Origin of the sequence: Pseudarthrobacter sp. J1738, from assembly GCF_050490315.1 — a bacterium.
GTDB lineage: Bacteria > Actinomycetota > Actinomycetes > Actinomycetales > Micrococcaceae > JBNPEO01.
Genome location: NZ_JBNPEO010000003.1, coordinates 1 through 57,671, shown reverse-complemented (window position 1 = coordinate 57,671; position 57,671 = coordinate 1). Strand labels below are relative to the sequence as shown.

General features: G+C 58.2%; 46 protein-coding genes and 4 riboswitches. Of the genes, 16 read left to right on the top strand and 30 right to left on the bottom strand.

The genetic code is table 11. From position 1 onward, the window contains the following. Positions 1 to 113: 113 nt before the first annotated feature. The 5 genes from ACQR35_RS06155 (at position 114) to ACQR35_RS06135 (ending at position 4,185) form a co-directional block, all read left to right on the top strand. The gene (locus tag ACQR35_RS06155) at positions 114 to 857 is read left to right on the top strand and encodes a hypothetical protein (protein WP_430266772.1); all 744 of its coding nucleotides are present in this window, start codon (positions 114 to 116) and stop codon (positions 855 to 857) included. Then, a complete protein-coding gene (locus ACQR35_RS06150) occupies positions 857 to 1,585 on the top strand; it encodes a hypothetical protein (protein ID WP_430269520.1) in 729 nt (242 codons plus the stop codon). Before ACQR35_RS06155 ends, ACQR35_RS06150 begins: the two co-directional genes overlap by 1 nt. A 358-nt stretch (positions 1,586 to 1,943) precedes the next feature. After that, positions 1,944 to 2,753 (top strand): amino acid ABC transporter substrate-binding protein, encoded by an 810-nt coding sequence (locus ACQR35_RS06145; RefSeq protein ID WP_430269519.1) that lies wholly within the window; start codon positions 1,944 to 1,946, stop codon positions 2,751 to 2,753. Next, positions 2,754 to 3,419 (top strand): amino acid ABC transporter permease, encoded by a 666-nt coding sequence (locus ACQR35_RS06140; RefSeq protein WP_430266769.1) that lies wholly within the window; start codon positions 2,754 to 2,756, stop codon positions 3,417 to 3,419. It begins immediately after the preceding gene. After that, positions 3,406 to 4,185 (top strand): amino acid ABC transporter ATP-binding protein, encoded by a 780-nt coding sequence (locus tag ACQR35_RS06135; RefSeq protein WP_430267021.1) that lies wholly within the window; start codon positions 3,406 to 3,408, stop codon positions 4,183 to 4,185. Before ACQR35_RS06140 ends, ACQR35_RS06135 begins: the two co-directional genes overlap by 14 nt. A gap of 25 nt (positions 4,186 to 4,210) precedes the next feature. Here the strand turns inward: ACQR35_RS06135 and ACQR35_RS06130 are convergent, their stop codons facing one another. The 10 genes from ACQR35_RS06130 to ACQR35_RS06085 form a co-directional block, all read right to left on the bottom strand. After that, a complete protein-coding gene (locus ACQR35_RS06130) occupies positions 4,211 to 7,240 on the bottom strand; it encodes an alpha-mannosidase (protein WP_430269518.1) in 3,030 nt (1,009 codons plus the stop codon). 108 nt (positions 7,241 to 7,348) lie between these two features. Continuing rightward, on the bottom strand, positions 7,349 to 8,191 hold the full coding sequence (fdhD, locus tag ACQR35_RS06125; protein WP_430266767.1) for a formate dehydrogenase accessory sulfurtransferase FdhD: 843 nt from the start codon (positions 8,189 to 8,191) through the stop codon (positions 7,349 to 7,351). A 2-nt stretch (positions 8,192 to 8,193) separates the two neighbouring features. Continuing rightward, positions 8,194 to 10,509: an FdhF/YdeP family oxidoreductase gene (locus ACQR35_RS06120; RefSeq protein ID WP_430269517.1), complete on the bottom strand. Its 2,316-nt coding sequence runs from the start codon at positions 10,507 to 10,509 to the stop codon at positions 8,194 to 8,196. A 103-nt stretch (positions 10,510 to 10,612) separates the two neighbouring features. Next, positions 10,613 to 12,025 carry a molybdopterin molybdotransferase MoeA gene (locus ACQR35_RS06115; protein ID WP_430269516.1) on the bottom strand — a complete coding sequence of 471 codons (1,413 nt, stop codon included), beginning with the start codon at positions 12,023 to 12,025 and terminating at the stop codon, positions 10,613 to 10,615. Further along, positions 12,022 to 13,044 (bottom strand): NTP transferase domain-containing protein, encoded by a 1,023-nt coding sequence (locus ACQR35_RS06110; protein ID WP_430269515.1) that lies wholly within the window; start codon positions 13,042 to 13,044, stop codon positions 12,022 to 12,024. The genes ACQR35_RS06115 and ACQR35_RS06110 overlap by 4 nt, the downstream gene beginning before the upstream one ends. Before the next feature lie 40 nt (positions 13,045 to 13,084). Next, complete coding sequence (locus ACQR35_RS06105; RefSeq protein ID WP_430269514.1) at positions 13,085 to 13,585, bottom strand: HNH endonuclease; 501 nt, start codon at positions 13,583 to 13,585, stop codon at positions 13,085 to 13,087. Positions 13,586 to 14,348: 763 nt separating this feature from the next. Next, positions 14,349 to 15,179, bottom strand: a complete 831-nt coding sequence (locus tag ACQR35_RS06100; protein WP_430269513.1) for an NlpC/P60 family protein — start codon at positions 15,177 to 15,179, stop codon at positions 14,349 to 14,351. A 100-nt stretch (positions 15,180 to 15,279) separates the two neighbouring features. Continuing rightward, on the bottom strand, positions 15,280 to 16,020 hold the full coding sequence (locus tag ACQR35_RS06095) for a C40 family peptidase (RefSeq protein WP_430269702.1): 741 nt from the start codon (positions 16,018 to 16,020) through the stop codon (positions 15,280 to 15,282). Between the two features lie 70 nt (positions 16,021 to 16,090). Further along, positions 16,091 to 16,272, bottom strand: a riboswitch (cyclic di-AMP (ydaO/yuaA leader). A 131-nt stretch (positions 16,273 to 16,403) separates the two neighbouring features. Beyond that, a complete protein-coding gene (locus ACQR35_RS06090) occupies positions 16,404 to 17,228 on the bottom strand; it encodes a M23 family metallopeptidase (protein WP_430269512.1) in 825 nt (274 codons plus the stop codon). Between the two features lie 3 nt (positions 17,229 to 17,231). Further along, positions 17,232 to 17,469, bottom strand: a riboswitch (cyclic di-AMP (ydaO/yuaA leader). Positions 17,470 to 17,591: 122 nt separating this feature from the next. Next, entirely contained in the window at positions 17,592 to 18,287 is a 696-nt protein-coding gene (locus tag ACQR35_RS06085; protein ID WP_430266760.1) for a metal-dependent transcriptional regulator, read from the bottom strand. Positions 18,288 to 18,535: 248 nt separating this feature from the next. Here ACQR35_RS06085 and serC point away from each other — a divergent pair, with 248 nt between their 5' ends. Beyond that, entirely contained in the window at positions 18,536 to 19,666 is a 1,131-nt protein-coding gene (serC, locus tag ACQR35_RS06080) for a phosphoserine transaminase (RefSeq protein ID WP_430266759.1), read from the top strand. 41 nt (positions 19,667 to 19,707) lie between these two features. Here the strand turns inward: serC and ACQR35_RS06075 are convergent, their stop codons facing one another. Together ACQR35_RS06075 and ACQR35_RS06070 are read right to left on the bottom strand one after the other, a co-directional pair. Continuing rightward, a complete protein-coding gene (locus ACQR35_RS06075) occupies positions 19,708 to 20,205 on the bottom strand; it encodes a DUF3027 domain-containing protein (RefSeq protein ID WP_430269511.1) in 498 nt (165 codons plus the stop codon). A gap of 9 nt (positions 20,206 to 20,214) precedes the next feature. Next, complete coding sequence (locus tag ACQR35_RS06070) at positions 20,215 to 20,598, bottom strand: cold-shock protein (RefSeq protein ID WP_430266757.1); 384 nt, start codon at positions 20,596 to 20,598, stop codon at positions 20,215 to 20,217. A 327-nt stretch (positions 20,599 to 20,925) separates the two neighbouring features. Between ACQR35_RS06070 and ACQR35_RS06065 the strand changes: the two genes are divergently transcribed. Beyond that, complete coding sequence (locus ACQR35_RS06065; RefSeq protein WP_430269701.1) at positions 20,926 to 23,403, top strand: helicase-associated domain-containing protein; 2,478 nt, start codon at positions 20,926 to 20,928, stop codon at positions 23,401 to 23,403. A gap of 4 nt (positions 23,404 to 23,407) precedes the next feature. Next, positions 23,408 to 25,042: a DNA repair helicase XPB gene (locus tag ACQR35_RS06060; RefSeq protein WP_430269510.1), complete on the top strand. Its 1,635-nt coding sequence runs from the start codon at positions 23,408 to 23,410 to the stop codon at positions 25,040 to 25,042. A gap of 19 nt (positions 25,043 to 25,061) precedes the next feature. On the opposite strand, the gene ACQR35_RS06055 is transcribed toward ACQR35_RS06060, so the two are convergent. Further along, complete coding sequence (locus ACQR35_RS06055; RefSeq protein ID WP_430269509.1) at positions 25,062 to 25,997, bottom strand: LysR family transcriptional regulator ArgP; 936 nt, start codon at positions 25,995 to 25,997, stop codon at positions 25,062 to 25,064. Positions 25,998 to 26,065: 68 nt separating this feature from the next. On the opposite strand from ACQR35_RS06055, the gene ACQR35_RS06050 reads away from it, so the two are divergent. The 4 genes from ACQR35_RS06050 (at position 26,066) to ACQR35_RS06035 (ending at position 29,335) form a co-directional block, all read left to right on the top strand. Further along, positions 26,066 to 26,692, top strand: coding sequence for a LysE/ArgO family amino acid transporter (locus ACQR35_RS06050; RefSeq protein ID WP_430269508.1), 627 nt, complete (start codon positions 26,066 to 26,068; stop codon positions 26,690 to 26,692). 77 nt (positions 26,693 to 26,769) lie between these two features. Next, entirely contained in the window at positions 26,770 to 27,480 is a 711-nt protein-coding gene (locus ACQR35_RS06045; RefSeq protein ID WP_430266753.1) for a response regulator transcription factor, read from the top strand. A gap of 12 nt (positions 27,481 to 27,492) precedes the next feature. Continuing rightward, on the top strand, positions 27,493 to 28,941 hold the full coding sequence (locus ACQR35_RS06040) for a sensor histidine kinase (RefSeq protein WP_430267018.1): 1,449 nt from the start codon (positions 27,493 to 27,495) through the stop codon (positions 28,939 to 28,941). Between the two features lie 103 nt (positions 28,942 to 29,044). Then, the gene (locus ACQR35_RS06035; RefSeq protein WP_430266752.1) at positions 29,045 to 29,335 is read left to right on the top strand and encodes a WXG100 family type VII secretion target; all 291 of its coding nucleotides are present in this window, start codon (positions 29,045 to 29,047) and stop codon (positions 29,333 to 29,335) included. Positions 29,336 to 29,390: 55 nt separating this feature from the next. Here the strand turns inward: ACQR35_RS06035 and ACQR35_RS06030 are convergent, their stop codons facing one another. From ACQR35_RS06030 to ACQR35_RS06010, 5 genes are all read right to left on the bottom strand, one after another. Further along, complete coding sequence (locus ACQR35_RS06030; RefSeq protein WP_430269507.1) at positions 29,391 to 30,392, bottom strand: RNase H family protein; 1,002 nt, start codon at positions 30,390 to 30,392, stop codon at positions 29,391 to 29,393. 210 nt (positions 30,393 to 30,602) lie between these two features. Then, positions 30,603 to 32,231 carry a chaperonin GroEL gene (gene groL, locus ACQR35_RS06025; protein WP_430266750.1) on the bottom strand — a complete coding sequence of 543 codons (1,629 nt, stop codon included), beginning with the start codon at positions 32,229 to 32,231 and terminating at the stop codon, positions 30,603 to 30,605. A gap of 246 nt (positions 32,232 to 32,477) precedes the next feature. Then, positions 32,478 to 33,725, bottom strand: coding sequence for an ABC transporter substrate-binding protein (locus tag ACQR35_RS06020; RefSeq protein WP_430269506.1), 1,248 nt, complete (start codon positions 33,723 to 33,725; stop codon positions 32,478 to 32,480). A 21-nt stretch (positions 33,726 to 33,746) separates the two neighbouring features. Beyond that, complete coding sequence (locus ACQR35_RS06015; RefSeq protein WP_430266748.1) at positions 33,747 to 34,394, bottom strand: LytR C-terminal domain-containing protein; 648 nt, start codon at positions 34,392 to 34,394, stop codon at positions 33,747 to 33,749. Positions 34,395 to 34,441: 47 nt separating this feature from the next. Continuing rightward, on the bottom strand, positions 34,442 to 34,813 hold the full coding sequence (locus ACQR35_RS06010; protein ID WP_430266747.1) for a DUF3263 domain-containing protein: 372 nt from the start codon (positions 34,811 to 34,813) through the stop codon (positions 34,442 to 34,444). Positions 34,814 to 34,940: 127 nt separating this feature from the next. Between ACQR35_RS06010 and ACQR35_RS06005 the strand changes: the two genes are divergently transcribed. Next, a complete protein-coding gene (locus tag ACQR35_RS06005) occupies positions 34,941 to 35,708 on the top strand; it encodes a uracil-DNA glycosylase (protein WP_430266746.1) in 768 nt (255 codons plus the stop codon). Positions 35,709 to 35,737: 29 nt separating this feature from the next. Beyond that, complete coding sequence (locus ACQR35_RS06000; RefSeq protein ID WP_430269505.1) at positions 35,738 to 36,586, top strand: siderophore-interacting protein; 849 nt, start codon at positions 35,738 to 35,740, stop codon at positions 36,584 to 36,586. 113 nt (positions 36,587 to 36,699) lie between these two features. On the opposite strand, the gene ACQR35_RS05995 is transcribed toward ACQR35_RS06000, so the two are convergent. The 10 genes from ACQR35_RS05995 to ACQR35_RS05950 all read right to left on the bottom strand — a co-directional run bounded on the left by ACQR35_RS05995 (position 36,700) and on the right by ACQR35_RS05950 (position 50,779). Beyond that, positions 36,700 to 38,187: a threonine/serine ThrE exporter family protein gene (locus tag ACQR35_RS05995; protein ID WP_430266744.1), complete on the bottom strand. Its 1,488-nt coding sequence runs from the start codon at positions 38,185 to 38,187 to the stop codon at positions 36,700 to 36,702. A gap of 78 nt (positions 38,188 to 38,265) precedes the next feature. Continuing rightward, positions 38,266 to 39,339 carry a lipid II:glycine glycyltransferase FemX gene (locus tag ACQR35_RS05990; protein WP_430266743.1) on the bottom strand — a complete coding sequence of 358 codons (1,074 nt, stop codon included), beginning with the start codon at positions 39,337 to 39,339 and terminating at the stop codon, positions 38,266 to 38,268. Positions 39,340 to 39,401: 62 nt separating this feature from the next. Further along, entirely contained in the window at positions 39,402 to 40,799 is a 1,398-nt protein-coding gene (locus tag ACQR35_RS05985; RefSeq protein ID WP_430266742.1) for an L-serine ammonia-lyase, read from the bottom strand. An 89-nt stretch (positions 40,800 to 40,888) separates the two neighbouring features. Continuing rightward, positions 40,889 to 42,181 (bottom strand): serine hydroxymethyltransferase, encoded by a 1,293-nt coding sequence (glyA, locus tag ACQR35_RS05980; RefSeq protein WP_430269504.1) that lies wholly within the window; start codon positions 42,179 to 42,181, stop codon positions 40,889 to 40,891. Continuing rightward, the gene (gene gcvH / locus ACQR35_RS05975; RefSeq protein ID WP_430266740.1) at positions 42,178 to 42,561 is read right to left on the bottom strand and encodes a glycine cleavage system protein GcvH; all 384 of its coding nucleotides are present in this window, start codon (positions 42,559 to 42,561) and stop codon (positions 42,178 to 42,180) included. Before gcvH ends, glyA begins: the two co-directional genes overlap by 4 nt. A gap of 17 nt (positions 42,562 to 42,578) precedes the next feature. Further along, positions 42,579 to 43,703: a glycine cleavage system aminomethyltransferase GcvT gene (gcvT, locus tag ACQR35_RS05970; RefSeq protein WP_430266739.1), complete on the bottom strand. Its 1,125-nt coding sequence runs from the start codon at positions 43,701 to 43,703 to the stop codon at positions 42,579 to 42,581. Between the two features lie 11 nt (positions 43,704 to 43,714). Then, complete coding sequence (gcvP, locus tag ACQR35_RS05965; RefSeq protein WP_430269503.1) at positions 43,715 to 46,570, bottom strand: aminomethyl-transferring glycine dehydrogenase; 2,856 nt, start codon at positions 46,568 to 46,570, stop codon at positions 43,715 to 43,717. Positions 46,571 to 46,622: 52 nt separating this feature from the next. Further along, positions 46,623 to 46,725, bottom strand: a riboswitch (glycine riboswitch). A 1-nt stretch (position 46,726) separates the two neighbouring features. Next, positions 46,727 to 46,825, bottom strand: a riboswitch (glycine riboswitch). A 79-nt stretch (positions 46,826 to 46,904) separates the two neighbouring features. Beyond that, positions 46,905 to 47,759: an SDR family oxidoreductase gene (locus ACQR35_RS05960; protein WP_430269502.1), complete on the bottom strand. Its 855-nt coding sequence runs from the start codon at positions 47,757 to 47,759 to the stop codon at positions 46,905 to 46,907. A gap of 143 nt (positions 47,760 to 47,902) precedes the next feature. Continuing rightward, positions 47,903 to 48,382, bottom strand: coding sequence for a Dps family protein (locus ACQR35_RS05955; RefSeq protein ID WP_430266736.1), 480 nt, complete (start codon positions 48,380 to 48,382; stop codon positions 47,903 to 47,905). Positions 48,383 to 49,381: 999 nt separating this feature from the next. After that, positions 49,382 to 50,779 (bottom strand): SIR2 family protein, encoded by a 1,398-nt coding sequence (locus ACQR35_RS05950; RefSeq protein WP_430269501.1) that lies wholly within the window; start codon positions 50,777 to 50,779, stop codon positions 49,382 to 49,384. A 236-nt stretch (positions 50,780 to 51,015) separates the two neighbouring features. Here ACQR35_RS05950 and ACQR35_RS05945 point away from each other — a divergent pair, with 236 nt between their 5' ends. Both ACQR35_RS05945 and ACQR35_RS05940 read left to right on the top strand, forming a co-directional pair. Continuing rightward, positions 51,016 to 52,182 carry an AAA family ATPase gene (locus ACQR35_RS05945; RefSeq protein WP_430269500.1) on the top strand — a complete coding sequence of 389 codons (1,167 nt, stop codon included), beginning with the start codon at positions 51,016 to 51,018 and terminating at the stop codon, positions 52,180 to 52,182. A gap of 9 nt (positions 52,183 to 52,191) precedes the next feature. Beyond that, entirely contained in the window at positions 52,192 to 54,612 is a 2,421-nt protein-coding gene (locus ACQR35_RS05940; protein WP_430269499.1) for a S8 family peptidase, read from the top strand. Positions 54,613 to 54,812: 200 nt separating this feature from the next. On the opposite strand, the gene ACQR35_RS05935 is transcribed toward ACQR35_RS05940, so the two are convergent. Then, complete coding sequence (locus ACQR35_RS05935) at positions 54,813 to 56,102, bottom strand: helix-turn-helix domain-containing protein (protein WP_430269498.1); 1,290 nt, start codon at positions 56,100 to 56,102, stop codon at positions 54,813 to 54,815. A 1,182-nt stretch (positions 56,103 to 57,284) separates the two neighbouring features. Next, on the bottom strand, positions 57,285 to 57,671 hold a 387-nt coding region (locus ACQR35_RS05930), incomplete at its 5' end, for a transposase (protein ID WP_430269497.1).

Sequence of the window (57,671 nt, the reverse complement as noted above, 5' to 3'; positions counted from 1 at the left end):
GTACGAACTTGGGGGGTATCCGTAACAGCGGGCTTCGATAAATAACCTTAGACCACAATCTGCCGTCGAGTAAAATCAATTTGCGTCCCCCTGATCCCTTCCGGAAGTTGCTAATGTCTTTGAGTTCCCGCGCCTTCCAAAATTGGCTCAACGGGGTAGCCGAGGGGGCGACCACCTCGGAGGTCTGCCGCGCTGCAGGCATCAAACGGACCACCTTGGCCCAACAACTAGTTCGCGGCAAAGTCACCGAATCCACCGTTGTGGCAATTGCACGGGCCTACGGATTGAATCCGCTGGCCGAGCTGGCGTGCTTTGACGGCTACCGCGACCTTCTCACAAGCCACCAGCAGCCCACCGACGCCGAGCTCCTCAGCCAGATCAGTACCGAGGATTTATTGGCTGATCTGGCCAAAAGGCTAAGCCGGGCGAACGCCAAGCCTTGGCCCGATCAACTCGAAGTCCCCGCATTAACACCGATCCCGCACTCGCAATCAGTGCGCAACTGGGTTGACGCAGTGGATACCGGTGAAATTAGGCAGCAGGTCTCCGCCACCATGGGGGTTGCCCCACAAAACTTTTCCGCCCAGCTCAGTGCCAACCGCCTAGCCCCGGAGCTAGCTGTTTCAACGGCCAGGCTGGCAGGACTTGGCCCTGCCAGCGCACTGGTGGTGACCGAGCTCATCACTCCACAGGAGGCGAGCTGGCCGGAGCACGCACGTGAGAAAGCTTTAGCACGCATCCCAGATTCGGAATTAGCCCAACTTGCGGCGGACCGTTTGCAAGTCATGAGCCGCACGCTACGCAAACAAGAACAAGATATCGCTCAACGTGAGCAGATTTGGGAGCACCTAGGCTAATGGATACCGGATCCCTGTTGGAGTGGGCTTGCTTCGCTGTATGCATCATCTTGGCTGGATTACGGGTGCCAAGTCTGCTTCAAGGCCGCAATCCGTTGATGTTTTGGATCTTTGTACTCTCCGGCCTAGCCGTACTGTTGAGTATCCGGGGCCCATACTTCTTTTTTGATTCGCTCCTAGGCAGTAGCAATTATGTGAACCTCATCCTGCGTTACGTGGTTTTCGCGGCCGTAGTGCTTGGCGGTGCACGGATTGCGCGAGCTTTTGGCTCCTCGCGGGCGCACCGCGCGCTGGTGGGGCCACCGGGACTGATCGTGTTGGCCGTTATGTCCGTGGCGGTTCTTGCAACATTCCTGTTGATGGACACGTCGGGCACCGGTTTGGGCATGGACGGCATTAGTGACCGTAACCCTGTTAATGCGGTCTGTTATGAGATTTATGCGGCCGCGGGCAGGCTTTATCCGGCCTACGTTGCAGCAGTACTGCTGCCGGCTGCGTGGCGAGTGGTTCGTGGTGGGCTTCCCGCCATCTTTCGCGTAAGTACTGCTGTACTGGGGGCCGGGTTGCTGATGATGCTCCTAGCCGGCATCAATCCAGTCCCCCAGCTGAATCAATGGAGTATTCAGATTGCGCTTAATTACGGCAGCATTCTTTTGATTGTGCTGGGCTTGGGTGGCATTGGTCTGAGCCGCTGGTGGGCCCACTCACAAAGGGTTATGAAACAGTGATCGTAATACAATTCACGGATTCATTAGAACGTGGAACAATCATGAATATGTGAATCCGTGCTTGCCGCGTTTGTTCCTAGGTTAAGGAGACGCTGACGGTCTGATCATATTGGGGGGATGAGTGGTGGCGGTTTGTTGGGGACCGCCCCCACTCAGCCATTTAACGGCCCCTTTTCACACCCTCAAATGGGCGACGACAGCGCCCTACTGCACAAATTCACACCAGTGAGTCAAGTCACGACTACAGATTCAGCGTAAAGTTACGAAATATTAGCTCTTGCCTTGGGCGTTGTGATTGGTATCGTCACTGGACACGGCTGCGTCATTCGATGCGGCCTGATTTGTGAAAGAAGGACCGATGAACCGCCGTCGTTTTGCTCTAACTAGCCTGTTGGCAGCCACAGCTCTCGCTCTGAGCGCGTGTGGCGGCGGAGCCAGCAGCACTCCCGCGACCGGCGGGGACACTTCCCTCAGCGACGTTAAGTCCAAGGGCGAATTAGTGATTGCTACTGAAGGCACCTACAAGCCGTTCAGCTTCCACGAGAATGGCGCTGGCAAGCTCACCGGCTTTGACGTTGAAGTAGCCGAAGCAGTTGCTGGCAAGCTCGGCGTCAAGGCAACATTCCAGGAAACCCAGTGGGACTCAATCTTCGCTGGTTTGGAAGCCAAGCGTTTTGATGTCATTGCCAATCAGGTTTCCATCAATGATGAGCGCAAAGCCAAATACGATTTCTCCACTCCGTACACCATCTCTTCGGGTGTCATCGTGACCAAGCAAGACAACAACGACATCAAGTCCTTCGCGGATCTGAAGGGCAAAACTACTGCCCAGTCACTGACCAGCAACTGGTACACCTTGGCGCAGAAGTCCGGCGCCAACATTCAGCAGGTTGAAGGCTGGGCCCAGGGCGTGAGCTTGGTCCGCCAAGACCGAGTGGACGCAATTGTTAATGACAAACTCACCTACTTGGACTACGCCAAGAACACCCCTGACGCAGGCCTGAAGATCGCCGCGGAAACCACTGACAAGTCAGAGAGTGCACTGACCGTCCGCAAGGGTTCCACAGCTTTGAAGGACGCCATGGACTCGGCGCTGAAAGACTTGGCAGCTGATGGCACACTGACCAAGATCTCCGAAAAGTACTTCGGCGTGGACGTCACTAAGTAAATGCCCAGCACCTGGGATTTGATCTGGACTTCCTTGGGCCCCATCCTTTTGGGTGCGGTCCAAGGAACCATTCCGTTGACCCTTGCCTCCTTTGTGGTGGGTTTGGTGTTGGCGCTGGTGGTGGCTTTGATGCGCTTGAGCAGCAACAAACTGCTCTCTGGGCTTGCCCGCATCTATGTATCCATCATTCGCGGCACACCATTGTTGGTTCAGCTGTTTGTGATCTTCTACGGCCTACCATCCTTGGGCATCAAGCTTGAGCCGTGGCCCAGCGCCATCATTGCTTTCTCACTGAACGTGGGCGGCTACGCTGCGGAGATTATTCGCGCAGCGATCCTCTCGGTACCCAAAGGTCAGTGGGAAGCCGGGCACACCATTGGTATGTCCCCCGCACTGACTTTGCGCCGCGTGATTCTTCCGCAGGCCGCACGCGTCTCCGTTCCGCCTTTGTCCAACACCTTTATCTCGCTGGTCAAGGACACATCGTTAGCCTCGCTGATTTTGGTCACCGAGCTCTTCCGCAACGCCCAACAGATCGCAGCGTTTAGCCAAGAATTTATGATCCTTTACCTCGAAGCTGCGTTGGTTTATTGGGTGATCTGTTTGGTTCTCTCGAGCGGACAGTCTTGGCTTGAAAAACGATTGGATCGATATGTCGCCCACTAATTCAGCCGCACCCGTCCTCTCGGTTCGTCACCTAGCCAAGGCTTTTGGTGATCACCAGGTGCTTAAAGACATCGACATCGACGTGCCGCGCGGCAAGGTTGTGGCGCTGATCGGTCCTTCGGGTTCAGGCAAAACTACCGTTTTGCGCTCCTTGAACGGCCTTGAAACGCCCGACGCCGGCACCGTCACCATTGGTGAGAACCACACCGTGGACTTCTCCTCACCAGTGTCCAAAAAGGAGCTCGCTAGCCTGCGGGATCGCAGTGCCATGGTGTTCCAGCACTACAACTTGTTCCCCCACATGACGGTTCTTGAAAACGTCATCGAGGGACCTGTGCAGGTTCAGAAGCGCAAACGGGCTGAAGCTACCGCGGATGCTGAAAAACTTCTAGAACGAGTGGGTCTGCTCGCTAAAAAAGACGCATACCCTTTTGAGCTCTCCGGCGGTCAACAGCAGCGTGTGGGTATTGTGCGCGCATTGGCACTGCGGCCAGAGTTGTTGCTCTTTGACGAACCCACCTCAGCGCTGGATCCCGAACTAGTAGGCGATGTTTTGGGTGTGATCAAGGAACTAGCCGAGGAAGGCTGGACCATGGTGATTGTTACCCACGAGCTCGCCTTCGCCCGGCAAGTAGCGGACGAGGTCATTTTTATGGACGGCGGTGTGGTGGTTGAACGCGGACCGGCCGCCGAAGTGCTGCGCGCACCTACTCATGAGCGCACGCAGCAATTCGTCAACCGGCTGCTGAACAGCGACTACCAGTAGCGGCTTGGCTGCCAGTACCGCGTATTTAGCGGCTGAAGCGGAGCGTGACCAGCTGGAACGGGCGCAGCGTCAACTCCACAGAATCTTTGCCACAGTTCACTCCTGGTACCGCTATTGGCCGCTCCAGTAGGTCCACGGTAGCTGCAGCGGCTGCCGGGAAATTCGCTGTCAGGACCCCGGAGCTGCGCTCCCCCAAGGATTCGTAAAGGCGCACAATGACGTCCCCGCTGCTGTCCTCAGCCAGTTTGATGGCCTCCACCACCACGGCTTGGTTGTACACGGTGAACAAGGGCTCAATCTCGCGACCGCCGGTGAGTACTCGGGGCACCAAGTTGGTCCGGTAGCCCTCTTCAACCGCCTCGGCAATACCTGCCCCGGGACGGATAGTCACCGAATATTCATGCCGCCCCAAATCCGCTTGAGGATCCGGGAACTGTGGTGCCCTCAGCAAGGAAAGGCGGACTGTCGTCGTCGTTCCTCCGTCCTCTCGCACGGCTCTGGTGACGTCATGCCCGTAGCTTGCCGAGTTTGAAATGGCTACGCCGTAGCCCGGTTCGCCAACATGGATCCAGCGGTGCGCACAGATCTCGAACTTAGCTGCTTCCCAGGAAGTATTGACGTGGGTGGGCCGGAAGACGTGGCCAAATTGGGTTTCCGAGGCTGAGCGGTCTGCCCGCACATCCAAGCCGAACGCCAGTTTGAGGAGCTTCTCTTTCTCTTGCCAGTCCACCGAGGTAGTGATGGCGAGCGATTCGGCCCCCGCCGCTAGCGAGATCCGCTGGGTCACGGGAGATTTACCAACCAACGCCTCAACCACCACCACAGCGTCCCAGCCGCCGCGTTCTAAAGTGACTGAGCGAACGTCTGCGGCAGTTACGTTATGGCGGTAGAACTCGTCAATGTCCCAGGCATCCCATTGGTTGGGTGTATCTCGGAAGAGTTCCAAGCGGTTTCCCGGTGCGTCCGGGGAAATAGCCTCGCGCCCAGTGCGGTGTTCCAGCAGGGAGACAACCTGACCTTCAGCGTTGATCTGGGCGCGGATCAGTCCGTTGTCCAGAACGTAGCCGCCATCCAGCTCTTGGACTTGAACAGCTTCCTCGGCACGGATGGGTCTTGCGGCGGCAAAAGCGGGCACACCGTCACGTTCATGTGGTGCGGCGTTGAGCAAAAATTGTTGCTCTCCTTCACCCAACATTTTTGCCGTGGCCGCGGCGATGATCGCTTCAAGATCACGTTCAATGGCAGCATAATTTCGCTCCGCATCCTGATGAACCCAGGCGATGGAAGAGCCCGGGAGAATGTCGTGGAACTGCTGTAAAAGCACTAACCGCCACAAGCGCTTCAGCTCCTCAGCCGGATACGTATAGTCGTGGTGACGCACCGACGCGGTGGCCGCCCACAACTCAGCTTCGCGGAGTAAGTGCTCACTGCGTCGATTGCCCTTTTTGGTGTTCGACTGGCTGGTGTACGTTCCGCGGTGCAGTTCGAGGTACATCTCCCCCACCCAGACGGGAAGATTTTTGTACTCATCTTGGGCCATCTCAAAAAAGTCTCTAGCGCTACCAAGCTGAACCTTGGGCGAACCTTCCAAATCCTCCGCGCGGTGCGCCGCAGCGAGCATTTCGCGCGTGGGCCCACCACCGCCGTCGCCATAACCAAAGGGCACCAGCGAGGTGTTGCCGCGGCCATGATCACGGTAGTTTCGCTGTGCATGGGCCAGATCCCGCCCACCCAAGTCTGAGTTATAACTATCCACGGGCGGGAAGTGAGTGAACACTCGGGTGCCATCAATGCCTTCCCAACTGAACGTGTGGTGGGGCATCTTGTTGGTCTGATTCCAGGAAATTTTTTGGGTCAGGAACCACCGAGACCCGGCTGCTTTCACAATTTGCGGCAAAGCGGCCGAGTAACCAAAGGAATCCGGCAACCACGCCTCGCGGCACTCCACACCGAACTCATCCAAGAAGAAACCTTTGCCCTCAACAAATTGCCGGGCCATTGCCTCACCACCGGGCATGTTGGTGTCCGATTCCACCCACATTCCGCCCACGGGAATGAACTGTCCAGCATCAACTTTCTCGCGAATTCGGGCGAACAGCTCCGGGTAATATTCCTTGATCCAGGACAGTTGCTGGGCGGAAGAGCAAGAGAACACAAAGTTGGGATCCTCATCCATCAACGCCACCACGTTGGAGAAGGTCCTGGCACATTTGCGGATGGTTTCGCGGACAGGCCACAACCATGCGGAGTCAATGTGCGCGTGCCCGGTGGCCACAATGTTGTGAGCCGAGGCATTGGCTGGCTGGCTGAGAACTGGTTTCAAGGCCTCCCGGCCAGCCGTTGCCGTGCCGGACACGTCCTCCGGATCCATGCGGTCCATCATGGCCTCGAGGGCCCGGAGAATGTCGAAGCGTCGGGGCTGGTCCATGGGCAGCTCGTGCATCAGTGACCGCAAAGTATCAACGTCCTGGGCTAGCTCCCACACCGTTATGTCCCGTTCGGCCACCACAATCGGGCCCAGCCTATACCTGAGCTCTTCGCCTACCGTGGCCTTATCGCCGAGGTTAGTGGGAGCGAAGCTCCACGCTTGGGTAAGGTCCGGGTTCGCAGCGGCTTCCACATAGAGATTGAGCTCACCGCTGTGAGTATCCGGGCCAATCAGCTCTAAGGGAATGTGCAGGTTTTTGGGCGAAATAGCTTTGATGATGGTGCCGTCTGCTCGCCATGCGATGCCCTCGCATTGAAAACCGGGGCCCTGTCCGTTGAACCCCAAATCAACCAACACTTCAACACTGCGTTGTGGGTCTTTTCCCCAACCGGCCGGCACGGAACCTTGCAGGCGGATCCATTTGGTACTCCAACCGCGCCCCCAAGCAGAGCCCTGCGCAAGGGGTTCAAAGTTTTGTCCAAGCGCCTCAGCTGCCGGGACAGGTTCGTCCGGAACATCCCATGCAGAGAGCTCCAATTCGGTAGAACGCGCATAGATCGCGGGCACCAATCTGTCCTTAATGAAACGGTCAAGACGGGCTTCGGTTATTCCGCGATCATCATGCACAGTGGCTCCCTTACGCACCCTTCGGTGGTGCTAATCGATGGACAAAATCTACCTGTCAAGGCAGCTATTGACCAAGGGCTGTCCATCCCTTCGCCCGCGCAAGATGCTTTACGCAGTGATCCTCTCGTGGCCTGAATACACGTTGATGCTCTGGCCCCGGCTAAAACCTGCCAAGGTTACAGCACTGCTTTGAGCCAGTTCGACGGCGAGAGAAGAGGGCGCGCTGACGGCCGACAGCACGGGTATACCCGCCAAGGAAGCCTTCTGGACCAATTCAAAAGATGCCCGGCCGGAGAGCTGAAGGACTGTGCGGTTCAGCGGCAAACGCCCTTCGCGGAGAGCCCAGCCAACGACTTTGTCCATCGCGTTGTGCCGGCCAACGTCCTCGCGCAAACACAACAACTCGGCTTCCCCCTGGTCATTGACGGAGAACAGACCAGCAGCGTGCACTCCCCCGGTTTTTTCAAACACCGCTTGAGCGCTGCGAAGCTTGTCCGGCAAGGAAAGGAGCGTGGCGACGGGGACAGTGAACTCGTCATCAGTCGTCGGTGCATAGTGCGAGGACTTGTGTACGGCGTCGATCGAATCGGTGCCACAAATCCCGCACGAGCTCGAGGTGTAGATTTTCCTTCCGGCGTCCGGGACCGGAACGTCAGGCCGCAATTGGGCCTCCACCACATTGAAGGTTTGGACGCCATTCTCATCCTCGCCAGCACAAAAGCGCAGGGAGATCAGTTGCTCCGGTTCCCAGATCACCCCTTCAGAGACCAAAAAGCCAGCCACAAGGTCAAAGTCATGCCCGGGTGAACGCATGGTCACCGAATAGGACAAGTGGCCCAAACGGATTTCCAACGGTTCTTCAACGGCTAGCTGATCCTCGATGACGCGGTGTGGGTGTTCGCTTCCCACAACGTACTTATGGACTTTGGTTCGTTGCGTTAGCCTGCCCATGCTCAGCTTTCCTTGTGGGCCACAAAGCGCACAGTAATGGCTTTGAAACCGGGTGTGTTTGATTCGCGTGCAACAAGTTCACGGTGAACCAGCGCGTTGGCCTCCGGGAAGTAAGCTGCCGCGCATCCCTTAGCCGTGGGGTAGCCAACCAGACGGAAACTGTTAGCGCGGCGTTCGGTGGTGACGCCGTCGGACCCGGTGAAACTGGAGATAACATCCACCATATCGCGGTCAGCGAATCCTGCCTGTGCGAGGTCCTCGGGATGGATGAGCACTACTCGGCGGCCCTCAGAGATGCCACGGTATCGGTCATCCAGGCCGTAGAACGTGGTGTTGTACTGGTCGTGGCTGCGGACGGTCTGAAGAATCAGGTGCCCGGCCGGCGGGTTGAGATATTCCAGCGGGCTAACGGTGAAGTGGGCCAGCCCCGTGCTGGTTTTGAAAGTGCGTGTATCCCGCGGGGGGTTTGGTAGGACAAAACCGTTTCTATTCCGGACCCGGGTGTTGAAGTCTTCGAACCCGGGGATCACCCGAGAAATGTGGTCGCGGATCACGTCATAGTCCTCAGCCATGGCCCGCCAGTTGATGGGGTGATCTTCACCCAGTGTTGCTGCGGCCATCCGTGCAATAATCACCGGCTCCGCCAGCAAATGATCACTCACCGGTTCCAGCCGGCCCTGAGTGGAGTGAATAACGGACATGGAGTCTTCAACTGACAAAAATTGCCGCCCGTCCGGGTGTTTAACGTCCGAATCGGTGCGGCCCAAGGTAGGAAGAATCAGCGAGGTTTTGCCGTGGACCACATGTGAGCGGTTGGGTTTGGTGGAGATGTGGACGGTTAATCCGGCCCGTTTCATCCCGGCTTCGAGCGCTTCTGTGTCAGAACAGGCGGCGGCGAAGTTGCCACCCATGGAGACAAAAACATCCACTGCATTCTCTTCAAACGCCTGCTGGGCGCGCACCGCGTCAACGCCGTGCTCGCGCGGCATCGGAATACCAAATTCTTTTTCCAGAGCGTCTAGGAAGCCAGGACGAGGTTTCTCCCAAATGCCCATGGTCCTATCTCCTTGGACGTTGGAATGACCTCGCACAGGGCAAGCGCCCGCACCCTTTTTACCAAAGTTTCCTTGCAACAAAAGGACGTTGATGATCTCTTTGAGGGTGTCCACGGAATGTGGCTGTTGGGTCAGGCCCAGTGCCCAGCAAATGATGGTGGCTTTGGATCTAATGAGCATGCCCGCGACGGTGGTGATCTCTGCTCGGCTGAGCCCAGTGGCCAGTTCAGTCTCGGCCCAGTCCAGTGTTTCGCGAGCCGCAGCGTATTCGGTGAAGCCCTGGGTTTGGCTCTGGACAAATTTCTGGTCAACCACGGCGCCCGGGGATCGTTTCTCCGCTTCCAGCAGCAAGTGGCCCAGCGCCTGAAACAGCGCCAAGTCGCCACCAACTTTGATCTGCAGGAATTCATCGGCTAAAGCAATACCGTTTCCCACGATTCCTTGGACGGTTTGAGGGTCCTTGAAGTTCAGCAGTCCGGCTTCGGGAAGCGGGTTGATGGCAACTACCTTGCCACCTCGTTTTTTGCACTCCTGCAGGGCCGAGAGCATTCGTGGATGGTTGGTTCCAGGGTTTTGTCCGGCCACAAAAACCAGCTCAGCATCATGAATGTCCTCGAGGGACACCGTGCCCTTGCCGATTCCAATGGTGGGAGTCAGAGCGCTTCCGGACGATTCGTGGCACATGTTGGAACAGTCGGGCAGATTGTTGGTGCCAATGGCGCGTGCAAAGAGCTGGTAGATGAAAGCAGTCTCATTCGCGGTGCGCCCAGACGTGTAAAACACACACCGCTCCGGCGTGGTGGCACGGATATGCTCACCGATCAGGTCAAAGGCACCCTGCCACGAGATCGGGGAATAGTGAGTTTCTCCGGGCCGTATGACCATGGGCTCGGTCATGCGGCCCTGACTACCCAGCCAGTACTCGGTTTTGCCCTCAAGATCAGTGATCGAGTGCTCATCCCAAAACGCAGGGGTCACGGTGCGGAGCGTGTTTTCCTCAGCGATTGCTTTAGCGCCGTTCTCACAAAACTCTGCGATTTTACGGTTTCCGGTGATGCTCTCCGGCCATGCACAGCCCGGACAGTCAAAACCGTTGTGCTGGTTGACACGCAGAAGCGCCCGAGCCGTGCGGGCGACCCCGGCCTGAGCCAATCCGCGGCCCAATGCAACACCAACTGCTTCGATGCCAGCGGCACTGGTTTTAGGTGGGTGAACTTCAAGATCAGCTTCATTGATGTCTGCCAGCGGCCCGTGCTTGCTCATACCTTCATCATGTCCCTACGGTTCACCCGAGACAAGCCACGCCCCCATACAACGCCGCCGAGTCACGCTCCAGGCACCAAGCAAACATCGCTCCCCGCAGCGACTAGCCCAGTGCGCTCCAGTCAACCGGCCCCGTGGAAGCTGCTTTACGCCGTGCGGCTTTCGCTGCGCGTTCTTTGGCAGCTTGCTCCTTAGCTGCCGCTTCCTTGGCTACCTTCTCCTCGGCGCTCTCAGCCGCTTCCAAAGGGGTTGCCCATGGCAGTGAGATAGCATCAACGAGTTCACCCATTTGAACCCCATGCGGCGGCACGATCATTAGCCCATCAGCCATAGCCAAGCCACGCATCATGCCTGGTGAATGGTGCCCTGACGGCGCGGCCATCCCATACAGCTGCCGGAACGGCATCACCCGGGTGGGTCCTTGGTGAGCATCAAGACTTGTTCCGCACGGGACCTGCACTACGGCCGGGGCCGGCAAATGTCCCAATTTGGCAATCAGCGGCCAGCCAAAACTCAACAAGGCGACCATTGCCGCCGTCGGATTTCCAGGCAGACCCAAAACGTAGCGCCCGTCAGGAAGTTCAGCGAGAACCGTTGGGTGCCCCGGGCGCATCGCCACAGTGTCAATCAGGAACCGGGCACCCAATTCTTCAAGGACAGAACGCAGGTGATCCGTCGCCGAAGCGCCGGTCCCGCCAGTGGTGATAACGACGTCGGACGGCAGCTCTACTTGTTCCTCGTCAAAGGCGCGGCGCCAGTGGTCAAGGTGGTCCTCAACGTGCAAAGTTTCAGCATAAATGCCACCCAGCTGTGTGATCACCGAGGGAATCTGAGGGCCAAAAGTATCCCGGACGCGGCCCGGTGCGGGAATCCCGTGATCCACCACTTCGCTGCCCGTACGCAAAAACCGGACCACCGCGCGGCCCACCACCGGCAGCTGATCGTGCCCAGCCAAAGCCGCCAGTGCAACTTGGGCTGGGTTGATCACCGTTCCAGCAGGAATCAACATATCCTCAACGCTGGCTTCCTCGGAGGCCCGGCGGATGTGCTGACCATTGCGCGGCTCCCCCGGCTTAGCGCTGCCGCCAAGTCTCACCACGGCGAGGCCATCCTCATCCAGAGTTAATTCGGCGCTCTCTGAACGCAACACAGCTTTGGCCCCAGGTGGGATCAGACCGCCGGTCACAATGGGGCTCGCTTCGTGTGGCGCCAACCGTTTGCCAGGCTCTACCGGGATCCAGGGTCCGGTGCCGTTAACCGCCCAGCCATCCATCGCGGAGGATGCGTAGTGCGGCATGTTGTGAAGTGCCACTAGATCCTCAGCGAGCGTCCGGCCCACACACTTGTCAAGATCAGTGAGCGAGGGAGGAAGCGGCTGCGGGTGGTTGTAGGCGAGCTCGCGGGCCTCATACCAGTTGTGCGCCAGCATTTTATGGGCCGTTTTGTGCGAGATTCCAGTATTGGGTTCTACCTCGTGACTGTTGTGTGTGGAGGCTTCAGGGGCGGAATCGCTCATTCGGCGTTGTATTCACGGGAGAACGACTTCGCGGTGCTGAGGGCTCGGTCCGTTGCCTCTTTAAGCGCATCAGCGAGTGTTTCGGTGTCCAAGTCTTCTCCTGCACGGCCAGCCCGCAAACCAACTTCCAATCCTGCGGCGAGGCCGGCCAAGTAGGTGGTCAACGGAGCGGCAGGACGAACCACCGAGTGCGCGGCGACCCCGGCAAGATTCAAAATACCTTGGACATCCACTTCGATGTCCTCAAGTTCCAGCGCTTGGGCCAAGTCAGCGCACCACTGTTCAAGGACCTCGTCCTGAGTGTTCATCGTTGCCTCCCGGTTGCGTTGAGCTTGAGCGTTAGTCCCGAGTGGAACAGGTGGCGTGGCGCCCAGCTCGGCTGCGTCAGCGAAGGTATCCAGATCGCGAGCCCAGAGCTCTACAACCGGCACTTCCACCAGATCTAGACTAGCAAGCAGGCTCCGCATTGAGGCGTTAACAGCCTTGCCGGTCCGGTCCATTTCACGGGCCACTGCACTCAGAGACGAGGTCCGGTACATGGCGAGCAAGGACTGATGGCGACCGTCGGGCGTAACCGCGATTGCGCCGTCGTACTGTTTTTGTTCTGTACTACTAGTGCCGGTAGGAGGCGTTGCGGTCTCCCCCACCTGTTTGGCCAGTTCGACGACCTGTTTGGCCAGTTCGACGACGGCCGGTGCGGCGTGCGGCATATCGCACGCCAAAATCAGGGTCCACTCTGCTGTCTCGCCGCGAGTTTGTTCGGCACCTAGGGCTCGAAGCCCTGCCACAATGCCAGCCACCGGCCCACCAAACAGAGGCTCCTCACGGGCGAAAGTCACAGTACTGCTGAGCTCCCTGAGTTCTTGGCTGGGGCCCACCACCACTGTCCGCTGAGCATCCCGGGCCGCCATGACGGCAAGCTGCAATAGGGTGGAGTCCTGCACTACAAACTGCGATTTCTCCACGCCTTGGAGCCGGGAAGATCTGCCGCCGGCGAGGATGATCGCATCAAAGTTCATCCGCTCAGCCTAGGGCAGCGCTCCGTGGAGATGTGTGGTGTTACGCGGCAGACTGTGGTGCCAGAAATGTTTCCCAATCAGCAGCAGGACGCTCAAGCTCTTTGATCTGCCACGTGGTTCCCCGCGGCGGCTGGGGTGTGAACCGCAATTTCCAACCCATCTCCGCCGGAGTGTGATTCCCCTTGACGTTGTTACAACGAAGGCAACACGCCACAAGGTTCTCCCACGAATCTTCGCCACCACGGGAACGCGGCTGAATGTGGTCAATGGTGTGCGCCGACTTGCCGCAATAACCGCAACGGTTGCCATCACGTCGCAGAACCCCGCGTCGAGTCACAGCAAGGCTCGGCTCAAACCGCGGACGGATATAGCGGTTGAGGAGAATTACGGACGGCCTGCCGAAGACTTCACCCGGACCGACCACAGGCTCATCATCCTCCGCCACCACGCTGGCTTTCCCGGCCAAGACAAGGACCAACGCCCTGCGGAATGTCACTACCGCAAGCGGTTCATACCCAGCATTCAGAACGAGAGTGCGCATGCACGTACCTCTTTATGGCCGCACCTAGGAGGGGCTCGAGGGCCGGCTGCCCCCGGCATACCCGGGTTATGGATCGACTTAACTAGAGTAAACACACCCAGCAGCACACCACGTTCACTTTGCTCCGATTTCGGTTTGTGTCGGTAAAAGTTCACTCCGCCGCCACCGGCCCGCAACCCGCGCGTTCGGCTTGATGCAGGCCGTCACCTGTCTGTTCGGGCTAGGTTGTTTCGGGTTGGGTTCCTTCCAGCCCAGTTGCTCTTTGAAAAACTTCAGCGCCGAGCTCAGCTCCTCCGGAATGTAGGGGTTTCTCTGTGGCTGCATGGGCGGGAAGGTCAGCAACTGGGCTGGAAGGCCGGGGTGTTGCTGATGGGAGGAGCTAGGAAATGCGGTGAGCGCAGCGGCAATGCGGTGTGGACGCCGGCCGTGGGACAGCCGGGCGATTGAGAGTGTGCGCGGCAGCTCAACTTTGCCGCCAACAGAGTTTTGTGAGCCCCGGAATCATAGGCCAACCAGCCTAAAACCTGGAGCTCCGGCCACTAAAATTGAGCTGCGATGCACGGGTAAGGGACAAGAGTGCGGCGGGAAGAAGTGGCTGCACGGGCAAGGCTGAAGTCGGGTGGACAGCATGGGAGTGGAGGAGAAGGCTTGGCCAGAGAAGCCCTGCAGCCGGATCCAATGGCGCTGAAGATTTATGGGCGCCTAGCGTTAAAACAAAGAACCCCCGCCGCTATGCGACGAGGGTTCTTCAAACAAGCAGGTATTAGCCGCCAACGCGGATGTAAACGGGGCCCGAGCCAACGTTGACGCTGAAGAGCGCCGTGGTGAAGCCGTTCCAGCCACCGTGTACGGCCTGGCCGTTACCAACGTAAACAGCGATGTGGGCAAGGCCCGCGCCACCGTCTGCGTAGTAAACCAAGTCGCCCGGCTGCGCCTCAGCGGCAGAAACCGTGCGGCCCAAGGACAAGTAGCCTGCTGGCCAGCCGTGGTAGTTGATGCCAACTGCCTTGAGGGCGTTGGTAGCCAAGGCAGTGCAGTCCTGAGCAACACCGAGCTGAGCGTAAGCAGCGGCAGCAATTGCTGCACCCTGGCCGCTAGCCGATGCGGTGGAGGTAGCTGCCGGAGCAGCGGTTGCAGCAGCCGGAGCTGCTGCAGTCTGCTGTACTGCCGGGGCTTCTTCAGTGGTAGCAGCTACCGGAGTAACTGCAGTCGCCTCAGCCTGAACCTGTGCTGCAGGCGTTGCTTCAACGGCCGGAGCCGCAGCAACAGGAGCGGCAACCGGGGCCGGCTTAGCAACCGAAGAAGAGCGAACCTTCTCGAAAGCGATGGTCTTCTGAGCGGCAACAACCTTCACCGAAGATGCGGCGTGGACTTCCTGCGCAGAAGTAGAAGTGGACTCACGCTGCACGTTGTTCTCAGCAGCGTTAGCGGCGATGCCGCTAGTCAGGACCAGGCCGGAAGCTGCAGCGATAACCGCAGCTTGGCGACCCATGCCACCAGCGTTTTCGCTGACGGCCTTGGCAATGACAGCCAGCGAGTTGGTCTTAGAGACCTCGGCGCGGTGCCGTGCAATGTTGCTTGCACGAGTAGTCATTAGTACTCTCTTTCGTTTTCCTCAGGCACCGCGAAGGCAGCCATCGGGCTTTGGGCAGACCGGCATCTTGGGGGTGGGCCGGTATGCCCCGAACGGGTTTTTAGCGGAGCGTGAAGTACGAGGCGGAGCCCGTAGCTGCAACCGCATGCAGGATAGTGCCCTGCGAGGGATTCAACGCGCTGATCATCATGCCGTTGCCAACGTAGATACCTACGTGAGCGCCGCCATTCTGCATCACCAAGTCACCGGGAGCCGGGTTGGCCGTGGGGGTCATGGAGTTCCATGCCTGAACACGCGGGATGCTGATGCCAGCCTGGGCGTAAACCCACTGCGTGAAACCGGAGCAGTCCCAACCTGCGGGAGTAGTGCCGCCCCACACGTAGGGGCTGCCGATGCCGGAGTACGCAAGTCCAACCAGACCTGAAGCAGCCGCCGAAGAGGCGCTGTCCTTCTTGGTGGACGCCGTCTGCACAGTTGCCTGAGCATCGGCACCGGTGGACTGAGTTGCCGTTGCTGCGGTGGTGTCAGCGTTGGAGTCAGTGGTGCTGGTCTCGTCCGCGGTTGCGGTGCTGTCCGCCTCATCGGTGGACTGCGCTGCAACTTCAACAACCGGTGCAGCTTCTGAAGCGACGACAGTGCGCTCGAAGCTCAGTGCTGCAGTGGGTGCTGCGGTAACGGTCAACTGGGCTGCTGCCGAGAAGTCCGTAACCGGGGATGCCTCACGGTTGGTCTCTGAAGCGTTGGCCGGGAGGCCGATGCTCAGTACCAAACCCGAAGCTGCGGCGATAACAGCGGCCTGACGGCCTACCGTGCCGGCATTGGAGGAAACAGCTTTGGAAATAGCGTTGAACGGGCTCTTAGGAGCCACTTGTGCGCGGTGACGCGCAACGGTGTTGCTTGAAGACACGAAAGAAGCCTCTCCCAATGCCTACGAGGTGAGCTGTCGGATTCGGATGGGAGTCATCCGGCCGTAGAAATGCTCCTAGAAACACTCTTACGACTTAACCCCAAGGCCTTCTTACGAAGACCAAAGTTGGTTCCCCCGCCTCTGCCAGACGATGTAATGCGAACGGACCTCGGGCGGTGGCAGAGTTAGGCAATCCACTCGAGAACGTCAGCTTGTATAAAAGTTGACGCGTAAATGACGGTACAGGAGTTTGGATCAAATGTCACGTTCAGGTCACGACGGGGACCTTCGATATGACAAGCCACTGGGGGCAGGGCTTAGAGCCATCCCTCGGGATCTACAACGTCACCGTTCACCATTACTTCAAAGTGAAGGTGGCAACCGGTAGAAGCGCCCGTGGTGCCGCTGAGGGCAAGAACTTCTCCGCGCGTTAGCTGCTGACCAACGGTGACGCTGATCGAGGAGAGGTGGTTATACGTGGTTTCTAAACCGTTTCCGTGATCAATAACCACACGGTTTCCGCCACCATAGGGGTGCCAGCCGGCGAAAGTTACTTTGCCGCTGGCTGCTGCATGCACGGCCGTACCGCACTGCGCTACAAAGTCTTGGCCGCGGTGGAACTCACCCATGCCGCCAGTAATCGGATTAACCCGGTAACCAAAGGGCGACGCCTGGACCAGTGTGCCCAGCGGTGCACCCAAGCTTCCCTTAGCTGCTGCCGGCGTTATTTTGCCCGCTGACTGCGCGCCGAGAAGCTGCTTGAGCCTAGCGTCTGGGTCTACGGTACTTGTTACGGTGCTGCGGCTGAAGCTGATTTTTGCGCCTGAATCGGCGGTAACGGCAACCTGCGGCGCGGCTACTACTGCCGCCGCCGGGGCTGCGGAACCCATGGATTCTGCGGCCAAGGGGCCTGAAGTTGTGGGGAAGGATACTGCCAGAGCAAGACCTGCTGCGCCGAGCACAAGCCCAGCTTTTTGAGCTACCCCGGTGGCAGTTGCGAGATCAGCGAACTGACGGAGGGCGCTTTTTCGAGTCGCTGCGTGACGCCGTACTTGCCGGGGTGCCGCATCCAACGCGGATGGCGCGGTGGGGACGGCCGGTGCCGTAGCGCGGCGGCGGCCGCGAGCGTTCTCGATGGTCAAGTCTTCCCTCTCGTAAACGCCTGCGGAGTTAGCTGTCGGATTCGAGTCAGAGAGATCTAGACCCGGCCCGTAGTTCAAAACAGAAGTAAAAGTACGACGACGGACCGTTGCCGGCGTCGTCTATGTTTCCTTCGGTTTTGGCACGGACTTCACCCCAAGGCGGCTGCGAAGCCGCCAGTAAGTGGTTCCCCCACCTCTGCCATGTGCGGACAAAATACTGGTCCGTTGGCAGAGTTTGGCGCCGGATCAGGTAACGCTCATGTCTCAGCGTTACTCATTAACTATACGGTCGCACGGCCCACAGTAACAATTCCGTTATCTAAGCTGTGGGTAACTCAAGGGTTGTCCAACAGCCCAGCGTTGTTAGCTGAGTGAGACAAAAACGTGGGATGCCACTTCGGGCGGCAATTCGAGCGCTCCCTCAATGCCTGCAACTCGGACCGAAATGTATTCGCCAACGCGTTCCAAGCTGACAACTACTCCGGGGCCAATGCCGCCCTCTTCGAGTTGCTGCAAAAGTTCCGGTTCCACCTGGATGGGTTCTGCCAAGCGGCTTACCGTGACAGTGGAATCGCTACCGTAGTCCTCCATGGCGTCCAGCATGGAGACCACTCCATCGGTAAACGCCGAACCTGCTTGCCCTCCCAATTGCTCGAGGCCGGGTATGGGATTGCCATACGGCGAAACGGTGGGGTGTTCCAACAGCTCAAAGATTCGCTGTTCTACACGCTCACTCATCACGTGTTCCCAACGGCAGGCTTCCTCGTGCACATAGGCCCATTCGAGGCCAATCACGTCTGCGAGGAGACGTTCGGCCAAACGGTGTTTACGCATCACTGCTGTGGCCCGCGCACGGCCCAAGTCGGTGAGTTCCAAGTGTCGATCGCCGGAGACAACTACTAGGCCATCGCGTTCCATACGGCCAATGGTTTGCGAGACCGTGGGGCCGGAGTGGCGCAGACGTTCAGCAATGCGGGCCCGGAGAGCCACGATCTTCTCTTCTTCAAGTTCCAAAATGGTCCGAAGATACATTTCGGTTGTATCGATGAGATCGGTCACTCAGCTCAACTCCTCGCGAACGCTTTCCAGCTCTGTGGCCCTTGGCGCCGCCGCAGGTCCATGTGTAGCTTAGCTTATTTGGAATCACTCCGAATAATGCCCTGTAGAAGTCCAAAAGAGTCTCACTTCATGGAATTTGCGTCACCCGACTTCGGTCTAAGCCCGCCACTCCGGCACAATAGGCAGACGGCTGGTTCCACAACGCGGTAGCCACGCCGGCCCAGCTGAGTACAACTATTGGAGCCTCTGTGAGCAACAGCAGCATCACTATCCCCGCCGATCTCCTACCCAAAGATGGCCGTTTTGGTGCCGGACCGTCCAAGGTGCGTTCGGAGCAAATTGACGCTCTGTCCGCAGTTCGGTCAACCATCCTAGGTACCTCGCACCGCCAAGCACCGGTCAAGAACTTGGTGCGCTCGGTCCAGGAGGGCTTGCACAGCTTCTTCAAGGCCCCGGCTGACTATGAGGTGGTGTTGGGCGTTGGTGGCTCCACAGCATTCTGGGACATCGCAAGCTTTGGCCTTGTAGAGAACAAGGCACAGCACTTGACTTTCGGTGAGTTCGGCTCCAAATTTGCCTCGGCCACCAACAAGGCACCGTTCTTGGCTGAGTCCTCGATCATCTCGTCGACTCCCGGCACTCGCCCTGTTGCCGCCGCTGAGGCTGGCGTGGATGTTTATGCGTGGCCGCAAAACGAAACCTCCACCGGTGTTGCTGCCCCGGTGCAACGTGTGGCTGGCGCCGATGATGGCTCACTTGTGTTAATTGACGCTACTTCCGCTGCTGGTGGCCTCGCGGTGGACGTTTCAGAGGCTGACGTTTATTACTTCGCCCCGCAGAAAAACTTCGCGTCCGACGGCGGATTGTGGCTTGGGTTGTTCTCTCCCGCCGCGCTGGAACGCGCCGAGCGGATCAAAAAGTCGGGACGCTGGATTCCGGACTTTTTGGACCTTCAGACCGCGATCGATAACTCGCGCCTGAACCAGACTTACAACACGCCGTCGTTGACGACTTTGGTGACCTTGGACGCTCAAGTTCAGTGGCTCAATGCCGAGGGCGGGCTCGACTTTGCTTCGGCACGTACCGCTGATTCGGCGTCGCGCATTTATGACTGGGCGCTGGCCTCGGACTTTGCCACTCCGTTTGTGGCAAAAGCCGAAGACCGCTCGAATGTGATTGCCACGATCGACTTCGACGATTCCATCGATGCTGCAGCTCTTGCCAAGACACTGCGCGCCAACGGAATCGTGGACACCGAGCCCTACCGCAAATTGGGCCGTAACCAATTGCGCGTGGCCACCTTCGTGGGAATCGATCCCGAGGATGTCAGCGCGCTGACAGCATGCATCGACTACGTGGTAGCTCAAATGCGCGGCTAATCACCAGCGTGGCTTAACCGCTGTGGCTTAGCTAGCCACAGTTATTCGGCCGGGTCTGCGATCTCTTCGGAATCGTCAGGCTCGGCCGAAGCTTTGCCTGACTCGTCATTGTTGTCCTCGTCCTCCCCCTCAGAATCAGTTGCAATCTCAGAAGCGGTTTCCTGAACCTGGTCCGAGTTCTCCGCTTCGTCCTCGCGCTGATCCTCTGGGCGAACACGCTCAGCCCATGGCACCCAATCAGGCGCCAAAATGGAATCTGCGGACGGCAACAGACCTAACTCGCAGACTGTCACCACCTTGGAACGCGAGATTCGGGTGAGAACGGCATACCACTGCCACCCTCCATAACCGGCAAGCTTTGACTCAAAAAGGTGGGTCACCAACCGTTCGCCTTCACGCTTGGCGCCCAGATGAGCGCCGATGCTGGCCGAATCGGTAATCCCGGCGATGGCTTCGCGGGCAAAGTCCACGGCATCAGCCAAAAAAGCATCCGGCTTGCCCACCCGCCACACAGGAATGGCGCTATTGGTAGCAGTCATCAGCGAGGCCTAAGCGTCCAGCTCGTCTGCGACCTTGCGCAGTGCGGTAGCGATGGCCTTGGCGCTGTTGCCTTCTGGGTACTTACCGGCGGCCAGAGTTCCGGAGAGGTTATCCAAAACGCTCACCAGATCTTGAACCAAGGGGGCCAGGTCACGGGCATTGGTGCGCTTGGCCTTGGCAATGGAAGGTGCCTTGTCCAAAACGCGGACACCCAGCGCCTGAGCGCCACGGCGGCCATCAGCCACACCAAATTCAACGCGGGTCCCCGGGCGCAGCTCCGTTACGCCAGCTGGGAGAACGTTGGCGGCAACGTAGACTTCTTGGCCATCGTCAGAGGCCAAGAATCCGAAACCTTTATCTTTGTCGTACCACTTCACTTTGCCGGTGGGCACTTCATCTACCTCGTTCGTTCTTGCAGTTCAGTTCATGTTGGGCCACTGAGTTCGCTCAGCCGATGCCAGCGGGTCCGTGCGTAGTCGCAACCGGGTTCTTCAGCGTTCAAGGCATCGTGGCGCAGGGCCTCAACATGTTGGTCTATATCCCTCTAGATTATCCTGCCCGGGAGCTTATCCCATGCTTTGTGGCGGCGAGGTGCACTGTTAGCGTTGCTGTATGTCCAAGCTCCCGTCCGTGAAACTGTTATGGGGCTGCCCGCGCGCCACTTTTCTGGCGGCAAAACTTCCTTTGACCGCCTACCTTGCTGGGTGCTTGCCACGGTGATGTCCTCAATCCTGTTATTGCGTGAAGAGCTAGCAGCACGCTCCGATCTAGAGCTGCGTGCACTCTTTACCGAACGCCCCGATCTGATCTCGCCCACCGTGCCGGATTTTGCCGCTTTGGCCGCTCGAGCCTGCGCCCGGGTCAGCGTCCAGCGGGCCTTGGAACGCCTGAACCGGCCACAGCTCCAAGTCCTTGAGACGCTTTACTTGATCACCAACACGGACACTGGGCACGGCGCCTCAGGCCGGGAACTCAAACGGTTTATCAACGGCGGCACACTTGTGGCCATTGAACGCATCTTGGGCACATTGCAAAAGCTCGCACTTATTCACCGGGCAACCCCACCGGAGACAGCTCAGCCTGGCCACCACTATGTCCTGCCGGTGTCCTCACTGCATCACGTTATTGGAATTTACCCCGCTGGTTTGGGCCGCAGCTATACCGAGCTTGCGCGCCTTTTGCCCTCTTTTGGTCCTCGCGCAGTGATCATTGCCAAAGAGCTCCATACTGCCGGGATAACTACCTCCCAAGCCAGTACCCCCATGGATGCTGCCCTCCTGCTGCAGCATCGCAGCGAACAAGCCGAATCCGTGGCGGCACTACTTCGCGGAGCCCCTGAACGCACTCATGAGCTTTTGGCCCGCTTTGGTGATTGGGCCATGGGTGCTGTCCCACGAGCGCAGCGAACCGTCAGCCTTGCCCACCCTCACACTCTTGAAGGTCCGGTGGACTGGCTGCTGGCTCATGGGCTTTTGGTACCTCTCGATGCTGAACACGTTGAGCTGCCACGCAGTGTTGGCCTGGCTCTTCGGGGTGGAAAAATCGTGGAGAACTTCCTGCTTGAGGCGCCAGCACCAACGTTGCCCGCCACTTCGGTGCTACGCAGACGTAATGCGGCTCTGGGTGCCATTGAAAACACTTTGCGCTTATGCCGTGAAGCACTGCTGCTAATGGATAAACAAACTTTGGCCACACTGCGTTCAGGCGGGGTGGGTGTACGCGAAATGAAGCGCATTGTTGATGGGCTCGGCACTGAATTCTCAGAGGCCGCTTTTGTGGTGGAACTGTGCGCCGCCGCAGGGCTGATTCGATTGGACGTGGACACCTCCACTTGGGTGCCCGATGCCAGCGAATGGCTGGGATTACCGCGCCAAGAACAGTGGATGTGGTTGGTCACCGCCTGGCTCACCAATGAGCGCGCCTCCTCGTTGGTTGGTCAGCCAGTCCCGGGTGGCCGGGGGTCTAGCGCCTCCGGCGGGAATGCCGTGGTGAACGTCCTCTCCGCCGAAGCCCACCGTGCCGATGCTCCGGCCATCCGGGCGCGGGTCCTTGAATTACTCCTAGAACTGACCGCCGAATCAACCAGCGCCGAGGCTGGCACCGTCGACCCCGCCACTGCCCCGGTCATCGATGCTGCCGCCATCCTGGAACGTTCGCAATTCTCACAACCGCGGCTCTCACGCCGATTTAGCAAGCTAGTACCAGGCATTCTTGAGGAGGCTGCTGCGCTGGGCCTGATGGGTTCGGGCGCACTGACACCCTTAGGTGCAGCCGTTGCCTCAGGCCAAGCCGATGCTGCTGCGGATGCCGTGGATACCTTAAGCGAGCACTTGCCAGCGCCAGTGGAGCACATTCTCTTGCAAGGCGATATGACAGCCGTAGCACCGGGCTATTTGACCCCACAGCTGAGCGAACGTTTGCGGCAGATGACTGACCCAGAAGGGCAAGGCCCGGCAAGCACTTACCGTTTCTCCACCGAATCTATCCGCCGGGCACTCGATGCTGGAGATGACGCTGCCAGCCTCCTCGAATTCTTGGCCCAGCATTCGGCCACGGACATTCCACAGCCCCTTCGGTATCTGATCGAGGACACAGCATCCCGGCATGGGCAGCTGCGGATCGGCCACCATTCAAGCATCATTTCCAGCAACGACGAACAGGCCCTCACGCAGTTGATGAACGAGCCTAGGCTCCAGCATTTGGGCCTTTCCCGGCTGGCACCAACCGTGATCACCAGTACCGCGGCGCCACGCGTTTTAGCTGCTTCTTTGCGGGAAATGGGGTTGTCCCCCACGCTGGATCCCGAGCCAACTGCTGCCGCGCGGAACCGACCATTCCAGACTTCAGCGAGCCGAATGCCAAGCTACACCGCGCCGTCTGGCGTACCGGACACGGCCGACGTCGAAGCCCAAGTTGCGCTCTTACGTGGCCACCGCCTCCACTCACCAGCTAACACGCCGCCCAGCGCCGCAGCCATGGCACCAGAGCTGAGTTTGGAAATACTGCACCAAGCAATCCGGTTGAAAGTAATGGTGTCCATGAACATTGTGGACAGCACAGGTAATTCCCGAGTGGAAATACTCCTGCCAGTCTCGATCAGCGGCGGGCGTGTACGCGTGTTTGACCCGGCTAAAGAAACTGAACGCGTTTTGTCCATTCACCGCGTGGTGGATGTTGAACTGTTGGAGGAAAAGTAGCGGCGTGAATGACGGACCCCTGATTGTTCAAAGTGATAAAACCATCCTGTTGGAAGTAGATCACGAGCTCGCTACCGAAGCTCGTCATGCCATTGCCGCCTTTGCCGAGTTGGAACGCGCTCCAGAACACGTTCACTCCTACCGGCTCACGCCGCTCGGTTTATGGAACGCCCGCGCCGCTGGCATTGATGCCGAACAAGTTTTGGACACCTTGTTAAAGTATTCGCGCTTCCCCGTGCCGCATTCCTTGTTAGTTGACGTTGAAGAAACGATGTCCCGCTACGGGCGGCTCCGGCTTGAAAAGGACCCGCAACACGGTTTAGTGATGCGCACCAACGATTACCCGGTTTTGGAAGAAGTTATCCGGGCTAAAAAGGTTGAGCCGCTCTTGGGGCCGCGCATTGACGGGGAGACCGTGGTGGTTCATTCCTCACAACGTGGCCAACTCAAACAACTATTGCTCAAGATCGGTTGGCCAGCCGAAGACCTTGCTGGCTATGTGGATGGCACGCCGCACCCGATCATGCTTAACGAAGACGGCTGGACGCTGCGCCCGTACCAAAAGATGGCCACGGAAAACTTCTTCGCTGGCGGCAGCGGCGTCGTCGTCCTTCCGTGTGGTGCTGGGAAAACCTTGGTGGGTGCCGCGGCCATGGCCACTAGTTCCACCACCACACTTATATTGGTGACAAATACCGTCTCGGCACGCCAGTGGAAAGATGAGCTGCTCAAACGCACATCACTCACCGAGGCTGAAATTGGTGAGTATTCGGGTTCGGTCAAAGAGGTGCGGCCAGTGACCATTGCTACCTACCAGGTCCTCACCACCAAACGCGGTGGAATCTATCCTCACTTGGAACTGGTGGATGGCAACGACTGGGGCCTCATTATTTATGACGAGGTCCATTTGTTGCCCGCCCCAATCTTTCGTATGACTGCAGACCTTCAGGCGCGGCGCCGTCTTGGCCTGACAGCGACGCTCATCCGTGAGGACGGGCGAGAAGGTGAAGTGTTCTCGCTGATTGGGCCTAAACGCTATGACGCCCCGTGGAAGGACATTGAGGCGCAGGGTTACATTGCGCCGGCCGATTGTGTGGAGGTTCGGGTTGATCTGCCGCGGGACGAGCGCATGGCTTATGCCATGGCCGAGGACGCGGACAAGTACCGTTTGTGCGCCACGTCGGAGTCCAAAACCGCTGTAGTGGCGTCCTTAGTCGCGGCCCATCAAGGCGATCAGCTGCTGGTCATTGGACAGTATTTGGATCAGTTGGAAGAGATTTCGACGCTTTTGGATGCGCCACTCATCAAGGGCGATACCGCCGTCAAAGAACGTCAGCGGCTTTTTGATGCGTTCCGTGCGGGTGAAGTTCAGACTCTGGTGGTTTCGAAGGTGGCAAACTTTTCGATCGACCTTCCCGAGGCCTCCGTGGCCATCCAAGTCTCAGGTTCCTTTGGGTCCCGGCAAGAAGAAGCCCAAAGGTTAGGCCGCCTCCTGCGTCCTAAAAAGGATGGCCGGACAGCTCGCTTTTACACGCTCGTGGCCCGGGACACCTTGGACCAAGACTTTGCGGCGAAACGTCAACGGTTTTTAGCCGAGCAAGGGTATGCCTACCGAATTCTGGATGCGAAGGACGTCTAGTTCAGCAAAGGCACGACGCCTAGATAGGTCTCAGGATTTCGGCAGCAGTTTGGCGGACGGTCTCACTCAAAATGTCCAGCACGGTGGAGGATATCCTCCACCGTTGCCAATACAGCGGCACGTCAAAAACGTGCCCCGGCCGAAGCTCCACTAGCGTCCCGTTGGCAAGGTCAGGCCCGCACTGTTGCTCAGGAATGAGCCCCCAACCAAGCCCCAACCGGATCGCGTCAGCAAAGTCTTGGGTGGCGGGTACGTGATGCCGGGGGCCGGCTGGTTGAGCTGGTGCTTGAGCTGATTCCCCGGTGTCTGTCTGTCTCTCTGGGCCCAACGTTGTCAGGAACTGCTGCTGGTACTTGTCTTTGCGGTCGTAGTCCACGGCGGGGGCTGCCGTCAGAGACTGGGCGTTGACTCCATCAGGAAGCCAATGGGCAACAAAGTTCGGGGAGGCAACGGGCAAATAGCGCATCACACCCAGGCCTTGGACGCTGCAGCCTTGCACCGCGTGAGGGGTTGCCGTCACAGCGGCCATCACCGTTCCGGAGCGCAGCAAATCGGTGGAGTGTTGTTCGTCGTCCCGGTGAATATCAAATGTCACCTGCAGCTCGCGCGGGACCCTGGCCAGTGCCTTGAGGAACCACACTGCGAGGGAATCGGCGTTCACAACTAGAGGCAGGTTTTGGCCGGATTTCTCCCCCGGCAGGCCCAGCGCTGTGGCAGCGTCGAGCTCGAGCTGGGCGCTTTGGCGGGCCAAGCGCAACACCACCTCGCCCGCCTCGGTGGCACGGACAGGGTTACTACGTTGCAGCAGAACACGCCCCGCCGCGTGTTCAAGAGACTTGAGGCGTTGGGAAACGGCCGACGGCGTAATGTGCAGTGTCCGCGCGGCTGCGTCCAAGGTGCCTTCCGAGAGGACCGCGGCAAAGGTTTCTAATTGTTCAGCAGCAAAGCGACTCATAAGCACAGCTTACGGTGCATAAGAAACATTAGCTGGCCTTAGTTATCTAGTGAACCTACCTTTGAACTGTGAACGCACCCGAAATTTTCCATGCCGCAGCCCTTGGACTGGGCACCGGCTTAGCCTTGATTGTTGCCATCGGCGCCCAAAATGCTTTTGTGCTGCGCCAAGGAATCTTGGGACGTCACGTTGGTCCCATCGTTGTTGTGTGTGCACTTTCTGACGCGATTTTGATCGCGGCTGGGGTGATGGGTACGGGAGTCGTTATCAACGCGGTGCCGACCCTCGTCGTCGTACTCCGTTATGTGGGTGCCGCGTTCCTGCTCTGTTACGCCGTCATGGCAGCGCGCCGAGCACTGGCGCCGCAAGCACTGAACATTAACAACGGACCACCGGCAAGCAGCGGATTGCTGGCCAGTCTGGCCACTATTTTGGCCCTGACGTGGCTGAACCCACACGTCTATCTGGACACTCTGGTGCTGCTTGGAACCATCGCCAATTCCCAAGCACCCGGAGCGCAATGGTGGTTCGGCGCCGGCGCCATCCTGGCCAGCATCCTATGGTTCTCCAGCTTGGGATACGGCGCCCGATTTTTACGCGGAATCTTCGCCAAGCCAGCTGCATGGCGTGTGCTGGATGGGCTGATCGCGATAGTTATGGCCAGCATCGGAATCATCACAGCACTGGGGGCGTAACCCACGCCGGGCCAAGGCACGGATAACTCACACCCAGCATCCAGAAAACTCCCAGAAACTGGGAGCACCATGTGTAGATGAAGAAAAATGGGCCGGAGGCCAAACTGCTGGTTGTGGACGACGAACCCAACATTCGGGAACTGCTCTCCACTTCGCTTCGCTTCGCTGGGTTTGAGGTTATTGCTGCCGCCAACGGCCGCGAAGCCCTCGCCGCTGCCGAAGAACACAACCCGGACCTCGCCGTCCTGGACGTTATGCTGCCGGACATGGACGGATTCACTGTCACCCGCCGCTTGCGCGCACAAGGCCGCCACTTCCCGGTTCTGTTCCTCACCGCCAAGGACGACACCGAAGACAAAGTCACGGGCCTGACCGTGGGCGGGGATGACTACGTCACTAAGCCCTTCAGCCTGGACGAAGTAGTAGCCCGGATCCGCGCCGTACTCCGCCGCACCCAGCCGCTGCTCGAAGACGACGCGATCATCCGTGTGGATGATTTAGAGCTCGACGACGACGCCCACGAAGTGCGCCGCGGTGGCACCAACATTGAACTCTCCCCCACCGAGTTCAAGCTCTTGCGCTACTTGATGCTCAACCCCAACCGGGTGTTGTCCAAGTCCCAGATCCTTGACCACGTTTGGGAATACGACTTTCACGGGGACGCCTCGATCGTGGAGTCCTACATCTCCTATCTGCGCCGCAAGGTGGACATTGACCCAGACGCCGCTGCCCTCATCCAGACCAAACGCGGTGTGGGGTACGTGTTGCGAACGGCTGAGAAGCGCTGAGTTTTGCCCACCATTTTTCGGCGCTGGAAAGTAGCCTCGCTCCGCTCCCAGCTCATCGCGATCATGATGGGTTTGATGTTGATTGCCCTGGCAGTCACGGGAGCCGTGACGCTCTCCCTGTTGCGCAGCTACCTCCAGACCCAAGTTGATGACCGGCTCACGGCTGCCGTGAGCTTGGCCGAGAAACAGGGCTCCTTTGGACAGCTGACTACCGGAAGCACGGTGGGCCCCACGGACTACTCGGTGATCATCTTGCGGTCAGGGGAACCACCGTACTACGCCGGCGCCAGCCAAGCTGGCCACCCCAACATCGCATCAATCTCACCGGACGAGGCTGCTGCACGAAACAAAAAACCGTTCGAGGCGCAGGGCTCGGACAACCACAACTGGCGAGTTGTTGCAGTCCAGGCCGTTGACCGCGGCGGGGCGAGCGCCGTGGTTGTCCTGGGGTTGCCCATGCAACCGGTGGACGAGGTAATGGAACACGCCGCCTTTGTGGTGGTGGGTGTGAGTTTGCTCAGTGTGGTGCTGGCCTTTTTCATCGCCACGTGGACCGTGACCAGGTCCTTCCGGCCATTGGCTCGTGTGGAGAAAACCGCAGCAGCTATTGCCTCAGGCGATCTTTCGCGGCGTGTGGAGATTGAGAATGGCGGTACTGAAGTGGGCCGCTTGGCTGGCTCCCTCAATGCCATGCTCGCGCATATTGAGGCTGCTTTTGCAGCCCGAACGGCTTCCGAATCTAGGATGCGTCGCTTCGCAGCAGATGCCTCCCACGAATTGCGGACTCCATTGGTGACCATCCGCGGATTCTCCGAGCTGTACCGCCACGGCGCCCTCTCCACGGAGGAGGACGTATCCACGGCGATGGGCCGGATCGAGAGCGAAGCCAAGCGAATGGGCGCCATGGTTGAGGACCTCTTGACGTTGGCTCGCTTGGATGAGCAGCGACCATTTCAGTCCAACCCGGTAGATCTTTTGTTACTGGGTAATGACGCTGTGGTGGACACGTCTGCCGCGGCACCGCAGCGCCACGTGAGCCTGGTGGGGCTCGACGGCGGTGCCCCCACTACTGCGCCAGTCTCCGGAGATGAAGGCCGCCTTCGCCAAGTGGTAAGCAACCTGGTAGGCAACGCTTTGCGTTACACCCCCGAAGGTTCGCCCCTGCAGATTGCCGTGGGGGTTCTGAGCTCCGACGACGGTACTCGCCGCTCGGTGATTGAGGTGCGAGACCACGGGCCGGGAATCTCCCCTGAGGAAGCTCCAAAGATCTTTGAGCGCTTCTACCGTGCAGACACCTCACGCACCCGTGAGACCGGCGGCAGTGGTCTGGGCTTGGCCATTGTGGCAGCGATTGTGGGCAGCCATCTGGGTCATGTTGAGGTTTTAGAAACCGACGGCGGCGGGGCCACTTTGCGGATTTCCTTGCCCTATTCGGCTCCAATTACGGATCCCGAAGACTAAATTCGCGAAGTTATCCACATATTCGGTTTGCCCATGGCGGGCACGGCACGGGGTTCTCTAGGCTCGAAACATCAGCCCGAACCCTTGTTAGAAAGGCAACGCCATGAGCATCATCTCAGTCGATACCGAACTTCTTCAGTCCAAGTCTGCCAACGTCAAAGCCACCGTAGACCGGGTCAGCGCAGACGTTAAAGCCATGAAATCCGGACTCGATGAACTGCAAATGTCCTGGAAGGGCAACGCAGCTACCAATTTCCAGACCCTCATCACCGAGTGGACCATGACTCAGGCCAAGGTGGAGGCATCTCTGGCCCAGATCAACCTAGCCCTAGCCACTGCTGCCACCAACTACGGCAACACTGAAAGCAACAACGCCCAGCGCTTTACGTACTAGAAAGTTGGGCTGCCACACGTTTTAGGCTTCCGCGGCTTTCAGGCTTCCGGGGCTTTCAGGCTTCTACCGTGCCTTGGTGGAAGCGGAGTCGCCACTGCTCGGCCTCTTGCAGCCAAATGGAGCTGCGCAGGGCGGCCACGGTGCGGCCTTGGTCTCTGCTTTGCGTCCGGTACGTCACGAGCACCGTAGTTGGGTTGAGTAACTCTGCACTCAACAACTCGAAGCTCATCTGCCCCGGCGCCTCAGCCTCTAAAGAAGTGATCATGGCGTCTCGGGACCACAACCGGCCCGACGCGCCAATTTCTTCGAAGTTTTTGTGGAGCAACAAACCAGTGCGGCCAATATCTGCCCGGACCGCTGGGTCCAGCAGTTCACGCTCTTGAGCCACCACAATGTCCTGCGGTTTTGCCGATTCCGGAGCGAAGGGATTGTCCTCGAGGCTGCTAAAAAGATCGTCCTGCAGGAGATCGTTCGAGCGGGCTGTTACTTTTTGGTCCGCCGCAGGGACTTCTTCGGCCGCCGTGCTGGTAGGTTCATCCGCTGTCGGACCGGTGGTTGCTGTGTCAACGTTGGCTGGATCAGCCGTCGTAGCGCCACTGAATCCTGGCCCGGACGGAACGGTCGTTTTGTTTTGGTAAGCGGTTGCTACTGCGCGGGCTCGCACGTCAGCGGCTTCGTTGAGGTCGTGCCCAGCATGGCCTTTGACCCATTCGAAAGAATATTTGCGGCCCACAATAGCCGCGTCAATGTCCTTGAGGAGCTCTACATTCAGGACTGCTTTGCCGTCTGCTTTGCGCCAACCTTTTCGCTTCCACCCCGGCATCCATTTGGTGATGCAGTTGATGACGTATTGGCTGTCGCACAGGATCCGCAGCGGTTCTTCCGGAAGGTGAGCTGTGGACCGGAACAGGTCCAGAACAGCCATCAGCTCGCCCTGGTTGTTGGTTCCGTGCGGCCAACCGCCGGCGCGCCAGCAAGTCTCATCCACGTACCAAGCCCATCCAGCGGGACCGGGATTTCCAAGGGCCGAACCGTCGGCAGCAGCTGTAATTGTCACTCGACCATCCTGCCAGACTCCCGGCCCGCGCCGCCCAACTGACTCGCACTTGCGGCAGTTCCCACACCCTTAGTAGATCCACTATCGCCGGCCAGCTATGGCGAGACATGGCAACGGCGGCCCCCACCGTGTGGTGAGAGCCGCCGTCGTGCGTTTAGCTAAACAGAGCGTTACGCGCCGTGAGTTACTAACGCTGAGTGCTATTGGGGACTAGAAGCCGCCCATACCGCCCATGTCGTCGCCGCCAGCCGGAGCCGGTGCGTTCTTCTCAGGCTTGTCGGCAACAACTGCCTCGGTGGTGAGGAACAGGCCGGCAATGGAAGCCGCGTTCTGCAGGGCAGAGCGGGTTACCTTTACCGGGTCGTTTACACCAGCAGCAAGCAGGTCAACGTATTCGCCGGTTGCGGCGTTCAGGCCGTGGCCGTCCGGCAAACCGCGAACCTTGTCAACAACAACGCCCGGCTCGAGGCCAGCGTTGAAAGCGATCTGCTTGAGCGGGGCATCGATGGCAACGCGGACAATGTTTGCACCGGTTGCCTCGTCGCCTTCAAGCTTGAGGTTTGCGAATGCCTTGGCGCCAGCCTGAATCAGGGCAACACCACCACCGGCAACAATGCCTTCTTCAACAGCAGCCTTCGCGTTGCGGACAGCGTCCTCAATGCGGTGCTTGCGTTCCTTGAGCTCAACTTCGGTTGCTGCACCAGCCTTGATAACTGCAACACCGCCGGCCAGCTTGGCGAGACGTTCCTGCAGCTTCTCACGGTCGTAGTCAGAGTCAGAGTTCTCGATCTCGGAACGGATCTGGTTGACGCGGCCTGCGATGGCGTCGGCGTCGCCGGCACCTTCAACAATGGTGGTCTCGTCCTTGGTAACAACAACCTTGCGTGCTTGACCCAAGAGGTCCAAAGTAGCGGTCTCAAGCTTGAGGCCAACTTCTTCAGAGATAACCTGGCCACCGGTCAGGATGGCGATGTCAGCCATCTGAGCCTTGCGGCGGTCACCGAAGCCCGGAGCCTTGACGGCAACAGACTTGAAGAGGCCACGGATCTTGTTCACGATCAGGGTGGCCAGAGCCTCGCCCTCAACGTCTTCAGCGATGATCAGCAACGGCTTGTTGGACTGCATGACCTTCTCGAGGACAGCAACCAGATCCTTGACGTTGGAAATCTTGGAGTTCACGATCAGGATGTACGGGTCTTCAAGAACCGTTTCCTGACGCTCAGCGTCGGTGACGAAGTAAGCGGAGATGTAACCCTTGTCGAAGCGCATACCTTCGGTGAGCTCGAGCTCTAGGCCAAAGGTGTTGGACTCCTCAACGGTGATAACACCTTCCTTACCGACCTTGTCCAGAGCTTCGGCGATGAGCTCGCCGATCTGGGTGTCGCCAGCGGAGATGGAGGCGGTAGCTGCGATCTGTTCCTTGGTTTCGATTTCCTTAGCGGAAGCCAGCAGTTCCTCGGTGACGGCCGCAACAGCCTTCTCGATTCCACGCTTGAGGGACAGCGGGTCAGCGCCAGCGGCAACGTTGCGCAGGCCTTCCTTGACCAGAGCCTGAGCCAAAACGGTTGCCGTGGTGGTACCGTCGCCAGCGACGTCATCCGTCTTCTTGGCAACTTCCTTAACCAGCTCGGCGCCGATCTTCTCGTAAGGGTCGTCCAGCTCGATCTCCTTGGCGATGGAAACACCATCGTTGGTGATCGTGGGAGCGCCCCACTTCTTTTCGAGCACGACGTTGCGGCCACGCGGGCCGAGGGTGACCTTAACGGCGTCGGCGAGGATGTTCAATCCACGCTCGAGACCGCGGCGTGCCTCTTCATCAAATGCAATGATCTTGGCCATAACGGCAGTAGTCCTTTCGGGACAGTCGTTAAGAGTGAAGGAACCTCAGCAGTGGTGCCCGCGACGGACGGCTCCCGTTAACGGCCTCTGTATGCCGCAGACCGAAAGCCTCACCCTGCAAGGTGTTATCTCTTGCTCCAACTCTTGACGCAACTCGATTCACACGAAACCGGGTTAGCAGTCAAAGTGCTGGAGTGCTAACTCAATAATTAGCACTCCATGGGTGAGAGTGCAAGGCCGTTCGCCTTAAGAGGACGCTTTGCCAGCAGTCTCTTGCGAACGATAAACGGGCTTGTTGTCCGTACCAAAGCCAAAGACCATGAAATTAGCACTGGTCACATCGCCTTGGCTATCAAAACCCACGGTTCCTGACTGGCCCTGGTAATCCACCGAAGTGCCGTTGGCCAGCAACGCGGCGCAGTCCTTGTAGTTCTTACACTCCGTGGCTTTGCCATCGTTTTTGGGACCTCCTGGACCAGAAACGCCGATCAGTGACGCGGCGATGGAGGCACCGGCGTCGTCCTGTGCGGAGGCCGCGGCGATTGCCACCAAATTCACCGCATCATAGGTTTCCGCGGCGAAACTCATGTCCTTGAGGGACGGTTCAACAGCCACAAGATCACTTTGAAATTTGGCGCTCGGGAAGGCTCCGGGAACCAAAACACTCGCCCCCTCAAGGGCACCTTTGGCGATCCGGTCACCATAGTTGTCCAAGCCACCGTCGGCGAGCACCAGTTTTTTGCCGCTCAGCCCAGCGTTGTGCAGTTCGGCGATAGCGCCGTCGGCACCGCTTCGAGCAATCAGTACGACGGCGTCTGGCTTACCTTCGGCGATTTTGCTCACGGCTTCCCCGGCGGCGCCGGGTTCAAATTCTGCAACTGTGCTCTCAGTGAGCCCTGCAGATTTGATCGCTGCCGAGACAGCGGAGGCAACATCGCTGCCGTAGTCACTCTTTTCGTGCAGCACTGCCACCGAGTGCGCGCCACCATCCTTGGCCAGTTTGACCAATACTGGTGCTTGCGCTGAGTCCGTGGCGATAGTGCGGAAGAAGTAACCGTTGCTCTTGTACGTACTGAGGGCGTTGGCTGTGGCGGCTGGGGAAATCAGTACCGTATGTGCTTTAGCCAGAACATCCACAGCCGGTCCCACGTTCGAGGAATCGGTGGGGCCAATCACTGCGTCTGCTTTGGCTTCAACCATACGGCGGGCCTGTTCGGCTGTGTCCCGCCCGAGGTAAACCGGCAAAAGTTCAACGTCTTTGCCCTTGTGCCCACCGGCATCATTGATCTCTTTGACCGCAAGTTTCACAGCGGCTTGCGCAGAATCGTTGAGGAACGATTGGCTCCCTGAATTATCCAGAATGAGCCCAATCCGCAAGGTGGCGTCGCCGCTGGCTTGCACATCGGCAGTACGCGCATTGTCACCGCTCGGCGAGCAGGCAGCCACCGATGCGGCCAACAACCCGGCGATCATCACGGCAACGCTGCGCTTCATGCTTGAAATCCTCACGATTGTTTACTGAAACCCAGGTCCCAAAACAACGGAAATAGGCTCCCCTAGGTCCGGAGTATCAACCAGAACAGTAATATTCAGCAGCTTCCCCAGCGCCTCTGCGTTGGCCTTCTGCACGGCACCGTTGTAGAAGATCACCGAGGTGGATTGCTGTGCGCCCTGCCAGTTGGCCACCGCACCCAAGGTCCAGCCATTATTCTGAAGATTTGATCCTACGCTCGCCCCAAGTCCAGCGGTTGTCGTGGCGTTGTAGACCGAGACGGGAACAGTTTTGTCCTCGCCAGCCTCGCTGGGCGTTGGTGTTTGGCTCGGCGTCGCCGATTCAGTAGCTGGCGCAGTGGTTGCCGGCGCTGTAGTTGCTGGCCCTGTAGTTGCTGGCCCTGTGCTCGCTGGTGATGTAGCGGCCGGGGCGGTGGTTGTGCTGGCTGTGCTCGCTGGCGAGCTGGAACTTGGGCTCGCCGCTACTTGCTTGCCGGTGATCTGCGGGACCACAAAGTAAGCCAAAAGACCAATCAACAGTGCGGCAGCGCCAGCGATCAACACAGGAGCGAGAGCTGCTCGCGGTGGTGTGGATTCGGCGGCGCGGTGGACGCCCTGGCGGCCCGCGGATTCTGGGACACGATCAAATTCGTCGCGCGGGTATTTGCTCATGGTTATCGGAGTCCTTGCTGGTGTTCTAGCCGGGCGAGACCCGAAACTTATGCGTCAGACCCCAAGCGCCGGGCGGTGCGTGCCCTCTGACGTGACGTCCTTAGTCTACGCAATCTCTTGACCAGCATGGGATCGTGGGCCAGAGCCGCTTCAGTGTCGATGAGCGAATTCAGCAGTTGGTAGTAATGCGTTGCGGAGAGGTCGAAGAGTTCACGAATGGCTTGTTCTTTGGCTCCGGCATATTTCCACCACTGGCGTTCGAGGGCCAGCATCTGCTGTTCACGCTCATTGAGGGCCGAGTCAGAGCGGAGTGCGAATTCGAACGATTCACCGGTGCCGAGTTCACCAGTTTTGGGCTCGGTTTGGGCGTGTCCGGAGGCGGTTCCATAGCCGGGTGCTGCTTGCGCTGCAGTAGACATTCTGATGCCCCTTTCCGTTCGACGCTCCTTCCATACTAGAACCGAATTACATCCATGTCATTCGAGTGTCTTCCTCACTGTCAGCACGTTTGGGCGATAGTGCACCTACGTGGTGCAAGATGGACGGGTGAGTGATCCAGAAGCCCTCTTCGAACTGCCTGCCACAGCGGCCCAAAGCGGTCCCAGCTATGTGGACCTCCGTTCACAAGCCTTGGAAGAATTGGTTCATCGCAGCTGGGTCCCCGCCTTGACCCCGGTTGAACCGGCCTTGCGCCGAGTTTTGGAGCGTCTCGCAGCTGAGGAAGCCGCAGCCCCGTGCAGTGTCCTCCCGGCAGCGAGCGCAGTTTTTGCCGCCTTCGCGCTTCCACTGGAGAACGTCAAAGTCCTGATTGTGGGTCAAGACCCCTATCCCACCCCGGGTCATGCGATGGGTTTGTCTTTCTCTGTTAATGGCTCGGTCCGCCCCCTCCCCCGGAGCCTGAACAACATCTATAAAGAACTCTCCTCTGACTTGGGCATCCACCCTCCAGCTCACGGTGACCTCAGCGGCTGGTCCCGGCAAGGTGTACTGCTCCTGAACCGAACCCTGACAGTACGTTCTGGGGCGGCCGCTTCACACCGTTCGCTGGGCTGGGATGAAATTACGACGGCGGCAGTGATTGCGTTGGCCACGCGTCTGGACGCCTTGGGTCACCCCTTGCCGCTGGTTTCAGTACTGTGGGGCAAAGACGCTCAACAGGTTCTTCCTTTAGTGAATGAGTTCCCGAGTGTGGTCAGCGCACATCCCTCGCCATTGTCCGCGAGCCGAGGCTTTTTTGGGTCCAAGCCTTTTAGCCGGGTGAACGAATTGCTTGAACTACAGGGTGCCGCGCCCGTTAGTTGGGAGCTGACATAACTCCCAGCCGCCCCGACTAGTCTTTATCCATGACTTCAAACCCGGTAACTCCCGTGTCCACCAGCGCTCCTGCCAAGAGCCGGCCACAAATAACGCTGGAGGTTTTGCGCAAGGGATCGTTGAGCGAGCACATGGTACGGATCATTGCTGGCGGCCCGGGGTTCGCCTCATTTGTGAACAATGACTTCACTGATCGCTATATCAAAATCGCCTTCCCGCAGCGTGGCATCGAGTACCCCTTGCCGTTGGATCTGTGGCAGATTCGTGAAGACTTTCCACGTGAGCAGTGGCCCTTCACACGCACGTACACCATTCGGTGGGTTGATGAGGCTGCCCAAGAGCTCGCCATCGATTTTGTGGTTCACGGTGACGAAGGCTTGGCTGGCCCGTGGGCCCGTGACGCCCAGCCAGGTGATGCACTGGTCTTCACTGGCCCGGGCGGCGCCTACTCCCCCGCGGTGGATACCGAATGGCACTTATTTGCTGGCGACGATGCTGCGGTTCCGGCGATCTCAGCCGCTCTGGAATACTTGCCCCGGGACGCCAAGGGAGCGGCTGTCTTGGAGGTCAACTCGCAAGCCGACGTGCAAGCTATTGATGCCCCAGAGGGCGTTCAGGTTCAGTGGCTGTTCCGCGAAGGTATTCCGGCCGGGGCAAGTGACATGCTGATCAATGCCGTGAGTGGAATTCAACTGCCCGAGGCTCGCGTTTACGCCTTTGTACACGGCGAGCGCGGCTATATGAAGTCCCTCCGGGCAGTGCTCTTTACCCAGTTTGGGCTCGAACGTAGCCAAGTCTCGCTCTCCGGGTACTGGGCCATGGGTCGGGTTGAAGATGAATTCCAGGCTGAGAAGAAAACGCCAGTAGGCAAGATCTAGCTCTCCATACCTAAACCGTCGACGCGTACCTCCCCGGCCTTCCGGGTGCCACAGCCTCCAGGGAACCGGGTGACCGAGCGTCAGTAAACAGTTCTGACTCGCTGAACCAGACGCTAGCGGCGGCGAATCCGCCGTCGTTCATTACTTCCAAGGCCCTTGGTCATGGGGCGTGCCAGGCTGTCACCGAGCACAACTCCCGCTGCAACGCCGAGCACTATGGCGCCTGCGTTGACCATACCGCCAGTGCCGGAAAGGATGTTCGATTCCGCGATCGTCAAAACATACATGGAACGGAATATCTTTAATCCGGGCAGCAAAATCAAGGCGGCAGGGACGGCAACCACCAGCTGTGGGGCACCCATCCGCAAGGCAAAAACGCGAGCCAAAATGCCGATCACCACGGCGGAAACGGCCGGTGAAAGCCGGTCCCCAATGCCGATCAACAGGGCACCCTCCAGGACCAAGTAACCCACCACACCCACAGCTGCGGTAGGCAATAAAAGCTTCCACGAGGTCTGCTCGGTGATACCAATTGCCACAACGGCGATGGCTACAAAACCCACTAAAACCCAGAACGGGTAGGCAGGTGGGAAGGTTGCCGTCACGTCAATCTCAGCCATACCGGTCATATCGCCCAGAACAAATGCCACAGCGATTCCAGCCACCAACGCACCAAAGGTAAGCATCGTGGACAAAAACCGTCCGGCAGCTGTCACCGGGAAGCCGTTAATCGCATCTTGCACCGAAGAGACCAGCCGACCAGTGGGCAAAAGCAGCAAGATACCGCCCACCACCACAATGGATGGTGGAATACCCAGGCCTAGACGCCACAACAGCAGCGCAATAAAGGTCACCAAAAATGAGCATGCGGAAGTAATAAAAAAGTCCGGAACACGCCATTTGGCCAGTTGCCGGGCCAAAAGGCTCACCGCGAGGTTGGAGACAAAGGCGATGGCCGATGCACCAATCCCACCACCGAGCACACCAACAATGACCGCCGCGAACACACCGAAGGCCATGGTGACCATCCAGCGCGGGAACGGTTTGGTGCTGCGCGTGATGGTGTCGAGTCGCTTGACCGCCTCGGCCCGGCCCACACCCCCGGCAATAATGTCAGTGACCAGCTGGTGAACTTCTGCCAAGCCGGCGTAGTTGTTGGTCCATGAGCGCACCACACGCAAAAGTGAGATAGGCGTTTGGTCCTTTGGCGCATGGTTGATGGCCACCGATTGGTTGGTGATGTCCACTTCGATGTTCTTCAGCCCCAACGCCGCTGTGACAGCAATGATGGAAGTCTCCACTTCCAAAGCACCAGCACCGTAACGGAACATGGTCTCAGCTAGGTGCAGCGCAAAGTCGATGGTTTTGCGGGCCGAGGCATCAATACCGCTGACCTGAATAGTCGGGTTCGCATAGGGGCTGCCGGCGAGGCGGTCCACAATGCTCAAAGGTGCCGTGGGTGGGTGCTCGCCTTGGACTAGACGGCGCAACATACGGCGGGCAGAGGCATTGGCTCGAATTTGCGACGGCGTTAGGGGCTCGGTCTTGGGCAGACCGTCAGTTTGCGGGTTCTGTTCACTACCCGTTGAATCAATCGCCATTAAGCCCTCCTCGCCACTAGTCCGATGCCAAGTGTTTTACCCTAGCCGCGGTTCCTTTGCAGAAGCTAGGTGGCAGCTTTAGTAGAACTGCTTGCCGGTGCGGCGTGTGTACAGCTGACGGGCCACTCGTTCGGCTCCCGCTGTCCACGCCTTGTATTTGATGGGGCTCAGGACTTGGTCATAGCAGCCCACAAAATCCGTGACGGTTTTAGAGAAGCTGGTCTTGAACAGCCCCAAACCATGGAAGGGGTTGGAGGTGTCCTTGAGCTGGTCGCTGGGCGGGGTTCCACAGAAGTCATACTCTGTGCAGCCAAGCTCTTTGAGCTGGTTGATGGCCGTCCATTGGACCAGGTGGGAGTCGCCGTACTGGCTGCGTTTCTGGAGCGAGCCACCGTCCTTGTAGGTTCCCTTGCGGCCATAGTTGATCACAAAGGCACCTACCGAAGGCACACCGTTTTCAAAAACGAACAGCAAGCGGCCCTGATCGCGTTTGATGAAGTTGGTCCAAAACTGTTTGTAATACCCGTATTCGCGAACCCGCACCTGCGACTTAGCCTCCACCGTATTGGTCATCAGCGCATACATGGAGCGGAAGTTTGCGTCGGTGGGTTCCATGTTGCGCACTTCTACGCCCTCACGGATTGCGCGGCGCACGGCGTTGCGGCCCCGGCTGTGCAAGTTGCGCAGAAGCTGATTATCTTCAGGCGTGATATCCAACAGGGCTGTGGAATCGTTGGGCTGCAGATTGTGCGTTTTGATCAAACCGGCACCCTCAAGGACTGCCTGAGCCTCTGGGGATTTAATGATGTCCGGCTCAATTTTGATGGCAAAAACGCCTAGCCGTGCGCGGCGAACAAACGCTGCATTGGCTTTGAGGATCGCGGGGATGTCCTCCACGTGAGCCACGTCCGGGCCTTTGATCATGTACCACAGCTTGCCGATGACCGGGAAGGACTTCTCCAGCACTAGGTTGTAGCTGGTGTATTTTGCGCCTTCGTAGACCATGTAGAGCGGCTTCCAACCGAAGTGCTGTTTAACCTCGGCGAACGCTTCAGACTGCAGCAAGTTGCCGCCATTGGGGTTGGCAATAACGTGGGAGTCCCAGTTCTTGATTTCCTCAGCGGAAGCAAAACGGGCGGTAATTTCGCGCAAGGGTGCAGTGTCCGTTCGTAGCAGCGGCAGGTGAATACAGCTGCCAGTCTATCTGGCGAGTCTCAGCACTCCACGACGTTCACGGCCAAGCCGCCCATCGCAGTTTCCTTGTACTTGGAGCTCATGTCCTTGCCGGTCTCACGCATAGTGATGATCACTTCATCCAAGGAGACCCTGTGTGAGCCGTCCCCCCAGAGTGCCATTTTGGCGGCATTGATAGCTTTCGCTGCAGCAATGGCGTTGCGTTCGATGCACGGAACTTGGACCAGCCCGCCGATGGGATCACACGTGAGGCCAAGGTTGTGTTCCATGGCAATTTCGGCAGCGTTTTCTACTTGCGCCGGAGTACCGCCCATAACCTCGGCGAGCCCTGCAGCAGCCATGGACGAGGCTGAACCCACCTCACCCTGGCAACCAACCTCGGCGCCAGAAATGGACGCCTGTTCCTTGTAAAGCACCCCGATAGCACCAGCCGTGAGCAGGAACTTGATCACCACGTCGTCGCGGTCTGCTTGAGTGGCGTTTTCCATACCGGGGGCAAAGTGCAAGGCGTAGTACAAGACGGCAGGGATGATGCCAGCGGCGCCGTTGGTAGGGGCAGTCACCACTCGTCCGCCCGAGGCGTTTTCCTCGTTGACAGCCAGCGCCACCAAGTTAACCCACTCTTGCCAATACTTGGGATCCCGGTCCTTGTCCTCCTTGAGTAGGCGGATGTGCCAGTCCGGAGCACGACGACGAACTTTCAGTCCGCCGGGTAGCAAGCCTTCGCGTTTGATGCTCTTTTCAACACAGGCTTCCATCACCGAATAGATGTGCAGGAGCCCCTCACGAATTTCTTCATCCGTGCGGGACGCGCGTTCGTTGATGTACATAATGTCCGAGATGCCCAGTCCCTTGGACGAACAACGGCCCAAGAGTTCTGCTGCGGTGCGGAACGGCAGTGGCAGTTCTTTTTTGGACTCCGCCAGCTCTTTGAGGGCCGCATCTTCTTCGCCTTCGCGAACAATAAAACCGCCACCCACCGAGAAAAAGGTGGCCTCGTGAAGTACTTCGCCCGCAGCATCAGTGACCGCGAACTTCATCCCGTTAGTGTGGCGTGCCAGCACTGTGAGCGGGTGCAGGATCATGTCCGGCACACTGTAGGCGAGGGTTTGTGAGCCGCCTAGCTGCAGTTCCCCGCTGGATTCAATCGCAGCCAGACGTTCCTCCACCTCTTCGGGGAGGATCAAGTCCGGATAAAAGCCCTCAAGGCCCAGCAGCACGGCGGTCATGGTCCCGTGGCCTTTGCCCGTGGCAGCGAGCGAGCCATATAAGTCCACGCGCAGCGAAGCCACGTTTTCTAGGACGCCTTTGTCTTTGAGCTCGCTTGCGAACACCGCGGCGGCCCGCATGGGACCAACGGTGTGAGAACTGGACGGACCAATTCCGATCGAAAACAGATCGAAGACGCCAACGGCCATGTGATTTCCTTACTAAATATTTGATCGAGTTGGCACTTCGCGCGGGTGTTTCGAGGAAACATGCGCGCGAAGTGCCAACTCGGGGGCTGCTAGAGCCCTGGGTACAGCGGGTGCGCGGCGGCGAGTATCTCCACACGGTGACGGAGCCCCGAAAGGTCCGTTCCGGCGTCGGCCATTAGCGCCTCAGCAATGATGTCAGCAACTTCCACAAAAGCCGCTTCGCCGAAGCCGCGGGTCGCCAACGCAGGCGTTCCGATACGCAAACCGGAGGTGACCATCGGCGGGCGCGGATCGAAAGGTACAGCGTTGCGGTTGACCGTGATGTCGATTTCCGCGAGACGATCCTCGGCCTGCTGACCGTCCAAGTCACAATTTCGCAGATCAACCAGCACCAAGTGAACATCCGTGCCACCGGAGATCACCGAGATGCCCTTGGACGCAACATCGTCCTGGATGAGACGATCGGCCAAAATACGGGCGCCCAGAAGCACTCGTTCTTGGCGTTCCTTGAACTCGGGCAATGCAGCAATCTTGAACGCCACAGCTTTACCGGCAATCACGTGCTCCAAGGGGCCACCCTGCTGGCCGGGGAACACTGCAGAGTTGATCTTCTTAGCTATGTCAGCGTCATTGGAAAGGATGATTCCACCACGCGGACCCGCAAGGGTTTTGTGTGTTGTGGAAGTGGTGACGTGGGCGTGCGGCACCGGGCTCGGGTGCAGGCCAGCTGCAACCAATCCAGCGAAGTGCGCCATGTCCACCATCAAATAAGCGCCAACAGCATCAGCAATCCGGCGGAACTCGGCAAAGTCCAGCTGACGGGCGTATGCAGACCAACCGGCAACGATTAGCGCCGGTTTGTGCTCGAGAGCAAGACGCTCCACCTCGGCCATGTCCACCGTGTGAGTATCTTCGCGAACGCCGTAAGGAACTACGTTGTAGAGGCGTCCGGAGAAGTTGATGCGCATCCCGTGCGTGAGGTGACCGCCGTGAGCCAAGTTCAGGCCCATGATGGTGTCCCCCGGCTTGATGAGCGCGTGCATCACCGAGGCGTTGGCCTGAGCGCCAGAGTGTGGCTGCACGTTGGCGTACTCGGCGCCGAACAGCGCCTTCACACGGTCAATGGCGAGCTGCTCAACAACGTCAACGTGCTCGCAGCCACCGTAGTAGCGCTTGCCCGGGTAACCCTCTGCGTACTTGTTGGTCAGCACAGAACCCTGCGCCTGCATCACAGCAACAGCCGTGTGGTTCTCCGAGGCGATCATTTCCAATCCACCGCGCTGGCGAGCCAATTCATCGTTGATCTTGACCGAAATTTCCGGATCCAGATCGCTCAGTTGCGCGTCGAGCGACGGCGCTACAACCTGCTCAAAGGTGGTCACAGTTCGCCACCGTTTTTGGAGGCGTACTCCTGTGCGGAAAGCAAAGGACCATCCTCGGTGGCTGCAACCTTGAACAGCCAGCCAGCGCCATAGGGGTCATTGTTGATCAATGCAGGGTCATCAATCACTGCAGAGTTGATCTCCGTGACTTCGCCGGTGACGGGGGCGTACAGATCAGAGACGGACTTGGTGGATTCCACCTCGCCGCAGGTTTCCCCGGCAGTAACGGAAGAACCAATTTCCGGCAGATCCACGTACACAATGTCACCCAAGGCGTCTGTGGCGATCGCAGAAATGCCGATGCTCACTACGTTGTCAGCCTCGCGGGCCACCCATTCGTGTTCGTCGGAGTACTGGAGTTCCGGTGCAACTTTTGCCATAACAGTTCGGTCCTTTTCTATTTCTGACGCTTGTAGAACGGCAAAGCCACAACCTCAAAAGGCTCGGACTTTCCACGCAAATCGATGTCTAATGCTGTGCCAACTTCGGCGTACTCGGCATCCACGTATGCCAAGGCTACGGGGTAGCCCAAGGTGGGGCTCGGCTGGCCAGAAGTCACTTCACCTACTGTGACACCATCCTTGGTCACCGGGTAGTGCCCACGTCCGGCACGGCGACCCAAGCCCTTCAGACCCACCAGAACCTGAGCGGAACCGGCTTCCTTCGCCGCTTCCAACGCAGCCCGTCCCACAAAGTCGCCTTCTTTGGACTTCAGCGCAACTACCGGACCCAGCCCGGCGTCAAAGGGAGTGCGCTGGAGCGAGAGCTCATTGCCGTAAAGCGGCATTCCGGCTTCCAGGCGCAATGAGTCGCGGGATGCGAGGCCTGCCGGGATGAGACCGTGGTCCGCCCCGGTAGCCAAGAGTGCCTGCCACAAGGCTGCAGCGTCCTGGTTGGCAACATAGATTTCAAAGCCGTCCTCACCGGTGTAACCCGTGCGAGCTACCAGCAAGTTCTGCGAGCCACCGTTGAACAAAATGCCCACCTCAACGGCGGCGTAGTACTTCAGCTCGGTAATCAGTGAGTGTTGAGCTGCCGGGATCAGGCTCAGCAAAATGGCTTCAGCATTGGGTCCCTGAACCGCTATCAGCGAGGTTTCTGCCGAGGCATCCCGAACCTGCACGTCAAAATTTGCTGCACGCTCGGCGAGCGCTTCCGCCACTACTTTGGCGTTGCCAGCGTTGGGCACCACGAGGTAGTTGTCATCAGCGCGGCGGTAAGAGATCAGGTCATCAATGATGCCGCCGTCCTCGGCGCAAATCAGCGAGTACTTAGCCTTGCCCACGGCGACGGCGGAGAGCTTACCCACGAGCGCATAGTCAAGGAATGCGCCTGCATCCGGGCCGCTGACCCACACTTCGCCCATGTGGGAGAGGTCAAAGAGGCCAGCTGCTTTGCGTACTGCGTGGTGCTCGGCCAGTTCGGAGCCGTACTTCAGTGGCATTTGCCAGCCACCGAAGTCGGTGAAGGAGGCTCCGGCTTTTTCGTGTTCGGAGTACAGGGCTGTGTGATTCTCAGTCATGTTGGGGATCCTTAGTCTTCGAAGTCGGAGAGAGGCGGGCAAGAGCAGACCAGGTTGCGGTCACCGGCGGCGCCGTCGATGCGGCCAACCGGCGGGAAGTACTTGTCCTGTTTAAGCGAGTGAACCGGGAAGGCAGCCTGTTCGCGCGGGTAGCTGCGGTTCCAATCGGAGGACACCACTGCTGCGGCCGTGTGCGGTGCGTTGCGCAGCGGGCTGTCCTCGAGGGTGAACTCGTTGTGCAGCACTTGGTCAATCTCGCCCTTGATGGAGATCATGGCGGTGATAAACCGGTCAATCTCGCCGAGGTCTTCGGATTCTGTGGGCTCCACCATCAGAGTTCCGGCTACCGGGAACGCGAGGGTCGGTGCGTGGAAACCGTAGTCGATGAGCCGCTTGGCCACGTCCTCGGCTGTGACGCCCGTTTTGGCGGTGAGTTCGCGCAGGTCAAGGATGCACTCGTGAGCTACGAGTCCGCCTTCACCCGTGTAAAGGACCGGGAAGTGCTCGTTCAAGCGTGCGGCAATGTAGTTAGCTGCGAGCAGTGCTGACTTGGTGGCTTCGGTCAAACCGGCACCGCCCATTAGCTTCACGTAAGCCCAGGAAATCGGCAGCACTCCGGCAGAGCCGTAGCGTGAAGCGGAGATCGGCGTACCGGATTCACCGTTGGCTGCATCCGCTGCGTTACCCGGCATAAAGGGAGCCAAGTGGGCCTTTGCGGCAACCGGGCCAACGCCGGGTCCACCACCACCGTGTGGGATGCAGAACGTCTTGTGCAGGTTCAGGTGGGAGACGTCGCCGCCAAACTTGCCAGGCTGGGCCAAACCGACCAGCGCGTTGAGGTTAGCGCCGTCGATGTACACCTGACCACCAGCGGCGTGGACGGCGTCGCACACTTCGCGCACATCGGCGTCGTACACACCGTGAGTGGACGGGTAGGTGATCATAATCGCCGCAAGGACGTCCTTGTTGGCCTCAATTTTTGCTTTCAAATCAGCGTGATCGATGGTGCCGTCGGCGGCGGTAGCCACCACCACAACCTTCATTCCGGCGAGCACCGCGGAGGCAGCGTTGGTGCCGTGCGCGGAGGCTGGGATGAGGCAAATGTTGCGCTGTTCGTCGCCACGGGAGCGGTGGTATCCACGGATGGCCAGCAGGCCGGCGAGCTCGCCCTGTGAGCCAGCGTTCGGCTGGATGGAGACCTGATCGTAGCCAGTGATTTCAGCGAGGTCAGCTTCAAGCCCGTCGATCAGTTCACGCCATCCCTCGGTCTGGGATTCCGGGGCGAAGGGGTGGATCGAAGCGAACTCGGGCCAGCTGATTGCTTCCATCTCGGCCGTGGCATTGAGCTTCATGGTGCACGAACCCAGCGGGATCATGGTGCGGTCCAGTGCCAAGTCACGGTCGGAGAGCTTGCGAATGTAGCGAAGGAGCTGGGTTTCGGAGCGGTGCGTGTTGAAGACCGGGTGCTGAAGATAGTCAGAGACACGTTCGACGCCGGAAGCTAGGGAAAATTCTTCGCTCATCTTGTGAGCGTCAACCGTTGCGCCAAACACTTCAGCGACTGCTGCAACAATTTGCTCAGTGGTGGTCTCGTCAACCGAGATGCCCACTGTGTCAGCGTCAATGGGGCGCAGGTTCAGGCCTTTGGCTTCGGCGTCCGCAATGATCTGGGCGCCCTTGCCGGGAACCTTCACCGTGAGGGTGTCAAAGAAGCTTGTGTGAGCCAGTTCCAGACCAGCAGCCCGCAGCGCGGTGGCGAGGCTCCGTGCATGGTTGTGGGTGGTCTCGGCGATCGCTTTGAGCCCGTCCGGGCCGTGATACACAGCGTAGAAGGAGGACACAATAGCCAGCAGCGCTTGCGCGGTGCAGATGTTGGACGTGGCCTTTTCACGGCGAATGTGCTGCTCGCGGGTCTGGAGCGCCAAGCGGTAGGCGGGGGTTCCGGCGTTGTCCTTGGAAACGCCCACCAGGCGGCCCGGCATGGAACGCTCAAGTCCCTTTTGAACCGCCATGTAGGCGGCGTGCGGGCCACCAAAGAACAAAGGAACACCCAAGCGCTGAGCGGAACCCACTGCAACGTCTGCGCCCTGCTCACCGGGAGGGGTGATCAATGTGAGGGAAAGCAGATCGGCGGCAACAGTGACCATAGCGCCACGTTCTTTGGCAGCGGCGATCACCGGGGCGTGGTCAAACACGTGGCCGGAAACGCCGGGCTGCTGAAGAACGATGCCGTTGATGGCGCCCTCGGGCAGTCGGGTGGAAAGGTCAGCGACCTCCACCTCGAAACCCAAGGCTTCGGCACGGCCCTGAACAATGGCGATGGTCTGCGGCAGCAGATCAGCGTCCAGAACGGTTTTGCCGTCCTTGGCGTCCTTATTTTTGTTGGCCCGGCGCATCAAGAGCACTGCCTCGGCCACGGCGGTGGCTTCATCCAGCAGGGAGGCGTTAGCGATCGGCAGGCCCACCAAGTCTTGGACCATGCTCTGGAAGTTCAGGAGTGCTTCGAGGCGGCCCTGAGAAATCTCGGGCTGGTACGGAGTGTAAGCCGTGTACCAGGCGGGGGCTTCGAGGATGTTGCGGCGGATCACGGCGGGCGTGACGGTGTTGTAGTAGCCCTGGCCAATCAGCTGAACGGCGGTTTTGTTCTTGCTGGCAAGCTTGCGCAGACCTTCCAAAACTTCAACTTCACTCAGGGCGTCTTGCAAGGTCAGAGCCACTTCTTGGCGGATGTCCTTGGGCACTGCAGTGTCCACAAGCGAGTCGACACTGCTGTGGCCAACAGCCTTGAGCATGGTGTTGATGTCAGCTTCGCGCCGGGCACCAATATGGCGGTCTACGAAGGTGGTGGAGGTGGAACTAACCGTCACGAAGGAACTCCAATACTTGGGCGGCGCAGGATACGCCACAGCGATGGTGGTTCCTCCCCGCTCTGTATTGGACCTGAGAGATTCCGCGGGGTCTTAGACCTATCGCTTGCACCGTCGGTGAGCCACGGCTGACGCCTGACTACTTTCCAGAGTTGCCTTGCCGCGGCGGTACATGGGCCTGAGAGATTCCTGGGGAGGTATTGCTCCTACGGCGCCTGCATGTACCTACTTGCAGGACTCTCCCGCCGCAGATCACTGGCATATTCAGTTGGGTGACCGTAGTCACAGCTTCCATTGTCCTACACCACAGGTCCCACAGCAAACCGCGGAAGCTCTAGTTTTGCCCCTCGTCTTGAAGGAATTCCCGCAGACTCCGCGGACGATGTCCGGTGATGTCAAAAACGTCTGTGGTGGTGCCGGACAGTTCGCCATTCGCAATGGCAGTGTAGGTGCTCACCCACGCGTCAAGTTGCCACGGCGGTGCGCTGTAGGAAGCGCGAGACTCGTACGCTTCGTCCACCGTTTCGTTGTGATAACGCACCTGCTGGCCTGTTTCGGCACTAAGAATTTCAGCCACCTCACCGAGCGTGAGCTCCTCGGGCCCGGTGAGACTGTAAGTGCGGTTGCGGTGCTGGCTTGGGTTTTGAAGTACGACGGCGGCTACTTCCGCTACGTCCGCACGCGTCACTGCCGCTACGGTTCCGCTGCCCGCTGGGCCGCGGATCACGCCGTCTTCTCCGGCAAGGGCTGCGAAGAAGTCGATGTAGAAGTTATCCCGTAAAAAGGTATACGCCATACCCGAGTTCCGGATGTGCTCCTCGGTGGCATAGTGGTCTCTGCCTAGTGTGAAGGTGGCATCAGGTGCCGCACCAAAAAATGAGGTGTACACCATGTGTTCCACCCCTGCAGCCGCGGCGGCGTCCACCACGTTGAAGTGTTGTTGGAGCCGGTCCTCAGCCTCGGCAGCGGAAACAAAGAACAACGTTTTGGCCCCGGCCAGCGCCTCTTGAGTGAAAGTGGTGTCCGAATAATTCACCAGGACGGCTTCTGCCCCAGGAAGTTGACGTGCCCGCGAGTGGTCCCGGACCAGTAACCGTTGCGCAACGCCTGCGTCAGCCAAAATACGTGCAACAGCCCCACCCAATTGACCAGTGGAACCAGTGATTGCAAGTGCCGGTAGAGAGCTCATACGCCGATGCTACTCCCACTTTCAGGGAGGTAAGCGCAGCGATTTCTGCGCCTCAGAACAGCGGCACCCGGCTGGGAGTCCACGGGGATTCCTGGCCGAGTGCCGCCGTCGTAATTTTGCTGTTTTTACTTGTGATCCGGGTTTTACTTGTGATCCGGGGTGGTGACTGAGGTGTTGGTCTTCATGTTTTCCGCGCCGATCATCCACGCGTACTGCTCAAGCTTGGCGATCACGGCGTGCAGCAAGTCAGCCGAGGTGGGGTCCTCTTCATCAACCTGGTCGTGGACCTTGCGGACCGTGCCCACAGTAGCCTCGAGGGCGGCAACAACCCGGTCCACGGCGTCCTTGGTGTTGATGAGGCCGTCCGGGAACGGTTCGATCGAAGTGGTTTTAGCTACGGAGGCGCTGCGACCGTCCGGAACTGCATGAAGGGCACGCATACGCTCAGCAATTTCATCGGTGAAAGTTCGGGCATCGGCGATCACTTCGTCTAGCTGCAGGTGAAGGTCGCGGAAGTTGGCGCCCACGATGTTCCAGTGTGCTTGCTTGCCTTGGAGGTGAAGCTCAATCAAGTCAGCCAGAACGGCCTGAAGGTTGTTGGTCAGTGTCGGTGAAGCTTTCATAATGACTCCTCTTAGTCCGATTACTGCATGGTCCGATGATTACGTTCCAATACTTCGAGGCTAACGGAAATGAGGGTGCTTGGCTCTAGGCGTTCGCCGCCTGCTTAACCCGTTTAAGCGGCCCACCCGCTTAAACGCCGAGTGGGTAGATAATGTCCCTTAGGCACTGGCCTAAGGGACATTATCTACCCACTCGGCAGAAAAAATTTGGGCCCCCTGTCGGATTCGAACCGACGACCCCCGCTTTAGAAAAACAGGACCATTAACCCTTGTCAATACCCCATTTTGGCCATTGTTCTAGGTTGCGAACCGGAACAATAGAAGGTACTAAATAGTCGCCAGTTTCCGTTCATTCTGGAGGGTTTATGGAGAGTCGGTTGTAACTTCATGCTCTCGTGCCGCTGAACAACAGTCGGATCAAATTTCCCCAGTGCGGGCCTCTGGCGGCGGTGTAGACACATAAATCCCAATGGAAAAGGCATGCGGCTCCATCATCATCGACAGCCAGACCTGACATACGACTGATACTGAGATAGCGCTCCGGCACTCTGATGCCGTGGGCATTACGCGGTACTTGTAGAATCCCGTCAACCGGCCGGGACACGAAAAGCGGCGCTCAGCATGATACCTGGATAACCTGCACCCTCCAGCTCATACTCTCGTAGGGAAGATTGGGCGTTTGACCACTGCCCTAGAACCGGATCCCCCAGCATGCTGCAGAAAGAACTCCGGTCGATCAGCATTAACCTCGAGGCTTTTTTTCCGTGTTGGTGCCGCGAAGAGCGACAGAACTCAGCTGCCCTTGGCTCGAGGATTTCGGGGACGTGAACTTGCCCGTGACTGCGCTGCGACTGCCCGCAGACGTCAATCGATACACGCCCTTCCGCAGTTCCTGAACTGTAGTCTTTTCTGTTGACTTCATCGAGAACCCTCCTATCGTTAATACTCTATCGCTAATCCTCGACACTTTAGAAGAGGCTTGGTCGGAATCGGTGTCTACTATAGAAGACTGAGCATGTCAGACCAGTCTTCAGCGATGGTGCTCAGCCCATCGATCCAGCTGTCAAGCACCGAAGCCTCTGGCGTTTCAGTGAGGGCGGCCGTTATGGCTGCGTACGTGAAGGCTGGCCCCCCGTTGCGCTCCACAGTGATAGGCAGCGCTATAACGTGTTTCCATCTCCGAATATCGTCCGAAAGTCCGTTTAGATCCTCAGCGATCACTTCATTGCTCCCCAAACACTGACCGACAATCCAAGGACTGTCGTGTCCCGTCGGAACCTGTCGCAAGGAATCAGGATTCTTGTAGATGCGGTCTGGTGCAGACCAGCGCACCGCGGATCCTTCACCGTCCGACAACCATAGGACGAGGTTCGCAGGCACCCCCACGGTGGTCATTAAGTGACGCAAGTGGCCCTCAAGCACAGCCGAGTGGTCCTGTTGAAGAGTTGCAAAATTATCAAGGCAATGACGCCACAAAACTTGCGAACGTGAACGAGGCGAGAGATAGCCGGGGTTTCCCAGGTGCGGCAACTCCTTAAGGGCCTGCGCTGCATCTGCATGGTCTTGCGTGATGATGGGCTGGACTCCGATGGCAGTCCATTGCTGCTCCAGAGCGCCCTGAACCTTGGAGAATTGCTCCTTGTTCAAGCCTAGGCCTTGTCGGGCAAGAAAAACGACCACCCGATCTTTGGTAGCTGCACTCAGGCCATGGAGCCACGATCTTATGTCGGCATCACGGTAGGAGGTTCCGGCAAGTATCAGCGGGCCTCGTTGGAGCGCATTATCCAAGGCCGTAGCCTGCCACGGGTGCGGCTCTACGACGAGTTTGTTAAATTCTGACAAGGTCAAGACTATGTCTGTTGCTTGTCTAGAGTCAGGGTCGATCGCCCCGTGAAGATGATGTACCTCGTATTGGGCTGGCTTAGCTCTTGGCATCCCGGCTGTGCGGGTGAAGAGCGAAATGGACTTTCCTACTTCCTCAGCGACTTCGCTGAGCGCTGCCTCAATAAGCAGATCAAAGTTCAGAGTGAAGATTTCGACATCACCCGGATTGCGAGCAATGGCTAGGTTTGCCGCCGCCAAATGGAGCGCCCCAGGTTCCGGAGCTACTATACCTCCACCATAGAGTGCCTCAACTAGGATCTGTTCCCAGTCCACTGACGCGGATTTGGCAGCCTCCGCGGCCAGTGCCGGATCTTGGGCAGCCAAGAATGCGATAGCGGTATTCTCGTCCGCGATAGCACCGCTGAGCATCAGCAGCCTACAAGACAAGGTGTTCCAATCTGGCAGGCCGGCGCCAGCCGATGCGCCCGCGCCAAGCAGAATCGCAAAATGGTCATCTGTGTCGATCCTCTTGAGGACGTCGACTACCGTTTCGTCAATTTCAGCTCCACTCACTGGATCAGTATCGCAGAAGACCAGGCCGAACTCTGACCACCCTTTTTATCTAGTTAGGAACGCTTCAGCCAGTAGAGCGACTGTCGAGACTGTACGAAGCAACTCCCCGCTGGACCATGCTTCGGCACGACTTATCATGCACAAAGTATCCTCAAATATGCATGTATTGAAGTATTTAGTCATGCTAGGCTACTGTGTATTGGATTTAACTTCTTTATATGTAGGTGAGTGAGAACGTGGAGAATTTCGCAACGGTACTAGCGATCTGCCGAACGGCGATGCGGTCCCCAAACCCGACCCTGATCCGCAATATTGGCAAGCTATGCGATGCCTTGGCCAAGCAAGGGCATGGCGACCAAGCGGAGTCGCTCTCGCTCGTTCTGGCTACCAAGAAGGCAACGGATTCACTTGCGCCCACACGGGTTGTCCTTGCGGCAGCCTCTGTCGAGCGTATGACGCGATCTGTTCAAGCTCCCGTTGACAAGGAATCCGGAGCCCCACTGGCCTCCGTAGTCTTTCCGGGAGAAGGAGAAAAGGGTCTGGAGCCAATTCTGGATGCACCCCTCAGCAAGGCGATCGAAGCTCTAGTCGCCGAGTGGCAAAGTGCAGCAATGCTGATAAAGGCCGGAATTCGCCCTCCGTTGAATCTGTTGTTATACGGGGCACCTGGCACAGGTAAAACGGCACTGGCTAAAGTCATCGCGGAGCAGATGGAGCTCCCGCTTGTAACTGCCCGCCTGGATGGACTAATCTCATCTTTCCTTGGAACAACGGCCAGAAATATTGCGAATCTCTTCGAGTTCGCCAACCGTTACGACTGCATCCTGCTTCTGGATGAGTTCGACGCAGTCGCAAAGGTACGAGACGATCCTCACGAGCTGGGTGAGATCAAGCGGGTTGTCAACACGCTTCTCCAGTGCTTGGATGACAGGCGTGAGCGGGGGTTTACGATCGCAATCACCAATCACGAGCATCTTCTTGACGCGGCCATCTGGAGGCGCTTTGACTCTCGTGTCGAGATTCCGAGGCCAGGAGCGCAGTCAAGGGTTCGTATGGTGGCCCGGTTTCTGAGCGGCGTACCGGTTGAAGAAGTTGATATCGATTTTTTGGCGTGGCTCACCGACGGTAGAAGCGGTGCGGAGATAGAAACTCTTTGTAATTCGATCAAACGATATCTCGTGATGAACGGTACCGGTCGCAAGTCTCTTTTGGACGCGTTGCGCGTCAACGCGTTGCTCAGCGCAGATCATTCGGATTCTCCTCGGCAGGCGATTTTTGCGGATGATTCCGAAAAGCTGGCCCGGCGGTTGAGCAGTGACGAGGAGATACGTTTCACCCAAGAATCCCTGGCTCGACTGTTTAATACAACGCAGTCGACAATAAGTCGTTGGACGAGAAAGTAGGCAAGCACCGTGGCCAATAACCCGATTCAGATAGTGCTCAACAGCGGGTCGTTCGTGGACGACATCCAGACGACCGCAGGAGGCTCCAATACGGACTTCTTTGCCGAACGTGATCTTGATTTCGATGTCCACAAGTCTGACCTTATTGGCCAATTTAGCGCTGCTAAAGCATCGCTAGCTTCGTCTGGGCATACCACCGGATTTGCGCGAGTTGCTCTCCGAACCAGAGCTTTGGCGAAGTCGCATAGGCCCACGCAGTCGCTGCTGAAACCGGAGGTAGCGCCTATCTGTGGTGTTTCGGATTTCGGTGAACTCCTAGTGGAATTCACGGCCGGTGCGATGGACAATGTAATCCGGAATATAGCAACCGCTGAGCCTGAAACTAGATTGCGGGCCGACAAACATGGGAAGGTAAAGCCAAGCCCTAGCCGCCTCCGGAGCGAAGTCGGGGCGATCTCAAAGATTATTCCGTACGGCGCAAGTGATAGAAGGCAGTTCTCTCTAGACGAAGCGATTGCCTGGTTAAGCAATCCCCGCTCTGGGCACTACTTTTTAATCCAGATGTTTGTTCCCGTGGAGGAACTGGACTGGCGCGGATCCGGTAGGCGGCTCAAGGAATTTGGTAACTTCCAGAAGCGACTTCAAGCGATTGATCACTCGCTCGTCCCATCTCAAGTCACCGACTGGTGGAGTGAACGAGGTTTTCTCCGGCTCGGCATGGGCGAGGCCTCACAATCTACAACCGAGGATTTCCGGAGAGTTCTGAGCGTCCTAGAGGATGAGCCATTTGTCCGCAAGATTTGGCTCCCACCTATTATTGAGCCGACCCAGAGCGCCGTTACCCAAGCACGAACAGGGGAACGCCATGTCTTTGGAGAGCCCCTTAGCGGTGCAAGCTATCCCGTGGTGGGGGTAATCGATACTGGGATAGCTCCGATCGAGGCACTGAATCCTTGGATAATTGGCCAAACTGCTGCAGGGGACCCCGCCGCACAAGACACAAGCCACGGCACGTTCATAGGGGCATTGATTTCCGATGCCCAAACCTTGAATGAACACGCAGAAGCTGCGGAGAGTCCATGCAAAATATATGATCTTGGCCTTCATATTACCGACGACCACGGGTACGCGGAGGCTTATCCGAACGGTTTTATGGACTTCTTAGAACAGCTGGACTTTGAAATAGAATCGGCCGTTGAAGCTGGGGCCCGCGTTTTCAACATGTCCCTTGCCGTCCATGAACTGGTGCGCGACGACGTGTACAGCCCCTTTGCCGCGCGTCTTGACGCTATCGCCGACAAACATGACATTATATTTGTGCTGCCGACAGGGAACCTGCCAGAGCTCCAGTTCCGCCCAGACTGGCCAGACCAAGCCGATGATGCCCTAGCCATGCTGGCGAACTACAGGCATTCCGGCTTAGATCGCCTGCACCAGCCAGCTGACAGCTTCAGGTCCGTTGTCGTCGCTGCCCTTGATCCTAGAACTTCCTCGAACGCCCATCTGAAGCCCAGCGTCTACTCACGACGAGGTCCAGGCTTAGCTTTGGGCAGTAAGCCTGACCTTTGTCACCTCGGTGGTTCTGCAGATCCCGGCAATCTCCTTAACTCGCTTAGCACCAAGGGTGAGATTGTAGGGGGCTGCGGCACAAGTTATGCGGCTCCATTGGTTGCGAAAACTCTTGGACAGATAGACCACAAGATTGCTGGCACAGTTAAGAGAGAGACACTGACAGCCCTAGCCATCCACGGCGCCTCAGCGCCCGCACACATGGCGCATAAGAAGCTGACCCATGTCTCCAAAGACTTTGTCGGCTTCGGCCTACCCCAAGTATCCGAAAACACTCTTCTAACTGACGACCACTCCATTACTCTCGTTTTTGAGGCGCAACTTAAGAACAAGAAGGCCCTATCGTTTGACTTTCAGTGGCCCCAAGCGTTGGTGCGCCGGGATGGGAAATGCGCTGGCGAAGCCACACTCACATTGGTCTACAGACCCCCACTAGATCTGAGTTACGGAAGTGAGACTGTTCGAGTAAACCTTGAGGCGTATCTGCGGCAGGAGAAAGTCGACCCTAAAACGGGAGAACTGTCCTACGGAGGGTTCTTCACCTCCAGGGCGACTTCTGGCCTTGAGCGAGAAAGAGTCAAGGAGGGACAAAAGTGGGGCGCCGTCAAGAAGTGGTCAAGGAAGACTCAGAAGGCCGGGGTTGGAACTTCCTCACAGTTCCGACTGGTCGTTGAGCCATTGTCAAGGAGTGGGTTCGCGTTGCCGGCCGAAGGCATTCCATTTGCGGCCATCCTGACAATCACAGACCCCTGGGGCGAGGCTCCTATTTTCAATCAGATGCGTCGCTCCTTACAGGCGAGAGATGTCGCCATAGCCGATATCAGAACCGCTGTACAGATTCGTCCTCGTGCCGGATTCTGACTTCCTCCGTGTCGAAAATTTCGACTCAGCTGAGGGAAAATTGCCCAGCCTTTACTTTTGATTAGTGGAATTAGACGACGCTAATGGAGAGAAAATTTCCCTCCGACACGCCGAAGCCTCAACTGGCCCTAGGCTTCACACCCATGGCCTTGAAGTACATCGCCGCCGTACTGGCTTTGAGACCCCTCAGGCCAAGAACTCTAAAATGACTTCCCATACAACTCGACGAGCATGGCGTGGTCTTTTCTCGCTGCCAGCAGTTTTTGCTCTGTCATACCCAGAATCCTTGCGGCTTGGGTTGCATCGAGGCGGCTTAACTCGGGAGGTCGGGACCGCCGGGCATTACTCAGTCTCTCGCTGTCCGTGGCGGGAGCATCAAAGAATTTCCCGTCCTTCAGTAGGATTTTGACTGTACCAGCGGACACACCAATGGTGGCAGCTATGTCCCGACGTATGGATCCCTGACTCTGAAGGCGACATGCTTCCCTGCATCGTTCGAGTCGTTCACGTCGCGCTTCAGCATTGCGATCAATGATCAAGACTCCCGAGTCTTTCAGAGTTCGGGAGACTGTCCCGTGAGAACTCCCCAAGCTGCTGGCAATCGACCCAATGCTGGATCCCTCGGCGTACATGGCCAACACTTGTTCCGCAAAGTTTGAGTCGCCTTCCGCCATCAGAGTCTCGTGCAGGTTTCTTTCATTGGTGGATAAGCCTTCGACATGTTGGCGGTACCGCTTACTGGCAATCCCCGGGGAGCAACCCAGCTTACCTGCGATTGCAACAAAGGACATCCGATCAGCAGCACGCAGTCGGAAGGCTACAGCGCGCTGCTGTTTGAGCAGTAGCTCCTCGGATTCTCGCTTCTCTGCTTGTCGCTGGTCGAAGATCCGAAGCAAATGCCAGACCAACTGGATCGGCAAGTCCTCGCCAGGGTCCTGAGATCCCCAGTTCAATGATGGCGCAAGATTTGCAAGGCCTTGCAAGCGAGCAATCGTCGCAGACGAATGCCTCGTTGGGAAAATTCCTAAAAGTGCATCGCTTTCGCCTGAACTTAGGGCTCCGGTGATAGCTGAGCACTCCTCATGAAACTCTGGTCCATACGGCTTTGCCCATCGCAACCACGGCAGAAAAGCCGTCGCTACACACCCTTCGGCGTCAACGATGAGGCCCGGAGCGACCACTGCCTTGCCGGAACGGTTGAAAGCTCGAACGATGTCCTGCCAGAGCGAGGCATAGTCACTGCCAATGTATCCGATACGTTTTCGGTCGACGTGCAGCGCAACAGCCCACTTGTCGTAGGGGTTGCCTGGCTCAGGAACCAGCTCCACATCGACAACCTGCCGATCATGCAACCCTTTGAAAGCTGCTTTGTGGAAGTAAGCTCCTCGCACGTAGTGAGAGTCAAACGATTCGGTCTTCCTCGGATCATCGATTCTGTGAACTCCTGGCGGACGTACGTATTCGCCTTTTGGTGGATTGTAGATTGCCACGAAGCTGTCTCCTGTAGTACTGCACTTTCAACCAAGGTCAACGATCGATCCTACATCCGGCTCATTAACGATGCGTGCGCCAACTGCGGCCCCTCTCATGCATGTCAGTTGCCGGCCCGCCTATTCCACTCCTGCTCACCAAAGCGCCCCACAAGCGGGTCAACGAATCGTGGGGCGTTTTGGGTTTGTGGACGGTGGGCTACGACTTGGCCCAGTACGGGCAGCGGTCCGTAGAATGTTCTCCATGTCGGCATCCCATGGCAGTTCCTTGCCTGTGTTGGAGGCCCTTCCGAAGTTCCGGTCATGCCACTTGTCGCCATTACTTCCCCTGCAGGAAGCCTGAACGGCTGACCGGCTGACCGGCCACTAGTACCCGTTACCCTTCCCAAACATTCCAACATGCAGAGCACTAGTTCGAAAGCGACGAATATGACCACATCTTCTACGCACCCTCCTGGGCACAGCTAATGGCCAGCACCTTCTAAGTCCTAAAATCCAGGTTCCATGCACCAGCGGGTCCATTGACCAGCCCAATCCTCTTTGTCGTGTTCAACGACGCCCGTCTCACCGACACTCGTTTCTCACTTGGCAATGCAATAGCTTGCCATAAACCCACAAAAGCGATGATTAGATCACCTTGGACATACCCGAGTGAACTCTTTGGAATGCTCAGGGGTCTCTTGCCGCTACTTCTTGAGGAGATTAGCGCTTGTGCACTGCTCCTTTCCGGCCGAGGTACGGTCGCACCGCGGCAGAGCCGACTCAACGGATCTGCGGCAGTTCTCGCGGTGAATATCGGTTCGTGCCAGCATCACGGTCCGCTAATCGCCAATCCGGAACACCCTTCTGCCTCATCCAGGACAAATCTAACCGACGAGATACAGGGTATTTAGGTCGTAATTCTCGGCGATGCTCAACCGGAAATATCCGTACCGCAAGAGGGAGTCTATCCCTCATCCATTTGCATCCGTGCCGCTTCTGACGCCAGAAGGTACGTCATAAACGTCAGCTATTGAGCACCCACGCAGCGCAATGACAACAAACGAGAATTTGCCGACGGTCACTTCGCCACCGACGCCGCGGGAATTGCCGACCTTCCCTGATCTAGGCAAGGCCCGTCATAAGCCGAAAAGATCCGGACAAAGGCGCCGAACCGCTCCAGCCAAAGGGGAAAACGGCTCTTCAGAATTGAGAGTGTAGTTTCGGTCTGAATCCGCCTGATTCCAGCAGTGATCTGGCGACGTAGTTGGTGAGGTTGCGGAAGCCGAGGGCAGAGCCTCGGAGGTGTTCCAATCTTCCATTAATCGCTTCAGTGGGACCGTTTGAGGTCCCTGGCCGGTCGAAGTAGGCCAGCACATCATCGGCTCGTCGTTTCAGGGTCCGGCCGAGTGTTTTGAGTTCAGTGAGCGCAGTCGGCACGCCAGTGCTGACGGAGTCAACCACGGCCTGCATGAGCATCTTGCCTTGGGCACTGTCTTTCTCCCGGTAGGCAGCAATCATGCATTGATAGATGCCCCACGTGGCCTCCACCTCAACATGCGCATCAGCGGCAAACAAGTCTTCCAGGCG

Bases quoted from the DNA above. Each gene is read 5' to 3' on its own strand.
- ACQR35_RS06120 (WP_430269517.1), bottom strand. From the start codon at position 10,509: ATGAGCAAGCACGGGCCGCTGGCAGACATCAATGAAGCTGATCTTGAA.
- ACQR35_RS06015 (WP_430266748.1), bottom strand. From the start codon at position 34,394: ATGAGCAAATACCCGCGCGACGAATTTGATCGTGTCCCAGAATCCGCG.
- ACQR35_RS06035 (WP_430266752.1), top strand. From the start codon at position 29,045: ATGAGCATCATCTCAGTCGATACCGAACTTCTTCAGTCCAAGTCTGCC.
- ACQR35_RS06135 (WP_430267021.1), top strand. From the start codon at position 3,406: ATGTCGCCCACTAATTCAGCCGCACCCGTCCTCTCGGTTCGTCACCTA.
- ACQR35_RS05955 (WP_430266736.1), bottom strand. From the start codon at position 48,382: ATGAAAGCTTCACCGACACTGACCAACAACCTTCAGGCCGTTCTGGCT.
- ACQR35_RS06020 (WP_430269506.1), bottom strand. From the start codon at position 33,725: ATGAAGCGCAGCGTTGCCGTGATGATCGCCGGGTTGTTGGCCGCATCG.
- ACQR35_RS06100 (WP_430269513.1), bottom strand. From the start codon at position 15,179: ATGACTACTCGTGCAAGCAACATTGCACGGCACCGCGCCGAGGTCTCT.
- ACQR35_RS06065 (WP_430269701.1), top strand. From the start codon at position 20,926: ATGTCCTCAATCCTGTTATTGCGTGAAGAGCTAGCAGCACGCTCCGAT.
- ACQR35_RS06055 (WP_430269509.1), bottom strand. From the start codon at position 25,997: ATGAGTCGCTTTGCTGCTGAACAATTAGAAACCTTTGCCGCGGTCCTC.
- ACQR35_RS06010 (WP_430266747.1), bottom strand. From the start codon at position 34,813: ATGTCTACTGCAGCGCAAGCAGCACCCGGCTATGGAACCGCCTCCGGA.
- ACQR35_RS06075 (WP_430269511.1), bottom strand. From the start codon at position 20,205: ATGACTGCTACCAATAGCGCCATTCCTGTGTGGCGGGTGGGCAAGCCG.
- ACQR35_RS06140 (WP_430266769.1), top strand. From the start codon at position 2,754: ATGCCCAGCACCTGGGATTTGATCTGGACTTCCTTGGGCCCCATCCTT.
- ACQR35_RS05985 (WP_430266742.1), bottom strand. From the start codon at position 40,799: ATGGCCGTTGGCGTCTTCGATCTGTTTTCGATCGGAATTGGTCCGTCC.
- gcvH (WP_430266740.1), bottom strand. From the start codon at position 42,561: ATGGCAAAAGTTGCACCGGAACTCCAGTACTCCGACGAACACGAATGG.
- ACQR35_RS05995 (WP_430266744.1), bottom strand. From the start codon at position 38,187: ATGGCGATTGATTCAACGGGTAGTGAACAGAACCCGCAAACTGACGGT.
- ACQR35_RS06150 (WP_430269520.1), top strand. From the start codon at position 857: ATGGATACCGGATCCCTGTTGGAGTGGGCTTGCTTCGCTGTATGCATC.
- ACQR35_RS05960 (WP_430269502.1), bottom strand. From the start codon at position 47,759: ATGAGCTCTCTACCGGCACTTGCAATCACTGGTTCCACTGGTCAATTG.
- ACQR35_RS06145 (WP_430269519.1), top strand. From the start codon at position 1,944: ATGAACCGCCGTCGTTTTGCTCTAACTAGCCTGTTGGCAGCCACAGCT.
- ACQR35_RS06000 (WP_430269505.1), top strand. From the start codon at position 35,738: ATGACTTCAAACCCGGTAACTCCCGTGTCCACCAGCGCTCCTGCCAAG.
- ACQR35_RS06045 (WP_430266753.1), top strand. From the start codon at position 26,770: ATGAAGAAAAATGGGCCGGAGGCCAAACTGCTGGTTGTGGACGACGAA.
- gcvT (WP_430266739.1), bottom strand. From the start codon at position 43,703: ATGACTGAGAATCACACAGCCCTGTACTCCGAACACGAAAAAGCCGGA.
- ACQR35_RS06110 (WP_430269515.1), bottom strand. From the start codon at position 13,044: ATGAACTTTGATGCGATCATCCTCGCCGGCGGCAGATCTTCCCGGCTC.
- fdhD (WP_430266767.1), bottom strand. From the start codon at position 8,191: ATGGGCAGGCTAACGCAACGAACCAAAGTCCATAAGTACGTTGTGGGA.
- ACQR35_RS06105 (WP_430269514.1), bottom strand. From the start codon at position 13,585: ATGCGCACTCTCGTTCTGAATGCTGGGTATGAACCGCTTGCGGTAGTG.
- ACQR35_RS06155 (WP_430266772.1), top strand. From the start codon at position 114: ATGTCTTTGAGTTCCCGCGCCTTCCAAAATTGGCTCAACGGGGTAGCC.
- groL (WP_430266750.1), bottom strand. From the start codon at position 32,231: ATGGCCAAGATCATTGCATTTGATGAAGAGGCACGCCGCGGTCTCGAG.
- ACQR35_RS06115 (WP_430269516.1), bottom strand. From the start codon at position 12,025: ATGAGCGATTCCGCCCCTGAAGCCTCCACACACAACAGTCACGAGGTA.